At 69.5% G+C, this 55,714-nt stretch carries 47 protein-coding genes, 2 tRNA genes and 1 pseudogene (1 of these 50 only partly in view); 20 read left to right on the top strand and 30 right to left on the bottom strand.

Annotation, left to right across the window (positions count from 1 at the left end; all coding sequences use genetic code 11):
• Nucleotides 1-82 precede the first annotated feature (82 nt).
• Entirely contained in the window at nt 83-904 is an 822-nt protein-coding gene (locus ACZ7OI_RS42350) for a DivIVA domain-containing protein (RefSeq protein ID WP_470269760.1), read from the bottom strand.
• A 118-nt stretch (nt 905-1,022) separates the two neighbouring features.
• Complete coding sequence (locus tag ACZ7OI_RS42345) at nt 1,023-1,742, bottom strand: MgtC/SapB family protein (RefSeq protein ID WP_344282958.1); 720 nt, start codon at nt 1,740-1,742, stop codon at nt 1,023-1,025.
• Nucleotides 1,743-1,825: 83 nt separating this feature from the next.
• Between ACZ7OI_RS42345 and ACZ7OI_RS42340 the strand changes: the two genes are divergently transcribed.
• Entirely contained in the window at nt 1,826-2,446 is a 621-nt protein-coding gene (locus tag ACZ7OI_RS42340; protein WP_470269759.1) for an L-threonylcarbamoyladenylate synthase, read from the top strand.
• Between the two features lie 429 nt (nt 2,447-2,875).
• On the opposite strand, the gene ACZ7OI_RS42335 is transcribed toward ACZ7OI_RS42340, so the two are convergent.
• Together ACZ7OI_RS42335 and ACZ7OI_RS42330 are read right to left on the bottom strand one after the other, a co-directional pair.
• Nucleotides 2,876-3,001: a hypothetical protein gene (locus ACZ7OI_RS42335; protein ID WP_470269758.1), complete on the bottom strand. Its 126-nt coding sequence runs from the start codon at nt 2,999-3,001 to the stop codon at nt 2,876-2,878.
• Between the two features lie 405 nt (nt 3,002-3,406).
• A complete protein-coding gene (locus ACZ7OI_RS42330) occupies nt 3,407-4,954 on the bottom strand; it encodes an FAD-dependent monooxygenase (protein WP_470269757.1) in 1,548 nt (515 codons plus the stop codon).
• A gap of 95 nt (nt 4,955-5,049) precedes the next feature.
• Here ACZ7OI_RS42330 and ACZ7OI_RS42325 point away from each other — a divergent pair, with 95 nt between their 5' ends.
• The 3 genes from ACZ7OI_RS42325 to ACZ7OI_RS42315 are packed head-to-tail and all read left to right on the top strand — an operon-like array spanning nt 5,050 to nt 7,853.
• Nucleotides 5,050-6,189 (top strand): TetR/AcrR family transcriptional regulator, encoded by a 1,140-nt coding sequence (locus ACZ7OI_RS42325; protein WP_470269756.1) that lies wholly within the window; start codon nt 5,050-5,052, stop codon nt 6,187-6,189.
• A gap of 36 nt (nt 6,190-6,225) precedes the next feature.
• The gene (locus ACZ7OI_RS42320; RefSeq protein WP_470269755.1) at nt 6,226-6,609 is read left to right on the top strand and encodes a YciI family protein; all 384 of its coding nucleotides are present in this window, start codon (nt 6,226-6,228) and stop codon (nt 6,607-6,609) included.
• Nucleotides 6,609-7,853: an RNA polymerase sigma factor gene (locus ACZ7OI_RS42315; RefSeq protein WP_470269754.1), complete on the top strand. Its 1,245-nt coding sequence runs from the start codon at nt 6,609-6,611 to the stop codon at nt 7,851-7,853. The genes ACZ7OI_RS42320 and ACZ7OI_RS42315 overlap by 1 nt, the downstream gene beginning before the upstream one ends.
• A gap of 694 nt (nt 7,854-8,547) precedes the next feature.
• Here the strand turns inward: ACZ7OI_RS42315 and ACZ7OI_RS42310 are convergent.
• The 7 genes from ACZ7OI_RS42310 to ACZ7OI_RS42280 all read right to left on the bottom strand — a co-directional run bounded on the left by ACZ7OI_RS42310 (nt 8,548) and on the right by ACZ7OI_RS42280 (nt 15,564).
• Complete coding sequence (locus tag ACZ7OI_RS42310) at nt 8,548-9,027, bottom strand: nitroreductase family deazaflavin-dependent oxidoreductase (protein ID WP_470269753.1); 480 nt, start codon at nt 9,025-9,027, stop codon at nt 8,548-8,550.
• 593 nt (nt 9,028-9,620) lie between these two features.
• Nucleotides 9,621-10,355 carry a thioesterase II family protein gene (locus tag ACZ7OI_RS42305; RefSeq protein WP_470269752.1) on the bottom strand — a complete coding sequence of 245 codons (735 nt, stop codon included), beginning with the start codon at nt 10,353-10,355 and terminating at the stop codon, nt 9,621-9,623.
• Between the two features lie 29 nt (nt 10,356-10,384).
• Nucleotides 10,385-11,542 carry a sialidase family protein gene (locus ACZ7OI_RS42300; RefSeq protein ID WP_470269751.1) on the bottom strand — a complete coding sequence of 386 codons (1,158 nt, stop codon included), beginning with the start codon at nt 11,540-11,542 and terminating at the stop codon, nt 10,385-10,387.
• 79 nt (nt 11,543-11,621) lie between these two features.
• A complete protein-coding gene (locus ACZ7OI_RS42295) occupies nt 11,622-12,668 on the bottom strand; it encodes an AAA family ATPase (protein ID WP_470269750.1) in 1,047 nt (348 codons plus the stop codon).
• Nucleotides 12,669-12,715: 47 nt separating this feature from the next.
• Complete coding sequence (locus ACZ7OI_RS42290; protein ID WP_470269749.1) at nt 12,716-13,753, bottom strand: aliphatic amidase; 1,038 nt, start codon at nt 13,751-13,753, stop codon at nt 12,716-12,718.
• A gap of 24 nt (nt 13,754-13,777) precedes the next feature.
• Nucleotides 13,778-14,404, bottom strand: a complete 627-nt coding sequence (locus ACZ7OI_RS42285; RefSeq protein ID WP_470269748.1) for an AmiS/UreI family transporter — start codon at nt 14,402-14,404, stop codon at nt 13,778-13,780.
• 89 nt (nt 14,405-14,493) lie between these two features.
• Nucleotides 14,494-15,564, bottom strand: a complete 1,071-nt coding sequence (locus tag ACZ7OI_RS42280) for a substrate-binding domain-containing protein (RefSeq protein WP_470269747.1) — start codon at nt 15,562-15,564, stop codon at nt 14,494-14,496.
• A gap of 94 nt (nt 15,565-15,658) precedes the next feature.
• Here ACZ7OI_RS42280 and ACZ7OI_RS42275 point away from each other — a divergent pair, with 94 nt between their 5' ends.
• On the top strand, nt 15,659-16,066 hold the full coding sequence (locus ACZ7OI_RS42275; protein WP_470269746.1) for a MarR family winged helix-turn-helix transcriptional regulator: 408 nt from the start codon (nt 15,659-15,661) through the stop codon (nt 16,064-16,066).
• 34 nt (nt 16,067-16,100) lie between these two features.
• On the opposite strand, the gene ACZ7OI_RS42270 is transcribed toward ACZ7OI_RS42275, so the two are convergent.
• Nucleotides 16,101-16,847 (bottom strand): IclR family transcriptional regulator, encoded by a 747-nt coding sequence (locus ACZ7OI_RS42270; RefSeq protein ID WP_470269745.1) that lies wholly within the window; start codon nt 16,845-16,847, stop codon nt 16,101-16,103.
• Nucleotides 16,848-16,953: 106 nt separating this feature from the next.
• On the opposite strand from ACZ7OI_RS42270, the gene ACZ7OI_RS42265 reads away from it, so the two are divergent.
• The gene (locus ACZ7OI_RS42265; protein ID WP_470269767.1) at nt 16,954-18,081 is read left to right on the top strand and encodes a CaiB/BaiF CoA transferase family protein; all 1,128 of its coding nucleotides are present in this window, start codon (nt 16,954-16,956) and stop codon (nt 18,079-18,081) included.
• Nucleotides 18,078-19,268 carry an acyl-CoA dehydrogenase family protein gene (locus tag ACZ7OI_RS42260; RefSeq protein ID WP_470269744.1) on the top strand — a complete coding sequence of 397 codons (1,191 nt, stop codon included), beginning with the start codon at nt 18,078-18,080 and terminating at the stop codon, nt 19,266-19,268. Before ACZ7OI_RS42265 ends, ACZ7OI_RS42260 begins: the two co-directional genes overlap by 4 nt.
• Here ACZ7OI_RS42260 and ACZ7OI_RS42255 read toward each other — a convergent pair.
• The 5 genes from ACZ7OI_RS42255 to ACZ7OI_RS42235 all read right to left on the bottom strand — a co-directional run bounded on the left by ACZ7OI_RS42255 (nt 19,235) and on the right by ACZ7OI_RS42235 (nt 25,558).
• Complete coding sequence (locus tag ACZ7OI_RS42255; protein ID WP_470269743.1) at nt 19,235-20,413, bottom strand: MFS transporter; 1,179 nt, start codon at nt 20,411-20,413, stop codon at nt 19,235-19,237. The genes ACZ7OI_RS42260 and ACZ7OI_RS42255 overlap by 34 nt on opposite strands.
• A complete protein-coding gene (locus ACZ7OI_RS42250) occupies nt 20,410-20,898 on the bottom strand; it encodes a carboxymuconolactone decarboxylase family protein (RefSeq protein WP_470269742.1) in 489 nt (162 codons plus the stop codon). The genes ACZ7OI_RS42255 and ACZ7OI_RS42250 overlap by 4 nt, the downstream gene beginning before the upstream one ends.
• Nucleotides 20,899-20,946: 48 nt before the next feature.
• Entirely contained in the window at nt 20,947-22,329 is a 1,383-nt protein-coding gene (gene pdxR / locus ACZ7OI_RS42245) for a MocR-like pyridoxine biosynthesis transcription factor PdxR (RefSeq protein WP_470269741.1), read from the bottom strand.
• A 39-nt stretch (nt 22,330-22,368) separates the two neighbouring features.
• Nucleotides 22,369-23,313: an ATP-dependent 6-phosphofructokinase gene (locus ACZ7OI_RS42240; protein WP_470269740.1), complete on the bottom strand. Its 945-nt coding sequence runs from the start codon at nt 23,311-23,313 to the stop codon at nt 22,369-22,371.
• Between the two features lie 109 nt (nt 23,314-23,422).
• Complete coding sequence (locus tag ACZ7OI_RS42235; RefSeq protein WP_470269739.1) at nt 23,423-25,558, bottom strand: phosphocholine-specific phospholipase C; 2,136 nt, start codon at nt 25,556-25,558, stop codon at nt 23,423-23,425.
• A 368-nt stretch (nt 25,559-25,926) separates the two neighbouring features.
• Between ACZ7OI_RS42235 and ACZ7OI_RS42230 the strand changes: the two genes are divergently transcribed.
• The 4 genes from ACZ7OI_RS42230 to ACZ7OI_RS42215 are packed head-to-tail and all read left to right on the top strand — an operon-like array spanning nt 25,927 to nt 31,622.
• Nucleotides 25,927-26,463: a YbaB/EbfC family nucleoid-associated protein gene (locus tag ACZ7OI_RS42230; RefSeq protein WP_470269738.1), complete on the top strand. Its 537-nt coding sequence runs from the start codon at nt 25,927-25,929 to the stop codon at nt 26,461-26,463.
• Between the two features lie 13 nt (nt 26,464-26,476).
• Complete coding sequence (locus ACZ7OI_RS42225) at nt 26,477-26,809, top strand: type VII secretion target (protein WP_470269737.1); 333 nt, start codon at nt 26,477-26,479, stop codon at nt 26,807-26,809.
• Complete coding sequence (locus tag ACZ7OI_RS42220) at nt 26,806-31,080, top strand: DUF6531 domain-containing protein (RefSeq protein WP_470269736.1); 4,275 nt, start codon at nt 26,806-26,808, stop codon at nt 31,078-31,080. The genes ACZ7OI_RS42225 and ACZ7OI_RS42220 overlap by 4 nt, the downstream gene beginning before the upstream one ends.
• Complete coding sequence (locus ACZ7OI_RS42215; protein WP_470269735.1) at nt 31,068-31,622, top strand: hypothetical protein; 555 nt, start codon at nt 31,068-31,070, stop codon at nt 31,620-31,622. The genes ACZ7OI_RS42220 and ACZ7OI_RS42215 overlap by 13 nt, the downstream gene beginning before the upstream one ends.
• Nucleotides 31,623-31,906: 284 nt before the next feature.
• Here the strand turns inward: ACZ7OI_RS42215 and ACZ7OI_RS42210 are convergent, their stop codons facing one another.
• The 5 genes from ACZ7OI_RS42210 to ACZ7OI_RS42190 form a co-directional block, all read right to left on the bottom strand.
• Nucleotides 31,907-32,248, bottom strand: a complete 342-nt coding sequence (locus ACZ7OI_RS42210) for a hypothetical protein (protein WP_470269734.1) — start codon at nt 32,246-32,248, stop codon at nt 31,907-31,909.
• A gap of 3 nt (nt 32,249-32,251) precedes the next feature.
• Nucleotides 32,252-35,980, bottom strand: a complete 3,729-nt coding sequence (locus ACZ7OI_RS42205; protein ID WP_470269733.1) for a hypothetical protein — start codon at nt 35,978-35,980, stop codon at nt 32,252-32,254.
• A gap of 335 nt (nt 35,981-36,315) precedes the next feature.
• Nucleotides 36,316-36,390 (bottom strand) — tRNA-Val (locus ACZ7OI_RS42200).
• A 34-nt stretch (nt 36,391-36,424) separates the two neighbouring features.
• Nucleotides 36,425-36,496 (bottom strand) — tRNA-Val (locus ACZ7OI_RS42195).
• Nucleotides 36,497-36,579: 83 nt separating this feature from the next.
• On the bottom strand, nt 36,580-37,770 hold the full coding sequence (locus ACZ7OI_RS42190; protein WP_470269732.1) for a sigma-54-dependent transcriptional regulator family protein: 1,191 nt from the start codon (nt 37,768-37,770) through the stop codon (nt 36,580-36,582).
• Nucleotides 37,771-37,923: 153 nt separating this feature from the next.
• Between ACZ7OI_RS42190 and ACZ7OI_RS42185 the strand changes: the two genes are divergently transcribed.
• Genes ACZ7OI_RS42185 through ACZ7OI_RS42175 form a run of 3 tightly spaced genes read left to right on the top strand, consistent with a single transcriptional unit; the run spans nt 37,924 to nt 41,428 of the window.
• On the top strand, nt 37,924-39,741 hold the full coding sequence (locus ACZ7OI_RS42185) for an NAD(P)-binding domain-containing protein (protein WP_470269731.1): 1,818 nt from the start codon (nt 37,924-37,926) through the stop codon (nt 39,739-39,741).
• A 49-nt stretch (nt 39,742-39,790) separates the two neighbouring features.
• Nucleotides 39,791-39,922: a hypothetical protein gene (locus ACZ7OI_RS42180; RefSeq protein ID WP_470269730.1), complete on the top strand. Its 132-nt coding sequence runs from the start codon at nt 39,791-39,793 to the stop codon at nt 39,920-39,922.
• A 9-nt stretch (nt 39,923-39,931) separates the two neighbouring features.
• A complete protein-coding gene (locus tag ACZ7OI_RS42175) occupies nt 39,932-41,428 on the top strand; it encodes a class I adenylate-forming enzyme family protein (RefSeq protein WP_470269729.1) in 1,497 nt (498 codons plus the stop codon).
• Nucleotides 41,429-41,701: 273 nt separating this feature from the next.
• Here the strand turns inward: ACZ7OI_RS42175 and ACZ7OI_RS42170 are convergent, their stop codons facing one another.
• A complete protein-coding gene (locus ACZ7OI_RS42170) occupies nt 41,702-43,111 on the bottom strand; it encodes an aminotransferase-like domain-containing protein (protein WP_470269728.1) in 1,410 nt (469 codons plus the stop codon).
• On the opposite strand from ACZ7OI_RS42170, the gene ACZ7OI_RS42165 reads away from it, so the two are divergent.
• Nucleotides 43,110-44,060 carry a DMT family transporter gene (locus tag ACZ7OI_RS42165; RefSeq protein WP_470269727.1) on the top strand — a complete coding sequence of 317 codons (951 nt, stop codon included), beginning with the start codon at nt 43,110-43,112 and terminating at the stop codon, nt 44,058-44,060. The two genes, ACZ7OI_RS42170 and ACZ7OI_RS42165, sit on opposite strands and share 2 nt — an antisense overlap.
• A 40-nt stretch (nt 44,061-44,100) precedes the next feature.
• On the opposite strand, the gene ACZ7OI_RS42160 is transcribed toward ACZ7OI_RS42165, so the two are convergent.
• A complete protein-coding gene (locus ACZ7OI_RS42160; protein WP_470269726.1) occupies nt 44,101-44,724 on the bottom strand; it encodes a hypothetical protein in 624 nt (207 codons plus the stop codon).
• An 18-nt stretch (nt 44,725-44,742) separates the two neighbouring features.
• Nucleotides 44,743-46,998, bottom strand: coding sequence for a helix-turn-helix transcriptional regulator (locus tag ACZ7OI_RS42155; RefSeq protein ID WP_470269725.1), 2,256 nt, complete (start codon nt 46,996-46,998; stop codon nt 44,743-44,745).
• A gap of 88 nt (nt 46,999-47,086) precedes the next feature.
• Here ACZ7OI_RS42155 and ACZ7OI_RS42150 point away from each other — a divergent pair, with 88 nt between their 5' ends.
• From ACZ7OI_RS42150 to ACZ7OI_RS42135, 4 genes are read left to right on the top strand one after another with little or no spacing between them, the layout of a single operon-like run.
• Nucleotides 47,087-47,407 (top strand): hypothetical protein, encoded by a 321-nt coding sequence (locus tag ACZ7OI_RS42150; RefSeq protein ID WP_470269724.1) that lies wholly within the window; start codon nt 47,087-47,089, stop codon nt 47,405-47,407.
• Between the two features lie 28 nt (nt 47,408-47,435).
• Nucleotides 47,436-48,596 carry a serine hydrolase domain-containing protein gene (locus ACZ7OI_RS42145; protein ID WP_470269723.1) on the top strand — a complete coding sequence of 387 codons (1,161 nt, stop codon included), beginning with the start codon at nt 47,436-47,438 and terminating at the stop codon, nt 48,594-48,596.
• 23 nt (nt 48,597-48,619) lie between these two features.
• Nucleotides 48,620-49,471, top strand: a complete 852-nt coding sequence (locus tag ACZ7OI_RS42140) for a hypothetical protein (RefSeq protein WP_470269722.1) — start codon at nt 48,620-48,622, stop codon at nt 49,469-49,471.
• Between the two features lie 23 nt (nt 49,472-49,494).
• Nucleotides 49,495-50,592: an alpha/beta hydrolase gene (locus tag ACZ7OI_RS42135; protein WP_470269721.1), complete on the top strand. Its 1,098-nt coding sequence runs from the start codon at nt 49,495-49,497 to the stop codon at nt 50,590-50,592.
• A 52-nt stretch (nt 50,593-50,644) separates the two neighbouring features.
• Here the strand turns inward: ACZ7OI_RS42135 and ACZ7OI_RS42130 are convergent, their stop codons facing one another.
• On the bottom strand, nt 50,645-50,980 hold the full coding sequence (locus tag ACZ7OI_RS42130; RefSeq protein WP_470269720.1) for a putative quinol monooxygenase: 336 nt from the start codon (nt 50,978-50,980) through the stop codon (nt 50,645-50,647).
• Between the two features lie 17 nt (nt 50,981-50,997).
• A pseudogene (locus ACZ7OI_RS42125) lies at nt 50,998-52,674 on the bottom strand (CocE/NonD family hydrolase).
• 124 nt (nt 52,675-52,798) lie between these two features.
• Between ACZ7OI_RS42125 and ACZ7OI_RS42120 the strand changes: the two are divergent.
• Nucleotides 52,799-53,692: an NADP-dependent oxidoreductase gene (locus ACZ7OI_RS42120; protein ID WP_470269719.1), complete on the top strand. Its 894-nt coding sequence runs from the start codon at nt 52,799-52,801 to the stop codon at nt 53,690-53,692.
• 48 nt (nt 53,693-53,740) lie between these two features.
• Here the strand turns inward: ACZ7OI_RS42120 and ACZ7OI_RS42115 are convergent, their stop codons facing one another.
• From ACZ7OI_RS42115 to ACZ7OI_RS42105, 3 genes are all read right to left on the bottom strand, one after another.
• The gene (locus ACZ7OI_RS42115; protein ID WP_470269718.1) at nt 53,741-54,922 is read right to left on the bottom strand and encodes a hypothetical protein; all 1,182 of its coding nucleotides are present in this window, start codon (nt 54,920-54,922) and stop codon (nt 53,741-53,743) included.
• A 150-nt stretch (nt 54,923-55,072) separates the two neighbouring features.
• Nucleotides 55,073-55,540 carry a hypothetical protein gene (locus ACZ7OI_RS42110; protein ID WP_470269717.1) on the bottom strand — a complete coding sequence of 156 codons (468 nt, stop codon included), beginning with the start codon at nt 55,538-55,540 and terminating at the stop codon, nt 55,073-55,075.
• Between the two features lie 160 nt (nt 55,541-55,700).
• Nucleotides 55,701-55,714 carry the 3' portion of a G1 family glutamic endopeptidase gene (locus ACZ7OI_RS42105; RefSeq protein ID WP_470269716.1) on the bottom strand. It continues 844 nt past the right edge of the window, so 14 of the gene's 858 nt are visible here — the last part of the coding sequence; the start codon falls outside the window, past its right edge — the gene reads right to left on this strand; the stop codon is at nt 55,701-55,703.

Here is a 55,714-nt window from a genome sequence, read left to right as displayed (position 1 = left end):
CGGTGGCCGCCTGCCGTGGGTGTCTGCCTGCCGTGGGTGTCTGGCGAACGGACAGGCCTGGCGACGTGTCCAGCGCTGGCGTTCAGCCAGTCGAAGTGACCTCGGTGACTTCGGTGAGCACGGAGGTCCGTCTTTGGTTCGGCACGGGCGTTCCGTCCGGCGCGAGGTCGGCGTTCGCGGTGGCCAGCAGTTCACGGGCACCGCGCAGCGCGGCCTTGACCCGTTGCTGGACGGCGGCGAGTTCGGCGACCCGTTGTTCGGCGTCGGCGACGATGCGGGTGGCGCGGTCGGTGGCTTGACGGAGGTGCGCGTCGGCTTCGGCGCGGGCAGTGGCGGTGCGGTCGGCGATTTCGCGGAGTGCGTCGGTGCGGCGGTCGGCCAACGTGCGCGTGAGGTGTTCTTCGAGCCGTCGGCGTTCTTTCGCCGCCGCCTCGTCCGCGGCTTTGCGTTCCTCGACTGCGCGGCGCAGCAGATCTTCGTGTTCTTGCCGCTGCTGCACGCGGTCCGCGGAGACGGCTTCGACGAGCGCGCGCTCCTTTTCGGTGAGGCGGACGGCTTCCGCCTTGGCGTCGGCGATGATCCGCGCGGCGGTGTCCTCTGCGCGCGCGGTGATCTCCGCGGCTTCCTCGCGCGTCAGCTCGACCATCCGGCGAGAGCGTTCCTGCAATGCGTCCGGCTCGATGGGGGTGCGGCTGATCCGGTCGACCGTCGCGCGCAGTTCGCGATTGCGCTCGGCGAGTTCGGCCGCCTGCTGTGCCGCGGCGTCGCGTTCCGCCGCGAGGCGCCGGAATTCCGCCTCGACCCACGTGACGAATTCTTCGACCTGGCCGCGCTGATAGCCGCGCCAAGCCGAGTCAAAGGACGGCCGGACGGACATCAGGTCCTCGCCACCGCCGGGGGCCATGCTCTCACCTCCCATTTGGATGGTTTCTCCTCGGCGCTCGTTTTTCTTGCCGCACCGGGGTTTCCGCACTGCCTCCAGTGTGCCTGAAGTCCGGCGATCCGTGTGAGTCCGGGGCGGGTCAATCTTCGAGCGGGTCCTCGGTTCCCGTCGCGGTGCTTCGCACGCCGGGCAATTCGGCCAGTTCCGCGGTGAGTTCGGGAAGATCGCCGCGCCCCTGCAACAGCAATGTGACGACCGCGATCCGTTGTCCCTCTTCGGAAACTGTTTCGCGGTCGACCGCCACCCGGTGGACGGCCCAGCCCCGATCGGTGCAAGTGGCGAGCACGGCGCGCAGTACGCCGTGTCCGTCGGCATAACTCAACCGGAGGATCGGCGGCTGCCGCCGATGGCGCGCGACGAACCGGGAAAGCGGCGGGAATCCGCGAGTGATCACCACGAGCCCGGCAGTCGTCGCGACGGCCAGCACGGGCAATCCGGCGCCGCACGCGACTCCGACGGCCGCGGCGAGCCACACGGTCGCCGCGGTGGTGAGGCCGCGCACCGCGTCGCGGCGCACGAAGATCAGCCCGCCGCCGACGAACCCGATGCCGGACACGATCTGCGCGGCGATCCGCGACGGGTCGAGCGCCACGTGCTCGATGCCGAGCAAATCGGCGAAGCCGTATTTCGACACCAGCATGAAGACCGCCGACCCGACGCCGACCAGCGTGTGCGTGCGCAGGCCGGCCTGTTTGTTGCCGACCTCGCGCTCGATGCCGATCACCGTGCTCAGCAGCAGGGCGAGCAGCACCGGCGGCAGCAGTTCCCACTGTTCGCCGGTGGACCAGAGAGCATGCACGGACGTACCTCCTCGCCCGTCACTGTGCCCGGCCTCCGGAGAGCCCGCGCGCCCGGCCCGGCGGGCACGCCTAAGCTCGGGCAATGGCCCGTTACTTCGACGTGCACCCGCAGAACCCGCAGCGCCGCGCGCTCGCCCAGGTAGTCGACCTGCTGCGCGACGACGGGCTCATCGCCTACCCGACCGACTCGTGCTTCGCGCTCGGCTGCCGCATCGGCAACCAGCAGGGGATGGAACGGATCCGCACCATCCGCAAGCTCGACCACCGGCACCACTTCACGCTCGTCTGCCAGGACTTCGCCCAGCTCGGCCAGTTCGTGCATATCGACAATGCGGTGTTCCGCGCCATCAAGGCCAGCACACCCGGCGCGTACACGTTCATCCTCCCGGCGACGAAGGAAGTCCCGCGGCGGCTGCTGCACGCCAAGAAGAAGACCGTCGGCGTGCGGATCCCCGACCACGTGGTGACCCAGGAACTCCTCGGCGAACTGGGCGAGCCGATCCTGTCGAGCACGCTGCTGCTGCCCGATTCCGGCGAGCCCCTCACCCAGGGCTGGGAGATCAAGGAAGAACTCGACCACGTCCTGGACGCCGTGATCGACTCCGGCGAGTGCGGCGTGGAACCCACCACGGTGATCGACTTCTCCTCCGGCGAGGCGGAGGTCGTGCGGCACGGGGCCGGAGACCCGTCCCGGTTCGAGTGAGCAGGGTTGTCATCGGTCTTTGCCTCCTGATGGGGTCTTGATCGGATCCTGATTCGGGTGTTGTGCGGACGGTGATCACGGGCTCGGCGCGGCAGCTCTTGACGCGGATTGCTCGACTCGGCGGCTGCCCATGACAACTTCTTGACGTGACGGTCATTGACGCGCCAGCTGCCGACACGGGCTGTGCGAGGCGACGGCTGCCTGCGACGGCGGTGTGAATCGTCTGCTGTCGGCTCGGAACGCTTGCGGCGACGCGGTAAGCGCCGGTCACCTGACCCCGACCGTCGACAGTCGAGACCTGCTGCGGGTCGTCAGTGCGCGTTGGTGGAGCCCGATGCCGGTCACGCGCCGGGGCCTTCAGCTCCGGTACGCCGACGCCGTCGAGGATCGAAGTGCCAACTGCGGAGCGGCAGCGGACGGCGGTGCGGGTTACTGGCAGACCTCCTCTTGACGCACGTTGTGGTTGGGTTTCTCGCGGCCCAAGATGCCGCGCAGTTCGGTGGCGAGCGCTCCGGTGGTGGCGGCTCCGATGGCGAGCGCTCCGGTGGCGCGCACCCTCGTCGGCGAGCAGTGCGATCTGGTGACGCGTCTGGTGCGAAGCGCCGCCGGTCGCCGCTCCGGTGCTCTTCCTCGGCACCGGCCATGGCTCTCTGGCTTCCCGCCGGCGCGGGCCTCAGCAATCCTCGTTGCCGCCGTTGCCGCCGCTACCGCTGGCGATGACGATGGCGGGTCAGTTCTTCTTCAGGCACGGGCCGCGGGTGGGTGCGGGCTGGCACGGTGGCGCGGCTCAACCTGGAGGGACAGCGGCGGATCGCAACCGGTCGGTGCCGAAGCGGGCTGGCAGATACCGGCACCGGGGGTCCGCGCTTTCAGGTGCGTCCGATCAGTGCTCCTCTCTTGCGTCGAATGTGTGGCAGATCTGGCGCGCGGGGCGGGCGAACCCGGGCGTCGTCGAAGTGATCACACGGTTGCCTCCACGGGGACGTTGAGCAGGCGGGACAGGGCCTCGGCAAGCGGGACCTCCGACGTCGAATGCCAACCGACGACGGCGTCCGGCCGGAGCAGCAGCGCGCCGTCGGCCGGAAGTTCCGTCTCGGCCAGCCACGCCTCGTCCGATACCGGAACGAGGCGGAGGTCCAGCCGGTCGGCTTCGGCTGCCCAGCGGGCGTTGTCCGGTCCGGTGAGCAAGACGAGGCCAGGGCCCGCTAAGTCCACTGTGGACGTCGTGGCGTCGAGCCAGGCGTGGGGCACTCGGGTACCTGGACGGCCGGCGGGACTGTACCGGTCTTCCGGTGCGGGACCGCGTCCGTCCGGAACGAAGGCACCGTGTTCGTATTGCACGCCGAACAGCGCGGCGAGCGGGTCGATGCGTGGCGCGTCGGCACTGGTGATCGCGGCGAGCATGGTGCCGAGATGACCGCTGGCCATGCTGGAGAACTCCGCCGTCGCGTACCCGATCGGGTACCGCTCGGCGTGGTAGGTGTCGAGCAGGGCGGGCGTCGCGTTGCCGGCTAGCACCGCGGCGAGCTTCCAGGCGAGGTTGGCTACGTCCGCGATCGCGGTGTTCGCGCCCGCGGCGGCCATCGGCGGCATCGCGTGCGCGGCGTCGCCTGCCAGGAAGATCCGGCCGGAGGAAAACTGGTCGGCCACGTACATCCCCGACTCCCAGTGCATCCGGCTCAGCACCTCGACCTCGAGATCCGGCACGCCGACGACGGTGCGCAGCAACGCGCGCCAGCCGTCCTCGCCCAGGGACTCCGAGCCGGGGAAGTCGGAGGTGGAGAAGAGCCACCGATCGGTGCCGTTGACCGACACGAAAGCGCCGGAAGCCGCCGGGTTTTCGATCCGGCACAGGTTGAACGGCTTGTCCCGGACGAGCTCCGCGAGATCGGCGCGGAAACAGACGTCGAGATTGTCGGCCAGGTGCCCGTGCCCGCTGCGCGGGATGCCGAGCGCGGTGCGGATCGGGCTGCGCGCGCCGTCCGCCGCGATCAGATATTCGGCGTTGACCTGGTACGGCTCGCCGTCTGCCGGGCGCAGTTCGGCGGTGATTCCGGTGTCGTCTTGCTCGAACGACACCAGTTCGGTGCCGAACCGGACTGACACGCCACGTTCGACAGCGGCCTGCCGCAGCACCGGTTCCAGGACGTCCTGCGGGCACAGCACGCTCGGCGCAGGGCTGAGGTCGGGTATTTTCGCGTGCTGGTTCGGCCGTTCGCGCAACGCGTCGGTGACCTCCGGCCAGGTCGCGTCGGCCAGCGTCGTGCCGGAGAGCATCCCGGTGAACGACGCGAGCGGTGCGCTGGCGCGCTCGACCTCGTCCATGAGACCGAGCAAGCGGAACACCTCGGTGCTGCGCGGGTTGAACCGGCGCGCTTTCGGCTGCGGCGACGTGCCGGCGTGCTTCTCCACCAGCAGCGGCGCTACTCCCTCGCGGTGAAGCAGCAGTGCCGCGGTGAGTCCGGCGATCCCTCCGCCGCAGATCAGAACAGGAATTCGTGCAGTCATTTCGCAACCCCCAGGGTCGTGTACGTTGTACATCTTGTGTACGTTGTACATGAAGATGTACTATGTACGCAAGCGGGCTGGAGACAGGGAGATGAATGGGAGATCAAGGGCCGACACCGCCGATTTGGCTGTTGCCTGAGCCGCCGGAGCGCGGTTGGGGCCTCGGGCGAGTCGACATCGTCCACGCGGCCGTGCGCCTGGCCGACCACGGCGGCGCGGAGGCGCTCACGATGCGGGCAGTGGCGAAGGAGCTGGGCGCGTCCACGCCGATGTCGCTGTACCGCTACGTGCACAGCAAAGACGGTCTGGTGGATCTGATGCTGGACCAGGCGAACAGCGAGGTGCGCACCCCGGAAGTCCCGGGCGAGGACTGGCGGGGTGAGCTGACGGCCGTCGTGGTCGACACGTGGGCGATGACGAAGCGGCATCCGTGGTACGCGCGGCTCGTGCATCAGCGGCCTCCGGCGGGGCCGAATGCGAGCCGGCGGACCGAGTTCGTGCTGGCGACGTTCGACCGGCTGGGGCAGGACCTCTCGTCGGCGCTCGGGTACGCCCGGCTGCTCGACGGATACGTCACCGGGCAGGCGCTGCAGTGGGCCGAAGAGCGGGCGATGTGGCAGCGCAACGCGTTCGTCGACGTGGTGGACGTGCAGCGGAAGGCGCGGGCCTGGTTCGGCGACGTCGTGTCGGAGGACGGGCCGTATCCGTTGCTCATGCGCGTGCTGGAGAGCTTTCTGGCCGAGCGGTACGACGCGGCTGGCGAAACTGCCGAGGTCGGCGCGGACGGTGCCGGGTCAGGTGCGGAGCCGGGCGAGTCCGGCCGGGCGGCCGGTGCCGGTGGCTCGGATGCTGGGCCGGGCTTTGGGTCGGGCGTCGGGCAGTGCTCTGGGTCGGATGCGGAGGTCGTTGAGGCTGGGCGGGTGGCTGAGGCTGAACAGGCGGCTGAGGCGGACCGCGAGGTGGCTGGCTCTGGCAGGGCCGCAGGGGCAGCCGAGGCGGGCAGGCCTGGGGCTGCCGGGATGAGCCGGGCCGGAGCTGGCGCGGCGGCTGGGACTGCTGGGACTGCCGGGGCGGATCGGGCCGAGGCTGCCGGGACGGCGGTGGGGCCGGGTCGGTCGGCGGATGGGGAAGCTGCTGCCGACGCGTGGAAGACGGCCGAGGCAGCGGCGGAGGACGCGCAGTTCGAGCTTGGTCTCGAATGTCTGCTCGACGGCATCGCCGCGCGGCTCCGCTAGGTTGGTGCGCCTGGACCGCCTGCTGGGGAGAACGACGTGAAGTTCCTGCTGACGATGCACATGAACCCCGACGTATGGGACGGGCTGAGCGAGGAAACCCGCCAGGAGGTGATGGACGGGCACGCGGATTTCGTTGCCAAGATCCGCGCGTCCGGCGAGATGATCAGCACGCAGGCGCTCGGCGGGCCGGAGGACAGTGCTGTCGTGCGGGTGCGCGGCGGGGTGCCTGCGGTCACCGACGGTCCGTTCGCGGAGTCGAAGGAGTTCCTCGCCGGGTTCTACCTGGTCGAATGCGAGAGCCGCGATCGGGCGCTGGAGGTCGCCGCGATGATTCCCGACGCGAGGATCGACGGGCTTGGCATCGAGGTCCGGCCGGTGGTGTTCTTCGCTGACGCGGAAACGCAGCCCGACCTCGGCTGATGGCGGACGTCGGCGAGCTGCTCCGGCCGCTCGTTCCTCAGGTGCTCGGCACGCTCGTGCGGCGGTACGGGCAGTTCGAGGCGTGCGAGGACGCGGTGCAGGAGGCGCTGGTCGCGGCGGTCGAGCAATGGACGGCAGGCGAGATACCGGACAATCCGCGCGCCTGGCTGCTCACGGTCGCCACCCGGCGGCTCACCGACCTATGGCGCAGCGAGAGCGCGCGGCGGCGACGCGAAGAAAACGTTGCGGTGCAGGACGTCGCGCTGACCGCGGTCGTGCCCGGGCCAGAGGACGAGCAGCCGCCGGAGCGGGACGACACGTTGACGTTGCTGTTCCTGTGCTGCCATCCGGCGGTCACGCCCAGCTCGCAGGTCGCGCTGACGCTCCGGGCGGTCGGCGGGTTGACGACGGCCGAGATCGCGCGCGCGTTCCTCGTGCCGGAAAGCACTATGGCGCGGCGGATCACGCGGGCGAAGGAAAGCGTCGCGGCGGCCGGATCGACCTTCGCGCCTCCGTCCGCCGAGGACTGGCCGGCTCGGCTGCAGGTCGTGCTGCACGTGCTGTACCTGATTTTCAACGAGGGGTACACGGCGACGTCGGGCGAGGAACTGCACCGGGTCGAACTGTCCGAGGAAGCGATCCGGCTGACCCGCGCGGTGCGGGCGCTGCTGCCGGACGACGGCGAGGTCGCTGGACTGCTCGCGCTCATGCTGCTCACCGACGCGCGACGCCCGGCGCGCACCGGGCCGGACGGAGCGTTGACGCCGCTCGCTGAACAGGACCGTCGACAGTGGACGGTGCCGTTGATCGTCGAGGGCCTGGAGTTGGTGAACCGGGTATTGGGGAAAGGTCCGGTCGGGCCGTACCAGGTGCAAGCCGCTATCGCGGCGCTGCACGACCAAGCTGCGGGTGCCGATTCCACTGACTGGGCGCAGATCCTTGAGTTGTACGGACTGCTCGAACAGCTCTCGCCCGGTCCGGTGACGACGCTCAACCGGGCGATCGCGGTCGCGATGGTGCACGGGCCGGAGAAAGCGCTGGCACTGCTGGACACTCTCGAAGGCGACGCGCGACTGAAGCAGGGTCACCGGCTCGATGCGGTTCGTGCGCATCTGCTTGAACTCGCGGGCGATACCGCGGGTGCGCACGAGCACTATCTGCGCGCGGCGAAACGGACGAGCAGCGTGCCGGAGCGCCGGTACCTCCAGTCGAAAGCGGCGGAGTTCCTTCCGCGGGGTGAGTAGGCGGGTTGGCCTGGCGTTGGCTGGCCTGGTGGCGGGAGGGTTATCCGGCGAGCGGGTGCCTGGGACGGTCGCCTTGGCGGGGAACGGATCGGCCGGGCGGTTCGACGGGTTTGCCGATTAGAGCGAACTCTGTCGAGTCGGGGCGGATTTCCTCGGCAGGCCCTCCGGGGGAATCTGTCGGTGGACCGTGCGCGGGCTGCTTGGCGGGTCGTGCGTCGTGGGGGAAGGTCGACGCCGGGGTGCCGTGGGCTGGTGGGTTGCACGATCGGGGAGCGCGGCCGGCGGGTGAGGCTCGGTGGGCGGTCCCGCGGCAGGAGCCGGAGCAACCGGGATATCTGGAACGAAACCGGCCTGGGGCAGGGGCTGGGTTGGTGCGATATCTGGAACGGAACCGGCTTGGACGAGGAGGTTGGGTCGGTGCGATACCCGGAACGGAACCGGCTTGGGCTAGGAGGCGGGGTCGGTGCGATACCCGGAACGGAACCGGCTTGGGCTAGGAGGCGGGGTCGGTGCGATACCCGGAACGGAACCGGCCCGGGCAGGAAGCTGGGTTGGTGCGATACCTAGAACGGAACTGGGCCGGGGCAGGAAGCTGGTTTGTGCGTCCAGGAGGAACACCCGGGACAAAACGAGCCCGGGTCAGGCTGCTGGCTTGGTGCGTCCAGGAGAACACCCGGGACGAAACGGGCCTGGGTCAGGCGGCTGGATTGGTGCGTTCCAGGAGGAACACCCGGATTTCGCGGTGGGCGGCGCGTTCGGCGTAGCGGTCGTAGGCGGGCCAGTAGGAGGCGACGGCGTCCCACATTTCCTGGCGTTCGGCGTCTTTCAGCAGGCGGCCTCGGACCGGTGAGGTGCGGCCGTGGACGGAGACTGTCGCGTCGGGGTGGGCCAGGAGGTTGGCGGTCCAGGCGGGGTGGCGTTCTCCGCCCCAGTTGGAGCCGATCACGATGTATCCGCCGGAGCGTTCGACGTACAGCAGCGGGACCTGGCGCGGTTCGCCCGTCGTGCGGCCGACGGTGGTGAGCAGGAGGGTGCGCAGTCCGACCGCCGCGCCTACGCCCAAGCGGCCGCCGCTGATGCGGAGGAGGAGGCGGTCTGCGGGCATCATCGCCCGGCCGAACGCGGCGAATGCCTTGCTGCGGCCCACACCGGCGAACATCCTGCGCAATTCCATGATCGGCAGCCTACGGGGCGGCGAAGGAGCGGTTGGCGGGGTGGCATCTCGGGCGGAGGGCGAGGCGGGGTGGCACTCGCGCGGGCACGGAGGAGGTGGGGTGGCACTTGCGCGGGCACGGAGGGTACGGAGGGTGAGGCGGGGTGGCGCTCGCGCGGGTACGAAGGGCGAGGCGGGGTGGCAGTTGCGCGGGCTCGGGTGGTGCGGGGGCGAGGGGCAGCACTGCGAAGGCTTGAACGGCGCGGGGGCGGTGAGAGGTGCTGATGGCTGGGCAGGGGGGGAGGCTGACGGACGGTCGAGTGGGGCTCGTGAGGTGGGTCGATCGTCGGATTGGCAGGGAGATGAGGCACCGGTGGACGGGCAGGCGGGTGGTCGGCGGGCAGTCGTTGGGGAGGCAGGCGGCAGGAGAGCCCCATGCTGGAGAAGGTGTCTGAGACCGGCGGGGCGCGGGGATCGAGTAGTGGGGCAAGGCCGATCGCGCTGGCGGCAAGGCGTTCGGGTCGGCAGGGTGCGAAGAACCGGTGCCAGTGCAGTGGTGGGCAAGCGGAGGCCAACGAGCCGCGAGAAGGAAACCGGTCGTCGTTAGGGTGAAGTCAGAAACCGCTCGTCGTTAGTTTCAGCAAGGCGTCTGTGATCGCCGGAACGTGGTCTACCAGGTAGAAATGGCCGCCGGGGTACGTGGTCAGGGTGAAGTCTCCTCGGGTGTGCGACGACCAGGCTTGGACGTCCGCCACCGGGGCGTGGGGGTCGGCGTCTCCGGTGTGGGCGTGGATGGGCGCGGTGAGCGGGCCCGCGCTCGGACGGTACGTCTCGATGGCCGTGTAGTCCGCGCGCAGGGCCGGCAGGAACAGTTCTCGCAGTTCCGGGTCTCGCAGCACCTTCGGATCCGTGCCCGCCAAGCCTTCGATCTCGGACAGCAAACCGTCGTCGTCTTGGAGGTGGACTTGTTCGTTCACCAGGCGGGACGGGGCTCGGCGGCCGGAGATCACTACTGCTTCCGGGGGCGTGCCGCGTTCCTCCAGACGGACGCCTACCTCGTACGCGAGCGTCGCGCCCATGCTGTGGCCGAACAGCACCACCGGGAGGTCCAGCCACGACAGGAGGGCTTGGGTGACGCCGTCCGCCAATTCCTCGATGGTGCGCAGGGCGGATTCGGCCATGCGATCCTGCCTGCCGGGGTATTGCACCGCCAGCACATCGACTGCCGGGGCCAGCGCCTTCGACAGCGGATGGAAAAACGGGGCTGAACCGCCTGCGTGCGGCAGGCACACCAAACGGGCGGGGGCGTCGTCGGCGGGGTGGAAGCGGCGTAGCCACGGGTCCGTCATGCGGGCGATTTTACCGGGGGAGGGAGGCGTCAAAACGAAACTCGGCGGAATTCGATCTTTTCGTAGGCGCTGGTGCCGCCGGTTTCGTACAGGACGCCGATGGTGGTGCGGTCTGGTTGTACCAGGTCGGAGTAGCCGGCGGGGGCGTCGGTGAGAACGACCGACGGGTGCCAGGTTTTGCCGCGGTCGGAGCTGGTTCGGAGTTGCATCGTGCGGCGCACTGCGGGATCGGAGGGGCCTGAATAGAGGAGCACGCGGGGGTTGGCGGTTTGCAGGACGCTGCCTTCCACCTTCGGGCCGGACAGGGTCGGTTGCACTTGATAGGGACGGGTAAGGGTGCGGCCGCCGTCGGTGCTGTAGGCGTCCAGGCGGTGTTCCGGGGCGGAACCCTGGTTGCGGCTGGAGAAGTACACCGTGCCGTCGGGCAACTCGGTGGCGGTGGTTTCGTTGGGGGCGAGGACGCCGTCGGTCGGGTCGTCGGTGAAGCCGATGTGCCAGGTGCGGCCGTTGTCGTCGCTGTAGAGGTCGTGGCCGCCGTAGTACTTGGCTTCGGTTCCGACGTCGGCGGAACCCGCGGCGGGCGCGCTGGAGTGGTTGGCGGGGACGATGATCCGGCCGGCGTAGCGGCCGTGTTCGAGGAGGGTCGCGTGGCCGGGGGCGGCGGCGTACCAGCGCCAGGTCGGCAGTTTCGCGGTGGCGGTGATGTCGCGGGCCGGGGTCCAGGTGCGGCCGTTGTCGGGGCTGCGCTGGACGAAGACACGGCGGGTGTCCTGCGGGGAAACCGTGCCGGACATGATGGCCTTTTCGCTGACGGGTCCGTTGTGGACAGTCAGCAGGACTAGGTCGCCGTTGCGGGCCAGTACCGGGGTCGGGTTTCCGGCGGTGGCCTCGCCGTTGCTGTCGACTACCCGCAGGGCGCCCCAGGTGCAGCCGCCGTCGCGGGAGGTTTTGGCGACCGTTTGGATCGCGCCGGAGTCGCCGGGGGAGTCGCGGCGGCCTTCGGCGAAGGCGAGCAGCGAGCCGTTCGCCGCGCGGACTACGGCCGGGATGCGGAAGGTGTGGTAGCCCTCGGCGCCTGAGGTGAACGGGATCGACGAGGCGCAGTGGGGAGTCGCGTTGGCCGGCGGGGCCGGGACGAAGCTCAAGATCGTTGCGGCGAGCGCAAAGGTGACTGTTCTCGGGAGCACCGGGGGACCGCCTCTCGCTCCGGACGTGGGATGTCCGACGTCCTATGTCCGGAGAACTTAGAGAGGCGGTCGCGCGGCGTCAAGACTCCGGATCGGTGGCGGTCGCGCGGATGGTTCCGGCGGCGGCGGTCGCGGTGATCGACAGCGGGGCGGTGCCGGTGGGGCGTACTCGCATGATTTCCGCGGCCACCGGGGCGGCCAGGTGGGTGCGCAGGGTCCGGCGCAGGCCGCGGGCGCCGTATACCGGGTCGAAGCCTTGATCGGCCAGGAGGCGGACGGCGGATTCGGCTACCTGGAGGTCGACGCCCCGGCGGCGGAGCCTTGCGCGCAGCAGGTCGGTTTCCAGGCGGGCGACTTGTTCGATGGTGGTGCGGTCCAGTTCGTCGAAGACCACCGTTTCGTCGATGCGGTTCAGGAATTCCGGGTCGAAGAACGACTGCAGGGCTTTGTCGACGACGGTGCGGCGGGTGTGGCCGCGGTCCAAGAGCGTGCGCCAGCGGGAACCTCGGCGGCGGGCCAATTCCTTGGAGCCCAGGTTTGAAGTGAGGAAGACGAAACTGTTGCGGAAGGAGATCTTCTCCTGACCGTTCGCGAGACGGAGGATTCCGTTGTCCAGTACGCCTAAGAGGGCGCGCAGGACAGTCGGGTGGGCCTTTTCGACCTCGTCGAAGAGGACGATTCCGGGAGTGTACGGGTCACCCTCCACAGTGGAGCGGTCGAAGACGGTGAAGGCTTCCTTGCTTCCCGCGTAACCGGGCGGGGCGCCGTTGAAAGAGGCTGCGTAGTGCTCTTGGGCGAGGGAGTTCATGTCCACCCGGCACAGGTCGTCGGGGCCGGAGCGGAAGGCGGCGGCGACCTGGCGGACCAGTTCGGTCTTGCCTACGCCGGTGGGGCCCAGCAGCAGGACTGTCGCGGGTGGACGGTCGGGTTCCGTCGCGCCCGCGCGCGCCAGGGTGATGGCCCGGACGACGGCGTCGATGGCGGGGTCTTGGCCAAGGACGCGGCCTCGGAGGCGTTCGGACAGGGCGTCGGGGGTGTCCGGAGCGGACGGAGCGGGGGCGAGGGCCGGAGCGGCCGGCTGCCGGTTCCGGTTCTGGTCGTGGTACCTGTCGGTGATGAACGGCATGGTGTCCTTTCCCTGAACCAAAACCGGAACCGGCGGCCAGCGGGGGATCAGGCCTGTTTGGTCTTTTCGACCGGCAGTTCTCCCACTGGGCATTCGGCCACGCCGATCGTGCTGCGCGTGATGGCCTCGACGTTTTCCTGCGCCTTCTGCGCGTCGGTGACCCACGTGCGGTAGAACTCGAACGGGCAGTCCGCGACACCCTTGTCGCCGTCGCCGGCCGCGTGCACGCCCGAGTAGCCCCGGTGCAGCAGCTTGAAGAGGTGGTTCTGCGACTGGTCGTACTCGCGCGCGTCGCGAATCGCCGAAAGCGACAGCTGGGCGAACTGGATGCCGTATTCCTCCTCGCCGGTTTCGCCGAGCGTCCGGCCGTCGAAGCCGATGATCGAGGAGTGGCCGAAATACGAGTACACGCCGTCGAATCCGGCCGCGTTGGCGACCGCGACATAGCAGTTGTTGGCCCAGGCCATGGCTTTCGCCATCAGCACCTGCTGGTCCTTCGCCGGGTACATGTAGCCCTGGCAGCGGACGATCAGCTCGGCGCCCTTCATCGCGCAATCCCGCCAGATTTCCGGGTAATTGCCGTCGTCGCAGATGATCAGGGAGATCTTCAGGCCCTTCGGGCCGTCCGTGACGTAAGTCGTGTCTCCCGGGTACCAGCCCTCGATCGGGCACCACGGCAGGATTTTCCGGTACTTCTGCACGATCTCGCCGTGATTGTCGATCAGCACCAAGGTGTTGTACGGCGGCTTGTTCGGGTGGTCCTCGTGTTGTTCGCCGGTGATCGAGAAGACGCCCCAGGTGTCGGCTTCGCGGCAGGCTGCGGAGAAGATCGCGGTCTCCTCGCCGGGGACGGTCGCCGCGGTTTCGTACATTTCCTGCTCGTCGTACATGATCCCCTGCGTCGAGTATTCGGGGAACACGACGAGGTCCATTCCGGGCAGGCCGCTCTTCATGCCGACCACCATGTCGGCGATCTTGCGCGCGTTGTCCAGCACCTCGGCCTTCGAATGCAGCCGCGGCATCTTGTAGTTCACGACCGCGATGCCGACCGTGTCCGGGCTCGAGGAAATGTCACCGTGTCGCATGGGATTTCTCCTTCAGATGGAGGGTCACGCCGCGGCCGCGGCGCGGTCGTGGACGGAGCGGGGCTGACCGCGGAACCCGAGCACCGCGGCGAGGGCGACGAGCAGGACGGCGACCGCCGCGGCGATGAACGCGGTGGCGGCGGTGGAGCGGTAGCCGCCGGTGAGCGCGAGGAACGCGGGCAGCGTGCAGGTCGGCTGGCTCAACAGGACAGTCGTCCAGCCGGTGAACCGGGTCAGCTCCTCGCGGCCGAGCCCGAGCACGAGGAAGAACAGGCCCCACAGCAGGGCCCAGGAAAGCCAGATGACGCCGAACACGGGATCGTGCTGCCGCCAGAACGCCAGGCCGGCGTACACGAGCGCGGCGCCCGCGACGAACAGCGAGAACCAGCCGATGCCCTCGGGTTCGAGCCCGGCGAGGTTCGCGATCCCGACGTACAGATAGGTGAAGCCGAACAGGAACAGCCCGGACGCGCCGAGGATCGCTTCGGAATCCCCGTGCGCCTGGATGATCAGCACCGTCGGCGTCACGCACTGCAGCCCGCCCACGAACAGGTTCAGCGCGGCGGCCGACCGCGCGGGCACGCGCCCGAGCAGCATCAGCCCGTTGACCAGCAGTACCGCCCCGACGTAGAGCAGGCCGACGTTGTTCATCGCACGCTCCTCAGTTGGTACCAGATGAAATACTGTCAAGTGAAAGTAATTGGACAGACGGCGGGCGTCAAGACCGGAACGACAGCGGGTCAGAGCCGGGTGATCGGATCGAAGTCGCAGCCGTGGGCGGCGGCGAGGTGCACGTGCTGCGCGGCTTGCTGGCCGTGGAATTCGACGGTGCCGCGCGGTCCGTCGTAGGCGACGCCGTCGATGGCGGCGTTCAGCGCGCGCAGGTCCGGAGTGCCTGCGCGGCGGGCGAGTTCGGCGAGCGTATGCAAACCCTCGTAACAGGATTCGGCCGCGTTGTTGAGCGGCGGCGCGGCCGGGCCGTGCAGGCGGACGTAGCGGCCGAGCAGGTCCATCGCGTCCGCGGTGACGAGGGAACGGAAGTACGCGGCGGACGCGAAGAGATTGCGGGTCGCCTCGGCTCCGCTGGCGAGCAGCATGTTTTCTTCCATCAGCGGGCTGAAGCGCAGCATCTGCTCGTGGAGGCCGCGCGCGGCGAACGTGCGGTTGAACCGGACCGCGTCCTGTCCGACGAACAGCATGAGAACGCCGTCGCACGATGACGTTTCGACGCGGCGCACGAGCCGCGCCATGTCACCGGAGCCGAGTCCGACGAAGGCTTCTCCGGCGATCTGGAGATCGAGTTCCCTTGCGTAGCGCCGGATCGCGTTCGCGGAGCCGCGCGGCCACACGTAATCGTCGCCCGCCACGAACCAGCTGCGCGCGCCGCAGTTGTCGCGTAGCCACCGCAGCGCGGGCTGGATCTGCACGCGCGGAACTTCGCCGGAACAGTAGATGCCAGAACGACTTTCGCCGCCTTCGTAGAGCGATGTGTACACATACGGCACGCGGTCGGCGAGCACCGGCGCGAGCGCGTTGCGGACTGAGGAAATGTGCCAACCGGTGACCGCGTCGATCTCGCCCGCGTCGACCAAACGCCGCACGGCAGAGGCGACCTGGGCCGGAGGAGCGCCGCCGTCGACGACTTCCAGCGTCACCTCGCGGCCGAGGATTCCGCCCGCGTCGTTGAGTTCCCGGACCGCGAGTTCGCTGATCGCCTCGCACGAGGGCCCGAAAAGGCCCGCCGGTCCCTGCAGCGGGACGACCAGCGCGACGCGCAACGCGCTCGCGCGGCTGGCGACTCCGAGTCCCATGCCGGCTCCGGGCTTCTTTGCCGGTTGACTTGCTTCCATTTGGAAGTCTTACAATGCGGAGGCATTTGCGCAAGGGCGGAACGAGGGCGGGCGGATGAGGCAGGCACAGGCGGCCGAGGCGTCGTTGATCCGCGCGCTCACCCGCACCGCACGCGCGGTCACGCTGCGGATCGAGCCGCTGCTCAAAGAAGAAGGGCTGTCCCTCGACGGCTGGCTGGTCCTGGGCGCGCTCGCCGAGGGCGACGGCCTCACGATGACCGAACTCGCCGGGCACACCCTGGTCACCGGGCCGACGCTGACCCGCGTGGTCGACCGGCTGGTCACCACCGCGGCGGCGTATCGCGAGGTGGACGCGGAGGACCGGCGGCGGGTCCGGGTGTATCTCGCGCCGCGCGGACGCAGCGCGCATCAGCGGGCAACAGCCCGGCTGGCCGAGCTCGAACGCGAACTGGACCCGGCGGGGAGCGTGGCGGCGGCACTGGTGAGTGTTGATCCCAGCTGAGGCGGGTAGCCGGGCTCGTGCGTGTTCGTACCGGTTAGAACCGGCTTTGCCACTCACGACGACGCTGGGTCAGGACCTTGATCAGTTCGTCTTTGCGCTCGGCTACTTCGGCGTGGCTGCCCATGATCCCGACGGCGGCGACGGTGCGGCCGTCTTCCACCACGGCTACTGACACGCCATCGGCTTCGGTGGAAGCGCTGGGAGCGGCGACCAAGCCTTCGGTGCGGATCCGGGTCAGGTCCTGCACGAAGCGTTCGACCAGTTCGGCGTCGGCGGGCGGCAGTGCGCCGATTTGTGGCCACAGGTCGCGGTTTTCCATGGCTGCCAACAGGACCCAGCCGGTCGACGTGCGGATCGGCGAGCGGCGCACGAAACCCTCGGCGAGGTAGGCGTAGCGCGGGTCGTGCGAGGCGTAGTCGACGTAATAGAGGTCGCTGCCTACCATGATCGCCAGCACCGCGGTCATTCCGGTTTCCGCGTGCAGTGCTTCGAGATCCTCGTGCGACACCGTGGTGACGGTCGGGCGGCCGACCAGCCGGACGAGCAGGAACGGGGCCGGGCCGAGGGAGTAGCGGCGGTCGTGCTCGTCGAGGTAGCCGGTCGCGACGAGGCCGTTGACCAGGCCCTGGATCGAGCTCATCGGCGCGTCGAGTTCGCGGGCGAATTCGGTGAGCGTGACCCCGTTCCGGGAGCGCGCGGCCCGCTCCAGGATGGTCGACACCCGGTCGATCATCCGGTGGTGCGGCCTCGGGCGGCCGTCCGGCGTGGGGTGCGTCGGCATCGGTGCTTTCTCTCCTCGGGTGATCGGGAACTCTACCCGGACCAGCAGGTTGCGTAAATACGTATTTTGATGCCAGTATGCGTAGCGAGGAGGTGCGCTCGTGAGCATGCCACTGGACGGTGTCGTCGTCGCGGATTTCAGCCGGGTGCTGGCCGGTCCGCTGGCGTGCGTGAACCTGGCCGACCTCGGGGCGACGGTGATCAAGGTCGAACGGCCCGGTTCCGGGGACGACACCCGCGGCTGGGGACCGCCGTGGACGGCGCACTCCAGCTCGTACTTCGAATGCGCGAACCGGTCCAAGCAGTCCGTGGTGCTCGACCTCGGCGACCCGGACGACCTGGTCCTGGCGCGCGAACTCGCCAGCCGTGCCGACGTGCTCGTGGAGAACTTCCGGTCCGGCGCGCTGGGACGGCGCGGGCTCGACTACGAATCCGTCCGGGTGGGTAATCCCGGCATTGTGTACTGCTCGGTTTCCGGCTTCGGCGGCGACGCGGACCTGCCCGGTTACGACTTCCTCGTGCAGGCGATGGGCGGCCTGATGAGCGTCACCGGCCCCGAGGACGGCGAACCGGCGAAGGTCGGCGTCGCGCTCGTCGACGTGCTCGCCGCGAAGGACGCCACGATCGGCATTCTCGCCGCGTTGCGCGCCCGCGAGAAGACCGGACGGGGGCAGCGGGTCGAGGTGAATCTGCTGTCCAGTTTGCTCGGTTCGATGGCCAACCAGGCTTCCTCGTATCTCACGACCGGACGCGCACCGCGCCGGATGGGCAACTCGCATCCGTCGATCGCGCCGTATGAAACGTTGCGCTGCAAGGACGACGTGCTCGCGCTGGCTTGCGGCAACGACGGGCAGTTCCGCCGATTGGCCGAGGTGCTGGGCGTTCCGGAGCTGGCCGACGACGAGCGGTTCGCGACGAATGCCGAACGCGTGCGCAATCGTCCGGAGCTGAGAACCGCGCTCGAACAGCGACTCGGCACCGACACCGTGGTCGCGTGGGCCGAGCGGCTGACCGAGGTCGGCGTGCCCGCCGGTCCGGTCGGCGATCTCGCGGACGGGTTCAAGCTCGCGGAATCGCTCGGCCTCGCGCCCACCGTGCCGGTCGGCGATTCGCCGCCCCAGGTCCGCCATCCGATCGGCTATTCGGACACGCCGGTCGCCCGCTACACCGCCCCGCCCCGGCTGGGGCAGCACAGCGACGAGATTCGCCGCTGGCTCGCAGAGGAGAAGAAATGAGCGCCACGAAGTCCCTGCCGCCGCTGGATCCCCGCGACCCCGCCGGGCTCGGCGACCTGTTCACCGAAGACGAGAAGGCGATCGCGGCCGCGGTCCGCCGGGTTTGCTCCGAGCGGATCGACCCGTACGTCGGCGACTGGTTCGAACGCGGCGAGCTGCCCGACGTCCGCGGCCTCGCCAAGGACCTGGGGTCGCTCGGGGTGCTCGGCATGCACCTCGAGGGCTACGGCTGCGCGGGGATGTCGGCGACCGAGTACGGGCTCGCTTGCCTGGAGCTGGAGGCGAGCGACTCGGGCATCCGCTCGCTGGTGTCGGTGCAGGGCTCGCTCGCGATGTTCGCGATCTGGAAGTGGGGTTCGGAGGAGCAGAAGCAGCAGTGGCTGCCGTCGATGGCGGCGGGCGAGGCGATCGGCTGCTTCGGGCTGACCGAACCGGACGCCGGCTCGGACCCGGGCAGCATGCGCACCCGCGCGCGGCGCGACGGCGACGATTGGGTCCTCGACGGCCGGAAGATGTGGATTACCAACGGAAGCGTCGCCGACGTCGCCGTGGTGTGGGCGCAGACCGACAAGGGCGTGCGCGGCTTCGTGGTGCCCACGGACACGCCGGGCTTCTCGGCTCCGGAGATCAAGCACAAGCTTTCGCTGCGAGCCTCGATCACCAGCGAGCTTGTCCTCGACGGCGTGCGGCTGCCCGCGGACGCGGTGCTCCCGGAAGTCACCGGGCTGAAGGGACCGTTGAGCTGCCTTAACGAAGCCCGCTTCGGCATTGTGTGGGGTTCGGTCGGCGCGGCGCGTTCTTGCTTGCAGGCGGCGATGTCTTACGCCGAGGACCGCGTCCAGTTCGGAAAGCCGATCTCCGCGTTCCAGCTGACGCAGCAGAAACTTGTCGACATGACGCTCGAGTACACCAAGGCGTTGCTGCTCGCGATCCACTTGGGACGGCGCAAGGACGCCGGGGTGCTGCGGCCGGAACAGGTCAGCCTCGGCAAGCTGAACAACGTCCGCGAGGCGATCGAGATCTGCCGCACCGCGCGCACGATCCTCGGCGCGAACGGGATTTCGCTGGAGTACCCGGTGATCCGGCACATGAACAACCTCGAATCGGTGCTCACCTACGAGGGCACCGTCGAGATGCACACGCTGGTGGTCGGTCAGGCGATCACCGGGCAGTCCGCTTTCCGCTGAGGCGCGGCCATGGCCGCCAGCGCGACGGCCGCGGCCAGCATCCCGAGCCCGGCGAGCGTCCAGCCGAGGAAGCCGAACGTCAGCACCAGCGGGACCAGCACGATCGGTCCGGTGATGCGCGCGAGCGCGGTGCTGGTGGCGAACAGCGCCTGGTATTGGCCCTGATGTCCTTCGGGGGCAAGGCTGAACGCGAGGTGCCAGGCGCCGGCGGAGGCGGTCGTTTCGGCGATGGTGAGCAGGAATGCGCCGGCTAGCGCCAGCACGACGGGGTGCGCGGAAGCTCCGAGCGAGCCGAAGACGGAACAGGCGGCGATCAGGAAGATGCCGCCCACGGCAAGGGATCGGCGGGCCGTGCGGGCGTCGCGGACCTGTCGGCTGATCGGCAGCTGAAGGAGGACGACGAGGACGGTGTTGGCCAGCAGCACCACCGCGGAAGTCCATTGTGGAGCGGAACTGCGCATGACTATCCACAGTGGAAGGGTGACGCTGAGGATCGGCATGGTCAGCTGGGTGATCGCGGCCAGCAGCGTCAGGGTGACGTAGCGGCGGTCGCGCAAGGCGGGCCAGCCGGTCTGCCGTTCGGGGGATGCGTCCGGTCCGGCGTGCAGGTACAGCCCGGTGGCGAAGACGAATAGTCCGGCATCCACCACGAAAACGGTGACCGCGTTCGTGCCTGCGGCCAGGACGAGCGCGCCGATTCCGGAGCCCGCGCCGATGCCGATGTTGACGGCGGTGTGCAGCAATGCGCGGGCCCGGACGCGGCCTTCGGGAGCCACGACGGTCGCGACGACGGCTTGGCGGCCCGCCGCGAGCGCGCTCTGCCCGCAGGCGAAGAGCGCGCACGCGGCGATGTACAGCGGAACAGTGTGCGCGACGGCGAACAGCAGCAGGCCCGCGACCGCCGCGACGGTCGCCGCGGCCAGTGCGCGGCGGGCGCCGATCCGGTCCAGCAGCGTCCCGAACGGAACGGTGGTGGTCAGGCTCGTCGCGGCGCCGAGCGACAGCCCGAGCGCCACGATTCCCGCCGGCAGGCCGACCCGGGTGGTGAAGTGGACGGCGGACACGGCCAGCACCGCGCCGTCGCCCGCCGAGGTCAGGGCTTGTGCGGTGGCGAGCCGCCGGATCGCCGTGCGCGCGGTGTTCATGCCGGGCTGACCGACCAGCAGCGGGTCGACACGCCGACCGTGTTCCACATGTTGATGGCGGTGATGAGCGCGATCAACGCGGCCGCGCCTTCCTCGCCGAACGCGGCGACCGCTTCGGAGACGGTCGACTCGGGCACGTGCGTTTCGGAGAGGCGCGTGACGTCTTCGGTGAGCGCGAACGCGGCCCGCTCGGCCGCGGTGAACAGGCCCGATTCCGCCCAGACGGCGAGCGCGTCGACCCGCTGCGCGGTGACGCCTTCCTTGCGCGCGGCCTGCGAGTGCATGTCGACGCAGTACGCGCAGCCGTTGATCTGGGAGGCGCGGAGGCGGACCAGTTCGCGCAGGCCCGGGTCGATCTCGGCGTGGTCGAGCTGCTTGGTCGCGGCGTCGTCCAAAGTGCTCATCGCACGGGAGAAAATCGGGGCCAGGGCGTCGAAGTCGAGGCGCTGGGGGATCGGGACCAGAGTGGGGTTCGTCGTTGTCATGGACCTAGATTAGGTCTCGAATGGACCGAGTTCCCGGCCAATCTGACTCTAGGAACTCAGTCCATTTGCCAGCGCGTCGGCGGCAAGGGCGAGGGCTCGGGCGGACGACGCCGCGCCGTAGCCGATGACGACCCCGGCGCGGTCCGGATCGCCGCCGGGCGCGCGGTAGTCGGCGAGTCCTTCGAGGGCGACGCCGAACTGGCGGGCGGCGGCGAGCGTGCGTTCTTCGGCGGCTCCGTTCGGGAGTTCGACCAGGCATTGGAGACCCGCGGCGAGACCGCCCGGCCGCAACTCCGGTGCGCGTTCGGAAAGGAGCTGCGCGAACAGCTCGCGGCGGGTCCGGAAAGTGGCCCGGCGCCGGCGGACGGCTCGGTCGTACTCGTGGGAATCGAGGAAGCGGGCGAGGACCTGCTGGTGCAGTCCGCTGGGCGTGACGCCGCTGAGGTTGCGCTGCCGGAGCAGTTCGGGGAGAAGGTCGGGCGGGGCCACCGCCCACGCGACTCCGACGGCCGGGGCGAGGGCCTTGCTCGACGTGCCCAGGTACACGACCCGGTCCGGCGCGAGGGCTTGGAGCGCGCCGATGCTGCGGCGGTCGTAGCGGAACTCGCCGTCGTAGTCGTCCTCCAGGATCAGCGCGTCGCGGGAGTTCGCCCACTCGATCGCGGCCCGGCGGCGTTCCGGCGAGAGCGGCACTCCGGTGGGGAATTGGTGGGCCGGGGTGAGGAAGACCGCGTCCGCCTGGGTGTCGGCGAGGTCGGCCCCCTCGGAGTCGACCGGGATCGCGACGATCTCCAGCCCGGCTTCGGCGATGATGCGCCGGTGCCGTTCGTGCCCGAACTCCTCGACGGCGATCCGCTTGCCGCCGCGGGCCCGAATGCTTCGGCAGGTCAACGAAAGCAGGTCGCCGAAGCCGCTGCCGATCAGGACTTCCGCCGCGGTGACGGCCACGCCGCGAGTCCGGGCGAGGTACCCGGCGAGGGTGTCGCGGAGTTCAGTCGCTCCTTCCGGCGGGGCGTAGGCGAATGCGGAGACCGGCATTTCCGACAGCGCTCGCCGGGTTTGCGCGCTCCATTGGCTGCGCGGGAAGTCACCAGCGTCCGCGAGGCCGCCGCGAAGCTCGTGCTCCGGCGGCGATTGTCTTTGTGCGGCAACAGGTTGTGCCTGTCTGGGGAAGCCGGCGATCCACGTTCCGGCTCCGACGCGGCTCTCCAGCCAGCCTTCGGCGGCGAGCCGGGAGTAGACCTCGGACACAGTGCTGCGGGCGATCCCGAGGTCGGTGGCGAGCGCGCGCGAGGCGGGGAGCCGGGTGCCTACCGGCAGCCGGCCGTCGACGACCGCGGCGCGCAGGGCGGTTTCGAGCGCATGCGCGGGGCGGGTCGTGGACACGGGCAGGTAGAGGTCGAGACCCTCGGCCACCGATGCGCGCTTCATGGCCGGACTTTAGCCTGGCGCGTCCACAGTGGGCAGATGTCAGCTGAGCAGCGCCTCGGCTTCGCGGTACCGCGCGGGGGAGACCGTCTTCCGTCCGGCCGCCGCGGCCAACGGGACGGTGACGAGATCCGTACCGCGCAGCGCGACCATGACCCCGGATTCGCCCGCGTGCACCGCGTCCGCCGCGCGCAGGCCGAACCGGGCGCCCAGTTCGCGGTCGGCCGCGGTCGGCCGTCCGCCGTCCTGGCTCACCGCGACCGCGCGGGCCTCTTTGCCGGTGTGCCGCGAAATCTCCTCGGACAGCCAGGTCGCCACGCCGCCGCGCACCGGGGACCCTTCCGGGAGCGCGCCTTCGGCGATCACGACGATCGGAGCCCGCCGGTGTTCGAACCGGCGTGTCACCCGCGCCAGCACCTGGTCCAGGTCGAACGGGTGCTCCGGCCCGACGATCACGTCCGCGCCGCCCGCCAGCCCGGCGTGCAGGGCGATCCAGCCGGAATCCCGGCCGGCGACCTCGACGACCAGCGCGCGCTCGTGCGATTCGGCCGTGGTGCGGCACCGGTCGAGCGCGTCGGCGGCGATCTGCACCGCGGTGTCGAAGCCGAACGTCGTGTCGGTCGCCATGACGTCGTTGCGGACGGTCGCGGGAACGACGACGACCTGGACCCCGTCGGCGGCGAGTTTCGCCGCTCCGGCAACGGCGTCCTCCCCGCCGAGCACGACCAGCGCGTCGAGGCCGTGCAGCGAGTCGCCCGGCTTGACCGGGCCGCGCGACGAGCTGAGCAGCGGACGGTCGCGCATCAGCGTCTCGTCGATTTCGCGAGGCCCGATCGCCGTGGCGCGGTTCTCCCGCAGCCCTGCCCATCCGTCGCGAATGCCGACGATTTCCCAGCCGTACACCTGAATGCCTTTGCGAGCGAAGGCCCGGACCACCGCGTTCGATCCGGGGCAGTCGAGGTCGCCGGCCAGCATGCCGATCCGCATGAGGCGAGCGTGGCACGACTGAATCGATGAAGCAAGCGGGATGCGGAAACGCCCGGCGGGTTCCACCCGGCCGGGCGTTTCCGTTCTCTTTGGTGGTCTTCCGCGGGGATTACCGTCGCGGACCGGGGTCGCTGAAGCTGGGACGGCCGGTCTCGTTGTGCCCGGCGAACCGGCGCAGGTAGCCCGGCGCGGCCGGATCGGTCAGCGAGAGGTCGAACCAGCCGAACGAGGACGCGGTTTCGCACGGCACCCGCCGGGTTTCGCCGGGACCGAGCACGATCGTCCGGGCGGCACTCTGGCTGTAGTCGTTGCGCAGCTTGAGTTTCCGGCGCTGGCGGCCCGGGTTCGTGACGGTCAGCGTGAGCAGCGGGGCGCCGTAGTTGTTCGTGGACACCGAAACCTCGGGTTCAGTGGTGTCCGCAGTGGTGCCGGTGAACTGCGCGAGGTAGCCGTTCGCGCCGGTCACGCGAAGGTCGTAGTTGCCGTGCTCGTCGGTGCCCGGCGCGCCTTCCCAGATGTCGCTGACGGTGTCGTGTGCGGCGACCGTGTAGCGGCGCGGGGAATCGCCGTGCGCGTAGGCGTAGAAGTGCGCGCCCACGGTGCCGTTGTTGGTGAACTGCACCGAAATCGAGCGGCCGTCGCGCTTGCCGGAGACCCCGGTGGTGAACCGGTACGGCAGCGCTCGCGCGGGCCGGACGCCCGGCTCCTGCTTCGGAATCGCCTGCGGAAGCTTGACCGAGAACGGCTGGTTCTTGCTCGGCAGCGGAGCGGGCGTGGGCGTCACGACCGGTTTGGTCTGCGGGCGAGAGAAGTCGAACGCCGAGGTGAGGTCGCCGGAGACGGAACGGCGCCACGCGCTGATGTTCGGCTCCGCCACGCCGAACCGGGCTTCGAGGAAGCGCAGCACCGAGGTGTGGTCGAAGGTTTCCGAGCAGACCCAGCCGCCGCGCGACCACGGCGACACGACGAACATCGGCACCCGCGAGCCCAGCCCGGCCGGGTGCTTGCCGGCCAGCCGGTGGCCGCTCGGGCCGGTTCCGGTGCTCGGGCGCAGCTTGTCGAAGTCGAGGAACTCGTCGGCGAGGCTGGCCGAGAGCGACCGCGACACCAGGCCGTCCGTGCCCGGCCGGTTCAGCAGCGGCGGCATCGGCGGGACGACGTGGTCGAACAGGCCGTCGTTCTCGTCGTAGTTGATGAAGAAGACGGTCTTGCTCCACACCTCGGGGTTCGAGACCAGCGCGTCGAGGACGAGGTTCAGGTAGTACGCGCCGTCGCTGGCGGACGCGGCGGCGTGCTCGCTGTACTTGTACGGCGGGACGATCCAGGTGACCTGCGGCAGCGTCCCGGCCTGCACGTCGGCGCGGAACTCCTTGAGCGTGTGCGTCGAAACGCCCTGCTCGACCAGCGGCCCGGACGCGCCCTCCTGGCGGTGGTACTGCGCGAAGAACTCGAGCGAGTTGTCGGTGTAGTTGTCCGTCGGCTCGCCGGGGATGCCGCTGCCGCCCTGGTAGAGCTTCCAGGTGACGCCGGCCTTCTGCAGCCGCTCGGGGTAGGTGGTCCAGGTGTAGCCGTTGGTGTCCGCCCGCTCGTCCAGGCCGGGGCCGTTCGGCTTGGCGCCGAGCCGGTTCTGCGTGTCGATGGTGCCCGACCAGAGCATGATCCGGTTCGGCGCGGTGTCGGCGGGGACCGAGCAGTGGTAGGCGTCGCAGATGGTGAACGCCTCGGCCAGCGCGTAGTGGTAGGGCAGCTCGGAACGCTGTTGGTAGCACATGGTGAACACGTCCTGCTTCTCGTTCACCCAGCCGTCGTAGCGCCCGCCGTTCCAGAGCGGCTCGCCGCTGCCCCAGCTGTGGTCGGTGCCGGCGATGTGCTCGCTGGTGCGCAGGGCGTCGAGAGGGAACGGCAGCACGTACTCGGCGTCGTCGGGAAGGCCGCGGCCGTTGTAGCGGGAGGTGCGCGTCTTGACCGGCGGCTGGTAGAACACCGGCCGCCCGTTGGGCAGCAGGTGCGGCCGGGGGTCGCCGTAGCCGCGCACGCCGCGCATGGTGCCGAAGTAGTGGTCGAAGGACCGGTTCTCCTGCATGAGCACGACGACGTGCTCGACGTCCTCGATGGTGCCCGACCGGCGGGCCGGTTCGACCGCGAGCGCCTTCCCGATAGACCCCGGCAGCAGCCCGCCGGCCGCCGCGCCGGCCAGCGAAGCGCCTGCCATGCCGAGAAAGTTCCGGCGACTCGTACCCGCCATCTTGAGTTCCTCCACGTGTCCACGGCGAGACAGCGGTCGCCCGGAGTTACCGGCCGCCGCTCGCCCGGGTGAGAGCATGAACGAGCTGAGTGTCCCGGACCTGGCGTGCGGGTGAATACTCCGTCCGGGGCCGGTTTGTCGTGGTCCGGCCCGGATTTTCGTGATCTCGGCGACAGGGCGATCCGGTGATCGTCCCGGCACTGTCCGCGACAGTCCGCGGTGCGCCGGAAACGAGTTTCCGGACAAAAAAGTCATTGTTCCTTCTTGCCGCATAAGCACTTCGACTGCGCGGGCCGGGATGTGCTTTCCTGGCGGACGGCCTGGAACTCGGGGGTTCCGCGCGGCCTGGACGGAAGAAGGAGCACACCATGAACGATCCGTCGCCGAACGGGCCCGGCCCCGCCGCGCGGATCGACCAGATGGTCGCGCAGGCGAAAGCGAAAGCCGAGCGATACCAGGCGATGCAAGCCGCGGCCGGGCAGGTCTCGGTGACCGAGACCGGCAAGGACGGCTTGGTCACCGTCACGGTCGACTCGGCGGGCAACGTCACCGATCTGCGCGTCTCGGACCGGATCCGGGAACTCTCCGGCGACCGGATCGCCGCCGCGGTGCTCGGTGTCCTCCGGCGCGCGCAGGCGCGGCTCCCGGAACGGCTCGGCGAGGTCATGGCCGCCACGATCGGCGACGACCAGGCGACGGTGGACACGATCGTCGGCAATTACCGGGCCAAATTCCCGGAACCCGAACCGGACGAACCGGAATCGCCGGATCCGGGGAACCAGGTCAAGCTCGGCGCACTCGAAGAGGAAGCAAACGAGCCGAAGCCTCGCCCGGCCCGCCGTCCGGCGGCCGATCCCGGCGAGGGGGACGACGACTTCGGCCAGTCGTTCATGACCAGGGGATGAGCGGGGGGATTCGATGGCGGGCGACGGTTCCGGCGGCTACCAGGTCCATCCGGACGAACTGGCCACGCACGCGAAGGCGGTCGAACAGGTCGGCAAGACACTGGGGCAAGCGCTGTCCGCTGCCGAACAGGTGACCATGGGCGTGCAGGCCTACGGCATGATCTGCGGCCCGTTGTTCGTGCCGATCGTGCTCGCGGTGAGCGCTCCCGGCCTCGCCACGCTCGGGCTCGCGTCCGAAGCGATGAGCGAGGTGTCCGGCGCGGTGAACACGGCGGTCACGACCTATCAGACCGCGGAGCAGAACCACACGCGGGCGATCGACAGTCTGGGGAAGAAGCTTTCATGAGCAATCCGCTGGTGGCGCAGCGGCAGGATTCGACGACCTGGCATTCCGGGATCAGCGTTCTCGACGATGCCGCGGGCGTGTACGACGGCGTGCAGTCCGGTTCGTGGATCGAGGGCGGGATCTCCGCGCTCGGCGCGGGCCTGGACATGCTGACCATCGCGATGAATCCGGTCGGCACGCTGATCTCCTACGGGCTGAACTGGCTGATCGAACACGTCAAACCGTTGCAGGACGCGCTGAACCAGCTGGCGGGCGACGGCGACCAGATCGCGGCGTACTCGCAGACGTGGAAGAACGTCGGGGCAGCCACGCAGCAGGCGGCGAAGGACCTGGCCGCGACCGTGCAGAAGGACACCGCGAACTGGCTCGGCGGCGGCGCGGACGCGTACCGGGACAACCTGAAGAAGAAGATCGACCACATCAACGCCGCCGCGACGTGCGCGAACACGATCGGCACGGTGGTGGAGATCGTCGGCGTGGTCACCGCCGCGGTGCGCTGCCTCGTCCGGGACATGATCACCCAGGCGGTCGGCGACTTCATCCAGGACGCGCTGGAGGAGGTTTTCTCGCTCGGGCTCGGCACGCCGGTCGTGGTGGCCCAGGTGGTCGAGCAGGTGTCGGCGTGGATCGAGAAGATCGGCGCGCTGATCAAGAAGCTGATCACCTCGGTCGAGAAACTGCGGCCGATGATGTCGAAGCTCGAAGAGATCTTCGCCTCGATCAAGAAGGTGCTGTCCGACCTCCACGGCAAACCGGGCGAAGGCGGCGACGCGACCCATGTCTCGTCCGCGGACGAGCCGCACACCCCGGCGGGCAAGCCGTCGCACGGCGACGGAGCGCATCCGCCCGACGACGGAACCGCTCCCAGCGGCGCGGAGCCCGGGGGCGGCAGTCAGCACGGTTCCCCGGAGAAGCCGGGGGAGCCGCACGCCCGCGACAGCACCGATCCGGCGAAGGACGGGCGGCCCAACGACGGGAAGTGCACCGGCGGCGACCCGGTCGACCTCGCGACCGGCGAAATGCTGATGTCCCAGACGGATGTCGAGCTGCCCGGCGTGCTGCCGCTGGTGCTGCGCCGGACCCACCTGTCGAGTTACCGGCTCGGCCGTTCCTTCGGCTCGTCCTGGGCGTCCACAGTGGACCAGAGAGTCGAGCTGGACGAGGAGGGCGTCTGCTACGTGGGCGAGGACGGGGTCACGCTGACCTACCCGCTGCCCGCCGCGGACGGCTCGCCGGTGGTTCCTTCGCACGGCGTCCGCTGGCCGTTGCGCGCGCTGTCGGCCACCGAGTTCACCGTCACGAGCCCGTCCGACGGGCTGGTCCGGCATTTCCGTGCCGCACCGGAAAACGGGGCTCCGACCCGGGTTCTGCTGTCCGCGATCGCCGACCGCAACGGGAACACCGTCACCATCGCCCGGGACGGCGACGGCATCCCGACTTCGATCGAGCACTCCGGCGGCTACCGCGTCGCGGTCGAAACGGCGGACGGCCGGATCGCGGGACTGAGCCTGGCCCGCGCGTCCGGCGGCGACATTCCGCTGGCCAGCTACCAGTACGACGCCGAGGGCAGGCTGTCGGCGGTCGGCAACTCCTCCGGACGGGCCCTGCGATTCGAGTACGACCGGGCGGGCCGGGTCACCACGTGGACCGACCGCAACGGGCATTGGTACACCTATCACTACAACGAGGCGGGCCAGGTCGTCCGGACCGACGGCAGCGGCGGCGCGCTCGCCTGCTCGATCGGCTACGACGCCCGGAACCGGGTCACGACCTACCGCAATTCGCTCGGCGCGGTCAGCGTTTTCCAGTTCGACGCCGAATGGCACCTGGTGCGCCAGACCGACCCGCTCGGCGCGACCACGGTCTTCGAACGGGACCGCTTCGGCCGGGTCCTCGCGGAAACCGATCCGCTGGGGCACACCACAAGGTACGAGTACGGCCTCACCGACGAACCCGTCCGGACGGTTCATCCGGACGGAAGCGTCACCAGCACGGTCTGCGACGAGCACGGCCTGCCGGTCGCGGTAGTCGACGCCGACGGTGCACAGTGGACTTACCGGCGCGACGAACGCGGCAATATCGTCGAGGAGACCGACCCGGCAGGCGCGGTGACCCGGTACGAGTACAACGAATTCGGCCATCTGCGGGCGGAAACCGATGCGCTGGGCAACGTCCGTCGCGTCGAGACCGACGCCCGCGGCCTGCCGGTGGCGCTGACCGACCCGCTCGGCCGGACCACGCGGATCGCGCGGGACGAGTTCGGCCGGATCACCGCGGAAACGGATCCGCTGGGCCACACCGTCCGGACCTGGTGGACGGTGGAGGGAAAGCCGCTGGCCCGGACTCGCGCGGACGGGACGGTCGAGCGCTGGCGGCACGACCCGGAGGGCAACTTCGCCGAGTACTCCGTGGGCGAGAGCCCGCTGCTCTCGGTCGCCACGACCCATTTCGACCTGCCGGCCGCACAGATCGGCGCGGACGGCGGCCGGATCGAGTTCGGCTACGACACCGAGCTGAACCTGACCTCGGTCACCAACGCACAGGGCGGGGTCTGGCGCTACGAGTACGACGCGGCCGGTTTTCTCGCCAGGGAAACGGATTTCAACGGACGCGTGACGACCTACGCGCGCGACGCGGCGGGCCGGCTCGCCGGAAAGACCAACGGAGCCGGGCAAAGCGTCACCTACGAGCGCGATGCCCGCGGCAACATCGTGGCGGCCCGTTCCTCGACCGACACCCAACGCTTCGCGTACGACCCGGCGGGACGGCTGGTGTCCGCGGCGAACCGGGATTCGACCGTCGAGCTGACCAGGGACGTGCTCGGCCGCGTGCGTGCCGAGACGGTGAACGGCCGGACGGTCGAGTCGGAGTTCGACGCGCTCGGCCGCTGTGTCCGCAGGCGGACGCCGAGCGGCACCGTGACGACGTGGGAGTACGACGCCGCCGGATCGCCGGTCTCGCTGCGCAACGGCAGCCGGATGCTGAGTTTCGGTTATGACGCGGCGGGCCGGGAAACTGTCCGGACGACCCCGTCCGGCGTGCGGCTCGCCCAGTCGTGGGACCAGTCCGACCGGCTGGTCGGGCAGGCCGTGCTCGGCGGAGGCGACGACCCGGCGCGGCAGCTGCAGCACCGGACGTTCCGTTACCGGCCGGACGGCAGCGTCGTCGCCATGACCGACCGGATCCACGGCGCGCGCCAGTTCGACCTCGACGGATTCGGCCGGGTCACGCGGGTGCGCGGCGAGCGGTGGTCCGAGCAGTACGCCTACGACGAGTCGGGCAACCTCGCCGGCGAAGGCGCCGAGGCTTGGCGCAGCACCGGGACTTTGCTGCACGACGCGGGTGCGCTGCACTATCAGTACGACGCGCAGGGCCGGGTGGTGCGCAAGCAGCGCGGCGCCGAAGTGTGGCAGTACGACTGGAATGCCGACGACCAGCTGGTCGGGCTGGTCACCCCGGACCAGACCGGCTGGCGCTACCGCTACGACGCGCTGGGCAGGCGGATCGCGAAGGAACGACACATCGGCGGCCAGATCGCCGAACGCGTCGATTTCGTCTGGGACGGCACGACACTCGCCGAGCAGACCACCGCCGGGCAGTCGCTGACCTGGGACTACGACCCGTCCTCGCACCGGCCGCTCGTGCAGGTGGAGCGACGGAGCACCGACGAGCGGTTCTACGCGATCGTCACCGACCTCGTCGGCGCGCCGACCGAACTGCTGGACGAGCGCGGCGCGGTAGCGTGGTTCGGGCAGAACACGGTGTGGGGCAAGCCGATCGCGCACGGCGGCACGACGACGACGCCGCTGCGGTTCCCCGGCCAGTACGCCGATCCCGAATCCGGGCTCAACTACAACTATTTCCGGTACTACGACCCGGAAACCGCCCGTTATTTCAGCGCCGACCCGGTGGGCCTCGCCGGCGGCTACTGGCCGCACAGCTACGTGCCGAACCCGCTGACCTGGCTCGACCCGCTCGGTCTCTCGCTCCTCGACGTCAGCAAGAACGGCGTGCGCATCGTGGTGCACGAGTACGACGCCGACAAGCCCGCGCACGCCCACGTCACCGGCGGAGGGGGCAGGGAGGTGCGGATCGGGCCGAACGGCCATCCGATCGACGGCCAGCCGGAGCTTTCGGGCAAGCAGCGGGCCGTGGTGGGAGAATACAAAAAAGAGGTGCGGAAGGCCGTCCGCAAGCTCGGCAGGCGAAACCAGGCGGACGAAAAGGCCGAGGAAGAGCGGAAGCAGGCCGCAAAAGGATGTACGAAGTGACGACGTTGCGAGCCGATCTGACCGCGTTGTTCGAGACGGCCGGGCTGACCGGCGTCGAGGTCGACGCGGCGGTCGCGGACGAGCACGTCCGCTCGGACGCCTACCGTCGCGTCATCGCGGCGGCCGTCGCGCCGGATCCCCGGGAGCTGGCCGCGGTGCTGGTGCGGGATCCGGAACCGCTGACGGCCAAGACGGCGGTGGTGGAGCTGGTCGACCACGTCGCGGGGGAGACCGCCGATCCGGCCGAGTTCCGGCGCCGGGCGTCGGGGATCGTCGCGGAGGCGGACCGGCTCGCGCCGGAGAAGGACCGCGAGTTCGTCCGGCAGCGGGTGCGGGATTGGGAATTGTGGCTGGAGACCGAAAACGGCCAGGTCCCGGACGTCGCCGGCCTGGCGTCGGCAAGCGATTGGATGCAGCGGCGGCTGGCCGATTTCTCCGCTTCGCGGCAGACGCTGGCCTTGCTGGCCGAGCACGGTCGTACCAAGAAGATCCGGAATACCGCGGCGAACCGAGCGAAATCCCGAAAACCTGAAACGCCCTGAGCCCAGCACTCCGGCGGGACCGCGCAGCGAGCAGTCTCGCGCCTCTCGAAGCCTACGGTTTCACCCCCGGAAGCAGGACGAGACGAACTGGCCCGCGCTCCTTGCGGCACAGTTCGCCTCGAGCTGAGTGGCGACCCCGTTTCTCTTCGAGTGAACGGAAGGCACCACAATGTGCTCGCTGCTTTCGCAGGGCAGCGCGGTTCCGTTCAGCGTCGTTGCGTGGAGTTCAGAGGCGTTCGACGCATGTGAAACTGGCGGAGGCCGCGGCCTCCGCCAGTTTCACGTCACGCCGAGGGAGCGGCTTCGGCTTCTTCGACCATCTCGACGAGCTCCGCGACGTTCTGCCGCGCGCCTTCGTCGCCGGGGAACCACTCTTCTACCGTGGCAGGCAGCTTCTCCCGGATCACCTTCATGATCTCCCCGGCTTGCTCCGCGGAATAGGAACTGAGCGCGAAAAAGGCATAACCGCCAGCCACGAACGCCCGCAGGTCCGAGGCCAGCGCCGGGTCCTCGACTTCGTCCGCGATGAACCCGAGGACTCGGCGCAGCAGGCCGCGGCTGGGCATCCAGTCGAGGAAGTCGAGATCCGCCTTCCCCGGCGGATCGACGATGAAATCAGCGGACACGGGTCACCTCAGGATGAAGACGAATGGCTCGCAGGGCTTGATGAAGTCCTTGAGCTTCTGGATTTGCGTATCGGACAGGCCGATCGTGTCGATCGGGATCAGGTCGGCCTTCTTGTCGACGTGCTTCAGGATGGAAGCCTGGATCCCGCCCGACTCCCATTGCTTGTCGAAGAACCGGTCGTTGAACGGCCCGATGGCATCGTAGAACTTGCCGTTGCTGCCGATCCAGTCCGGACCGGAGTTCGAGACGGGCCAGCGCGTGAGACGCACGCCGAACCGCTGCTCCACCATGACGGCGATGTCCATCTCCTCCTGAACGAACTTGCCGCCTTTCGCCCAGTCCAACCCCAAACGGTGGATGCGGTCGGCTTCGGCCAGCTGCGAGGAAATCCGCGCCTCGTTCGTGATGGCCGAGGCGACCGCTTCCGAGGCGACCGTCTCCTGCCGCAAGACCTGCAGCGCGATGGGGACCTCGGTGCCGCCCACGAGTGCGCCGGCGCCGAACTGCATGAACGGGAACAACGCGGCGCCCTCGGGCATCGCCGACAGCGCCAGCATGCCGCAGATCTCGGACAGCGCGCAGCCGCCGATGCTGATGGTCACGGCCAGGCCGTTGGCCAGCGCGGACAGGTAGTCGGCCAGCTTCCCGGTGAGGTCGAGGAAGCGGTTCGCCTTGAACTCCGGCGTCGCCGCGTCGGACACGCACTCCTTGAACGCGGCGTCGTGGCCGCCGTAGATGTTCTCGCAGAAGAGACCGCGCTCGTAGATCGTGAACACCTTGTCCTTCGGCGAAGCGGCCAGGAAGCTCAGGCAGTCCTGGTAGTCCTCCTCGTTGCCGAGGCTGCTCGCCTTGCAGGCCGCTGAGTGCTCGAAGGCGAACGCCGCCCGGTCGTTGTTGTACTTCTTGATCGCGATGTTCCGGGCGTCTTGGGCCGCGGCGATCGCTTCGTTCGCCATCTTGCCCGCGGCGACGGCCATGTCGTAGGCCTCGCGCGCCGCCTTGAACGCCGCGCTCGCCGAGCCTGCCGCGGCGCGGGCGGACGCCGTGGCGCGCGCGGCCGAGCGGCTCGCCTGGCTCGCCGACGCCTTGGCCGCGTTGGCCGCCCGGGTGGCGGTCGCCGCCGAGTTGGCCGCGTCCTGCGCGGACTTGGCCGCCGCCTGCGCCGAGTCGTGCGCCTGCTGTGCGTAGGTCGCCGCGTCCGCGGCGGACTTCTGGGCCTGCGCCGCGTAGCCGGCGGCCTCCCCCGCAGCGCCGCGGGCTATCGCCGCGCTGTGCTGCGCCTCGGCCGCGTCCTGCGTGGCCTTGGCCGCGGTCTGCGCCGCCGTGGCGAGGTAGCCGCTCACCTCGGCGTCGTGGGCCGCCGCTTCGAGGTCGTGGCGGCCGGCGACGAACTTCCCGACCCGCAGGAAGTCCCGGACGAAGCCGGGCGGGCCGTCGAGCGCCGCCTGCGCCATGCCCTTGAGTTCCGGACCGCTGCCCGGCGCGCTCATCAGCTGGTTGACCGCGATCCGGTCGTCGGCCGCCGCGGCGGTGTACTGAGTTTTCGTCAGAAACACCCGGTACGCCGCGTCGGTGCCGGCGTCGAGCGCCTTCTGGCCTGCCGACACGAGCGAGGCCTGGTGCGCCTGCTGGGCGGCCGCCATGATCTGGTTGACCGCGATCCGGTCGTCCGCGTCCCGGCCGGGGTAGTCCTGGGTCGAGAGGAACGCGCGCACGTCGTCGTCGGTGCCGGCCAACGCGGCGGTGGCGGCCTTGGCGAAGTTGGCCGTGCCCGATTCGGAAAGCCGCTGCAGGGTGATCCGGTCGTCCTGGCCCGCGGCCACCCGCAGCCCGGTCCGGACGTATTCGGCGGCTTCGGCGTCGGTGCCGGTGAGGGCGGCCTGCGCGGCCGTGCTGCCCCACGTGCCCGGGGTGTCGACCAGCCGCAGCGCGACTTGGCGGCCGTTCCGGGTGGCGACGGCGTCGGTCGTCCCCGGCGCGGTCGCTTCGGCGATCAGCCGCTGCGTTTCGGCGTCCCGCGCGGCATCCTGGGTCGCCGTCCAGTCGGTGCCTGCCTGCCGGCTCGCGGCCGTGGTCTGCGCGGCCTGCGCCGCTTCGTCGGCCTGCTCGGCCATCGTGGCGACGCGCTCGGCCTCAGCCTTGCGCGCCGCGTCGTGGACGGCCTTCGCCGTGGTGGCCGCGTCGACGGCCCGCTGGGCGGCCGCCGCGGCCGCGTTGGCGTGCTCGGTGGCGACCCGGGCGGCATCCGCGGCGTTCACCGCGTGTTCGGCGGCGTCTTCGGCTGCTGCTGCGGCGACATCGGCGTCGGCGGCCGCGCGTTCGGCCGCCGCCTTCGAGGCGTAGGCCGCGTCGGCGGCGACGGCGGCGAAGTTCTGCGCGGCTCCCGCGGCTCGCGACGCACGCGCGGCCTGGTTGCGGGCATTGGCGGCCGCGGATCGGGCGGCACGGGCATCCGCGCCGGCGCTCGAGGCGAAGTTGCCCGCGTCGACGGCGGCCTGGGCGGCGTCCGCGGCGTGCTGGCCGGCGGACTTCGCGGCTCCTGCAGCTTCGCCGGCCTTCTTCGCGGCGTCACCGGCCTTCAGCGCGGCCTCGGCGACGTCACGCGCGTTGTGCGCCGCGTCGCGGGCGTCCAGCGCGGCCTGCCGGGCCGCTGGCACGTTCTTCACGTCTAGGGCGGTGTCCGCGGCAGCACGCTGGGCCCTGCCCGCCGCGGTGCTCGCCAGCGACGCGGCGGTGGCGGCGCGAGCGGCGGCCGAAGCCGCGACCCTCGCGGCGGCGCTCGCCGCGTTCGCGGCGCTGACGGCTTCCTTCGCGGCCTGGGCGGCCCGGTTCGCGGCGTCCGCCGCCCGGTTCGCCGCCGCGGCCGCTTCGGCCGCATTGCCCTGTGCCGCTTGGGTCGCGGCGGCCGCGACGACCGCGGCCTGCCGGGCCAGCTCGGCTTCCTGGACCGCGCGCTTGGCGGCGTCGTTCGCGGCCTGGGTCTCGCGCGCAGCCTCGTCGCCGGCGTCCTTCGCCGCGCTCGTCAGCTGCGCGACCGTGGCCGTCTCGAGGTCACGAGCCTGCGCGACGTCCCATTCGGAGTCGAGGAAGCGGTTGAGCGCTTCGAGAGAGCCGTCGTCCAGTGCGACCTGGGCGGCTTTGCGCACCTCGGGCCCGCCCGCCGAGGCCAGCTGGTTGACGCGCACCCGCTGGTCGGTCCGGTACGGCTCCTGCCAGCCGGACTGCAGGAACGTCTGCAGCGCATCGGGGTCGGCGGTGTCCAAGGCGGTCTGGGCGGCGGCGCGGACCTGCGGGCCGCCGGCGGCGTAGACCTGGTTGACCTGGACGCGCCGGTCGGTCTCCCACGGGTTGCGCCAGCCCGAGTCGAGGAACGTCCGCAGGGCGCCGGGAGCGGTCGAGTCGAGCGCTGCCTGCGCCGCCGTCTGGACGCTGGGACCACCGGCGGCCAGCATCCGGTTGACGCTGATCCGGTCGTCGACCGCGGCGGCGGTTTCGAAGCCACCGGCCAGGAAAGCCGCGACGTCGGCGTCGGAGCCGGTGAGCGCGCGGGCCGCGGCGGCCTGGACCTGGCTGCCGGCGGACCGCCAGATCGCCAGGGTCTTGGCCCGGGCGTCGACGCTCTGCGGGACCGGCGGCGGCGCCGGGTCGGCGTGCGCCGCGGGCATCGCCAACGTGCTCACGACAGTGGCTGCGGCCACCACGAACGCACAAGATCTCAGTCTTTTGCGCATGACAAAGAAACCCCCTCCTAGCACGCGTTTCGCGCGCACGAACCACCTTGGAGCCCGGACTCGAAACCAGCCAGATTGTTTTACCGGGAGATCAACTCGGTCACCAGAGCCGTTCGGGCTAGCAGGTCCTTGCCACACCGAAGATCACACGCTCGGCTCAGCCGCCTCGCCGTGCTGAAACGAGCCCGGCCGGAAACCCCGCTCTGGAGCCAAAAGCGGCATGACCTCTTCGGGTCGGGTTTGCGATCAGGAGACCGTGCTCCCTGCATGCTCCCCGAAAATCACGAACGGCCTGCCGACTAGGACAATCGGCAGGCCGTTCGCGGAGAACCAGATGGTGGGCGATACTGGGATCGAACCAGTGACCTCTTCGGTGTGAACGAAGCGCTCTCCCCCTGAGCTAATCGCCCGTTGTGCAACGCACCAGCCTGGGGTGGACTGGAGTGCGCGATACTGGGATTGAACCAGTGACCTCTTCCGTGTCAGGGAAGCGCTCTCCCGCTGAGCTAATCGCGCGTGCTGCTGTGCAACGTGTCGTAAACATTAGCGGACGCCTCGGCGACGCCGCGCAGGGGGCCCGGTTTCGGGGACGGCGCTGGTCACTGTCCTGCGTGGACAGTCATGCGCACGCCTTCGGCCAGGCGGTAGGGGCGGGTGTCGACGATGGCGCCCAGCAGGCGGCGCAGGCGCGACACTTCGGCGCGGACGGTGACCAGATGCTCGGCGTCGCCGTAGAGGGCGTGGCTCAGCGCGACGGCGGACAGGCCGTCGCGGCCGGCCTTTTCCAAGCGGACCAGGATTTCCGCGTGCCGTTTGGTGATCGGCCGGCGCCAGCCGGTGTCGCCCGCTTGAAGGCTGAGCAGGGGAGCGGGCGTGAGGTCCAGGTCGAGCCGGACCGTGCGGGCCGTGTCGGCGGGGCGGACGAGCCAGCCGTCGGCGATGGGTTCGGGGAGGCAGGCGCCGAGGCCGGGGACGGCGACTACCTGTCCGGCTTTGGGGGCGGCGATGCGTTCGCCCGCGGAGACGCCGACGCTGTGCGCGACCCAGCCGTCCTCGTCCACGACCAGCGCCGGGCCGGAGGACAGGACAGGTTCAGCCATGTGGCGCAGTCGTTCGAGGCGTTGGCGGTGCGTGCGCCAGAGTTCGGATTCGGCCAGCCGCTTGCCGGTTTCGACGAGGGCGCCGATCGCGGGATGCAGGGTCAGTGCGGGGCCGCTGATGTCGATGACGCCGAGCAGTTCGCCGGTGCGCGGGTCGTGGATCGGCGAGGCGGTGCAGTACCACGGGTGCTGGTTCTGCTCGAAGTGTTCGCCGGCGAGCAGTTCGATCGGCGCGGCTTCGGCGAGGGCGGTGCCGATCGCGTTGGTGCCGACGCGGGATTCGGTCCATTCGGAGCCTTCGACGAAACCCAGCGTGTCCGCTTTGCGCCGGACGGCGGACGAGCCTTCGCGCCACAGGATGATGCCGTCGGCATCGGTGACCACCAGGAGCATGTGCGCCGAATCGGAGGTCGCGCCGACGACCTGGCGGAGGTCTTCGATCACGTGCCGCAGCGGCGAACCGTGCCGGCGGCGTTCGACCTCGTCGCCGGGCACCGAATCGCGGGCGTTGATCCCGTCGGCGGTGAGGCCGAGGCTCAGCACTCGGGACCAGGAGCGCGAGACGAGCGGCCGGGGCGGCACGAGCGGACGGCTGCCGCCGATGACTGCTTCGTGCATCCGGACGAGGTCGCGGGCGTGGGTGGGCAGATTGCGGCCCGGAGGCACCGCACTGTGCACCACCACAGTCACCTCCCGCACCATCGCGTCAGCGGCCCAGCATAGGTGACCTGCGCCGATGCCGCCATGACCCGGCGCGTGCAACTCGCTGCAACCCTTGCCGCGCCCTGCGCGACAGGAGTGTGATCGGCGCTACACCACGACAGCGACGTCCGAGGAGTAGCGATGACACAGACAGTCGACCGGATCGCGGAGGCGAGTACGCCGCAGGCCCGCGTCGAGGACTGGCTGGCCCGGTTCGAGGCCGCGCTGACCGCCCGCGACATCGAGGCTGCCTCGGCGTTGTTCGCCGTCGATTCCTATTGGCGCGACTTGGTTTCGTTCACCTGGAACCTCAAAACCGTCGAAGGACGCGACGGGATCGCGGGCCTGCTCGGCGGCTGTCTGGAGACGACTGACCCGAGCGGGTTCCGCACCTCCGAACCGGCCACCGAAAGCGACGGCGTCACCGAGGCGTGGATCGAGTTCGAGACCGCCGCCGGACGCGCGAAAGGGCATCTGCGGCTGAAGGAAGAGGGAGCGTGGACGCTGCTCACGAGCCTGCGCGAACTGAAGGGTTTCGAGGAGTCGCAGCGGGAACGGCGGCCCAAGGGCGTCGAGCACGGCGTGGTCCGCGGCCGCCGTTCGTGGGCGGAAAAGCGGGCCGAGGAGCAGGAGACGCTCGGCTACGGCCGGCAGCCCTACGTCGTCGTGATCGGCGGCGGGCAGGGCGGGATCGCGCTCGGCGCGCGGCTGCGCCAGCTCGGCGTGCCGGCGCTGGTGGTGGAGCGCAACGACCGGCCCGGCGATTCGTGGCGCAAGCGGTACAAGAACCTCTGCCTGCACGACCCGGTCTGGTACGACCACCTGCCCTATCTGCCGTTCCCGGAGAACTGGCCGGTGTTCGCGCCGAAGGACAAGATCGCGGACTGGCTGGAGATGTACACGCGCCTGATGGAGGTGCCGTACTGGACGCGTTCGGCGGTCACCTCCGCGGTCTGGGACGACAACGCGAAGCAGTGGCAGGTCACGGTCGACCGCGACGGCGAACAGGTGGTCCTCACGCCGAAGCACGTCGTGTTCGCGACGGGGATGTCCGGCAAGCCGAATCTGCCGTCGTTCCCCGGAATGGACGAGTTCGAGGGCGACCAGCACCATTCGTCGCAGCACCCCGGACCGGACGCGTACGCGGGCAAGAAGGCGGTCGTCGTCGGCTCGAACAACTCGGCGCACGACATCTGCGCGGCGCTGTGGGAGCACGGCGCGGACGTGACGATGGTGCAGCGCTCGTCCACGCACATCGTGAAGTCGGATTCGCTGATGGACCTCGGCCTCGGCGACCTGTACTCGGAGCGCGCGCTGGCCGCGGGCGTCACCACCGAGAAGGCCGACCTGATCTTCGCGTCGATCCCGTACCGGATCATGCCGGAGTTCCAGATCCCGGTGTACCAAGCGATCCACGAGCGCGACGCGGACTTCTACGCCCGGCTCGAGGCGGCGGGCTTCAAACACGACTGGGGCGACGACGGTTCCGGCCTGTTCATGAAGTACCTGCGCCGCGGTTCCGGCTACTACATCGACGTCGGCGCTTCGGAACTCGTCGCCAACGGCAGCATCAAGCTCGCGCACGGCCAGGTCGACCACTTGACCGCGAACTCGGTGGTGCTGTCGGACGGCACCGAGCTGGAGGCCGACGTGGTCGTCTACGCGACCGGCTACGGCTCGATGAACGGCTGGGTCGCCGACCTGGTCGGGCAGGAAACCGCGGACCGGGTCGGCAAATGCTGGGGCCTCGGCTCGGAAACGACCAAGGACCCGGGCCCGTGGGAGGGCGAGCAGCGCAACATGTGGAAGCCCACCCAGCAGGAGGGATTGTGGTTCCACGGTGGGAATCTGCACCAGTCACGGCACTACTCGCTGTATCTGGCGCTGCAGCTGAAGGCGCGGTTCGAAGGTCTTGAGACGCCGGTGTACGGGCTGCAGGAGGTGCATCACCTGTCTTGACGTGCTGGGGAAACCCGGTGGCCGCGCGGAGCGGTCACCGGGTTCCCTCGTGGCCGAGGACGCGCCGCACGCGGTGCTGAAGCGATACGACGCGGATCGCTTCACGGTCTACCATCCGCCTGTGGTCGAAAAGGTCGTCGCGGATCAGCTCGGCTTCCTCGCCGTCCACCTGACCCAGTGAGGACGAGCGATGACGCGTATTCACGACCTGCTCCGCACCGCCGCCGCGGACGCCGTCGGCTGGACCGCCGGTTCGCGCGAACTCCGGTTTTCCGAGATGGACGCGTGGTCGGACCGGATCGCCGCCGACTTCCTGCGGCGGGGCGTGCGGCGCGGGGACCGGATCGCCGTCAACGGGCGCACGACGCCGGAATGGCTCGCGGTGTACTTCGCCGCCGCGAAGATCGGCGCCGCGGTGGTCGGACTGAGCCCGCGGTACCGCGAAACCGAATTCGCGCACATCCTCAACGATTCCGGTGCTCGTCTCGTGGTGACCGAGCCGTCGGCAGGCGACGTCGATTTTCTTGCTCTGCTGGAGAAACTCGAACTGCCCGGCGTTTCCGTCGTGACTTTCGCCGAGGTGGGTTCAGCGGAGCCTGACGAGGCACTCGCTGCTGCCTCGGCTGCGGTCGAAGCGGACGACCCGGTGATGATCATCTACACCTCCGGGACCACCGGCCGTCCCAAAGGCGCGACGTTGACCCATCGCGGGCAGTTGGCGTCGGCCGCCGCTGAAGCCGATCACCTCCAGTTGAGCCCGGCTGACGTGCTGCCGGTGGCCGTTCCGCTGAATCACGTCAGCGGCATCACCTGCTGCATCCTGTCCGCCTTGGTCGCGGGCAGCCGGACGGTGCTGCTGCCGTCCTTCGACGCCGGTGCCGCCGCCGATCTGTTCCGGACCGCTGGCCTGACGATGTGGGTCGGCGTGCCGACAATGCACACGCTGCTGCTGAATCACGAGCGTTTCGCCGGCGTCGACACTTCGGCGATTCGGGTAGTCGTCACCGGTGGCGCGAACGCGGAACCGGCTCTGCTGCAACGTCTCACGGCCGCTTTCCCCAAAGCGACGGTGATGAATCTGTACGGGCTGAGTGAGGTTTCCGGCGCTGTCGTGATGACGCCGTGGGGTGCCAGCACGGAATCGACCGAAAGCTCGATCGGCGTTCCTTTCCCCGGTGTGGAAGCAAAAATCGCCTCTCCGTCCGGAGAAGCACTGCCGGTGGGCGAAACGGGCGAGCTGTTGTTCCGGACGCCGTCGATCATGGCTGGCTACCACAACCTGCCGGCGGAAACCGCGGCGGCGGTCGACGCGGACGGCTGGCTGCACACCGGCGACATGGCGCGGGCGGACGAGGACGGCTTCCTGACGTTGCACGGCCGCGCCAAGGACATGTTCGTCCAAGGCGGATTCAACATCTATCCGGTCGAGGTGGAGAACGTCCTCGCCGCGCATCCCGGAGTGCTGATGGCGGCCGGGGTCGGCGTTCCCGATCCGGTGCTGGGCGAGATCGGCCGGTATTACGTTGTCCCGGCGCAGGATTCGGCGGTCACCGAGGCGGAGCTGAAGGAGTTCTGCGCGGGAAAGGTGGCGGACTACAAAGTCCCGCGCCAGATCGTGCTCCGGTCCGGCCTGCCGCTCACGCCGTCCGGAAAGGTGCAGAAGGCGGCCCTGCGGGCGGAAAACTAGACGTTCGCCGCGACCGCGTGCTGGATTACCCGCGCGGCGTCGGCGAACGCGCCGGGATTCGGTCCGGCGTAGTTGAGCCGGATGAAGCGTCCGGTCGGTTCGGCGGGCAGTCGCGGACGACGTGTGTCATGACGGCTGTTCCGGGCAGCCGTGCCCAGAGGTTGAGCCCGTCCTGTGGCGTGAGTTCCACGTGCACCGCGGGGGCGTGTTCGCGGAGGCCGGTGAGCAGCAGGTCTCGGCAAAGGTGTGAAAGGCAGCCCTGCGCGCGGAAAACTAGACGTTCGCCGTGACCGCCTCCTGGATTACCCGCGCGGCGTCGGCGAACGCGCCGGGATTCGGCCCGGCGTAGTTGAGCCGGATGAAGCGTCCGGTCGGTTCGGCGGGGAACCATTCGTCGCCGGAGCCGATGACCACGCCGGCGGACTCGCAGTCGCGGACGACGTGCGCCAGGTCGACCGTTCCGGGCAGTCGCGCCCAAAGGTTGAGCCCGCCACGCGGCACGGATTCCACGTGCACCGCGGGGGCGTGTTCGCGGAGGCCGGTGAGCAGCAGGTCCCGGCGGGTTTTGAGCTGGTGCCGGACCCGGCGCAGATGGGTGCGCCACGCGGGCTGGGTCACGACGTCGAGCGCGACGGTCTGCAGCACCGTGCTGACGTACATCGACTCCGCCAGCGTGTCGACGAGAATCCGGTCGCGCGCCGGGCCGCGGGCGATCAGCGCGGCGACGCGGATCGCGGGGGAGACGCTCTTCGTGAGGGAGCGGAGGTAGACCACGTGACCGTCGTCGTCGTGGCCCGCGAGCAGTTGCGGTTCCGCGGTGATGCCGAAATCGTGCGCGGAATCGTCCTCGATCAGGAACGCGCCGTGCTGGCGGACGGTGTCGAGGACGCGGCCGGCGAGGCCGGGCTGCCACAGCGCGCCGGTCGGGCTGGCGAAACTGGGCTGCGCGTAGAAGGCCCGCGCGCCGGTTTGCTCGAAGGTTCTGGCCAGCACGTCGGGATCCGGTCCGTTCGGGCCGCTCGGCACAGGCACCACCGCGACGCCCGCTTTCGTCGCCGCGAGGATCGCGCCCCAGTACGTCGGCGACTCCAGCAACAGCGGCTGTCCCGGCCCGACCAGCGCGCGGAAAGCGGTGACCAGGCCGCTCTGGCTGCCCGGGGTGATCACGACGTCCCGAGGCGTGACCGGCGCGATCCCGGCGAGCGTCGCCGCGCGGAGTTCCGCGGCGAACCAGGCCTGCAATTCGGGGACGCCCGCGGTCGGCGGCCTTCCGACCAGGGCGGCTGTCCGGGCCGCCCGGGAGAACGCGCTCCGGACGAGACGCTCCGGCAGCAGCTCGGGGTCGGGGTAGCCGGAATGAAGCGCTACTGAGTCAGGGGAAGCCGGCTGCAGTGACGCGGGATGTTTGAGCACTCCGTGTCCCGGCGTTCCGAGCGCGGCGGTCTGCCATCCGTAGTCGCCGGTCCCGGTGGCCGGCGCCGCGCGGACGAAGGTGCCGACGCCGGGCTGACTCTCCACCAGCCCTTGAGAAGACAGGCTGCGCAGTGCTTTCTGGACAGTCACCGGACTGGCCGAATACCGCGCGACCAGCTCCCGCGACGACGGCAGCTTCGCTCCGGCCGGGGCGGTGCTGATCCACTCGCGCAGTGCCGAAGCGATTCGAGAGCTGCTATCGTCGGACATGAAACTGAAGGATAGCGCTACTCTCACGGCGGCACCGGCGCTACCCCGGGCGGGTCTGTGGTGGGGCCTGCTCGGTGTCGTGGCGTTCTCGTTCACGATGCCGTTCACGCGGCTCGCCGTGGAAAACGGCGGCCTCTCGGCGATGTTCATCGGCTCCGGACGGGCAGTGGTCGCCGCGGTGCTCGCGACCGTCGCGCTGATCGTCACCAAACAACGCCTCCCGCGCGGCACTCAATGGTTCCGCCTCGCCGTCGTCGCCGGTGGCGTGGTGATCGGCTTCCCCCTGCTGACCTCCTACGCCCTCACCACCGCCTCCGCCAGCCACGGCGCCGTCGTCATCGCGCTGCTCCCCGCCGCGACCGCCGTAGTAGCGGTACTCCGCACGCGCGAACGTCCACCCGCGATTTTCTGGGCCTTGGCCGCGGTGGGCGCCGTCGCCGCGATCGGCTTCGCCGTCCTGCAAGGCGGTGGCCTCAGCGGACTGCAGTGGTCGGACGTGCTTTTCTTCGGCGCAGTACTGGCCGCCGCGGTCGGCTACGCAGAAGGCGGCTTGCTCGCGCGGGAATTGGGTGCGTGGCAAACCGTTTCGTGGGCGCTGGTGGTCGCTTCGCCGTTGATGGTCGGGTTGACCGTCGTGTCGATGGCTCGCAATCCTCCACATGCGACAGTCGGCGAATGGGCCGCGTTCGCCTATCTGGCGGTGGTGAGCATGTATTTGGGTTTCTTCGCGTGGTACCGGGGGCTGGGCTTGGGGCCGATGACCCAGGTCAGCCAGGTGCAGTTGGTGCAACCGGTGCTGAGTCTGTTGTGGGCGGCGGTATTCCTGGGCGAGAAGCTGACCTGGCAGACCATTCTGGGCGGCCTGGCAGTGGTGGTCTGCGCGGGGAGCGCGGTGCGGGTGCGGACTGCTCGTCCTCCGGTGCGGGCGGCAGTCGAGGGCACGAGCTGATCTCGCTTGCCGAACAAAGCCAGGGCCCTTCTTCGGTCAGTCAACTCCAGTAATCGCGGTCGGGCAACCGGATCCAGGCGTCCGGCGGCCCGATCACCGAACGGTTGTCGACAGGCCGCAGCCCCGCGTAGGCGAAGCAATAGGCGAGTGCTTCGTCCTCGTATAGGCAGGACAGCAGATCATCGCTCGGCTCGCCGCCGCCGGGGTGCAAATCCCAGCCGATGATCTCGCCGTCGCGGAGGATGCTGCCCTGGTTGCCGCTCTTGGGATTGGCGTACATGCCGTAGCAGGTCGTGCCCGCCGACAGAGCCTTGGTCACGCCGGGCATTTGCGGCGCGTATCCCCACGGCTGCGCGAGCACGCATCCGCCCGGCACGTCGGTGGCCCACATGGTCAGAATGGTGTTGTCGTCGTCTCCGAACGAGGCTTCTTCCCACGCCGCCTCCAGGTCCTCGCGGTCGTCGAGGACCTCCGCGGAAAGCCTGCGCACCGCTTCGGCGACGTCGATGTCCGCGACGCAAGCGATGCCCAACCCATAGAGGTGCTGATCACCGAGCGCGGCGATCAGCCGATGGCTTTCCTCGACGATCGCGATGTGCTCCGGCGTCAGTGAAGCTTCCCCGCCGGGCAACTCCGGCCCGCTCCAGCCCCCATCGCTGCTCATGCCGACCAGCATGCCGGATCAGGCGCGTGCACGGTACTCCCGCCCGAGATGATCCTGAAGCCTCGCATGGCGAAACTGATACACCGCCCCAGCCTGCCGCAACACCCCGCGCCGGTACGCGTCGTCCAGGAACGCCGTCACCGCCCAAGGCAGCCGACCAGTCAACGGCAGCCAGATCCGCCCCAGCAGCACCCACTGTCCCCAAGCCGTAAACGCCAGCACGTAAGAAAGCCCGCCACCGAGCCCTCCGACGGCTCCGATGAGCAGCCCCGACGACAACGGCCAGCGAAGCGGACCCAACGGACCCTGGAGAAGCTCGACCAGCAGCCACCCTCCGAAAGCGATGGCGAGGGCGACCGTCGGCACGAGAATCAGCAACTGGCGCAACGCCGTCGTGCGATTCGTGGCCAGCAGACCGAGCGGAGTGGCGGCCGAGCCGACGTCCAGCGGGATCTCCAGCGCGGCCATCAGCCCGAACACGAGCCCGGCGGCGAGCCCGAAGACGAGTCCGTAGACCAGCGTCGGCACCAGCATTTTCTCGGCAAGGGACTTGCCGTCCGGCGGAAATCCGAAGAGCAGCCCGTGCAAAGCCGTGTTCACCGGGCCGTAGCCGAGGCCGATCACGAACCCGCCCAGCAGGGCGGTGCCGAGCCGGGTGGCGCAGGCGCGGACGAAGTGCCGTCCGGTCCGATGTCGTCCCCGCAACCGGATCTGCACGCGCGACGGTTCGATCGTTCTCCGACCGCACACGATCATCAGGCCGTAGACGAGCCCGAAGGCCAGGCCGACCATCGGCCCGATCAGGAGTCCGTCCATCAGGCCCGCGCGGAAGGTGAACGCGGTCCCGTGGCCGATCAGGTCCAGCGGTACGAAGACAAGCCAGTTCAGCACGGCGATCGCCAGCGTCGAAGCCATTACGACAGCGAGGATCCGCGACGACCGGCGCAGCGAGTTGCCCAGCTGCCACCAGGCAAGATCGTGGTCGTCGAGCTGACCGACGTGCTGGGCGAGATAGCCCAGCCACCGCTGGGCGCGTCCGGGATCCCAGCTCCGGAGCGGGCGTGCCAGATGCGGGGGCCGGTGCTGGTACACGGTGGGCACGAAGCTGGCCAGCAGGTGGTCTTCGACGGTGTCCGAGGTCGGGAACCGAGTCGTGTCCAGCAAAACCGCCGGATCCCGGCCAGGGACATCGCTGTAGACGGTCCGCGCGAGGCCCACCATCAACGGTGTTCTCAGCGCCGTCGCCAGGCGTCCGTCGGGGTGGTCGCGCACCTCAGCGAGTACCGGACCCCATGGGTTTCCGTCGCGGGAAGTCGTGCGGGGCAGGTAATTCGCGACATCCGCCGGGGTCAGGTCGAGCAGTTCCACGCCAGCGGCCGAAGTCGGCACATCGGTCGCCGCGACCGCCCTCGCGTATTCGTCGGGACGGCTGGTCAGCAGGAACGGCAGCGAGGTGGCGCTGAGCGCGGCCAGCGCGGCGGCGTGCAATCCGCCGGAGATCTCGTCGAATCCGTCCAGAACCGGGAGGATGCACCCGGTTTCGACCAGCTCGGCGGCCAGGGAGGCGGTCAGGCCGGGATAGTCGGGGTAATCCTGCGGCAGCCGTTCGATCAGCCAGTCCCGCAGCGTGCTGGCCGTCGGATCCCAGCCGCCGACGGCGAAGATCGTCGGCACCGGTTCGGCGGCGGCGCGCGTCCGGAGACAGCTCAGCACGAACCGCAGCGTCAGGATCGTCTTCCCGGAACCGGCCCGTCCCAGTACCACCAGCCGCCCGGACGGAATCCGCCGGTAGACCTCCGCGATGTCGTCCAGTTCGCCGTCCAGCTTCAGCGGTTCCGCGGCGCCGCCTGGCGGGACGCTGCGGATGTTGTCCCAGCGATCGGTCAGCCGTTCGGACGCCAGCCGCCAGCGAACCGGCAGCGGGAAGGGATCGCGGACCCGGCGTTGCTCTTCTTCGCGCTGCCAGCGGGAGGCGACCACCTGCGCGAATTGGTCCGCAGCCTCGGAAAGCGCGCTCCGGATTCGCGGAGGCTCGGTCTCGTCCGGCGCGGGGGAGACGCCGAACTCGGCCAGCAGCGCTCGGCGCTCGGCCGTCGTGCTTCCCAGCGCGTCGGCCAACAGCTTCACGGTGCCCATCCGCGGATCGATGGGTTTGCCGTTCTCCAGCCGCCGGATCGTGCTGACGCTGACCTCGGAGCGCTCCGCCAGCTGCTCTTGCGTCAACCCGGCGTGGCGCCGCATCTCCCGCAGCAGAACGCCGGCCCGGCTCGTCACCGCGGAGACCCCTCACTCTGCGTCCGCCTACCCGAAACGAGCTTACCGCGCGGACCGGTCATGCCTGACCGGCTTGTGCTCTGGCGCGATGACCTGCGCGGACACCACGATGATCGTGACCGGACCCCCAGCCGGAGCCACTTCGTCGGACGAGGGAAGGAAACCGGCCATGGCCGCCGATCACCGGTACTGGTGCGGCGAATGCGGCTATCGGACGCCCTGGCTCACGCGGCCGGAGAGCGCCGAGCAGTGCGCGCGGCATTACGCCCGGTGCCATCCCGGCGTTCCGCCAAGGGGGCAGGCGGAGCGCCGCCGGTCGGCCGGCGGCGGGGTCGGGTGCCTGGTGCTGGTGGGCGTGCTGCTGCTGATCCTGGTGGCGGTGGCCGTCTGCCGGTACCAGTCCAGGTAGCCCCGAAACCTTTGAGCAGAGGAGAGTTGTGCGCACACTGAGACGGACAGCTTCGATACTGGCCAGCGTCGCCGTCGCCGTCGCGCTGGCCGCGCCGGCATCGGCGGCCGACGCCCACGCCGACACCCAGGCCGTCCTCAACGGCTACCAGTCCCACGCCGGACCGGGCGCGGCCGTCTACGCGGGCAACGCGTCCGGGTCGTGGCACCTGTCCACCGGGAGCGCCACGATCACCGGACCCGCGCGTCCGCTGGGGCCGGACGAGCATTTCCGCATCGCCAGCCAGACCAAGACCTTCACCGCCGCGGTCGTCATGCAGCTGGTCGACGAGGGCAAGGTCGTGCTCGACGCGCCGATCGAGCGGTACCTGCCCGGTCTCGTCGACGGCAACGGCTACGACGGCAGCCGGATCACCGTCCGCCAGCTCCTCCAGCACACCGGCGGAATCCCCGCCCCGAATGTCCTGACCTGGGCCCAGAAAGCCGCCGGATTCCTCAAACCGGACGGCAGCATCGGCCTGCGCGACCTGGTCCAGGTCGCGCTGCGGAACTTCCCGCCCGCGTCCGAGCCCGGCACGGGCGTGCTGTACTCGAACCTGGGCTACCTGATCAACGGCCTGCTGATCGAACAGGTCACCGGAATGTCCGTCGGCGACGCGATCACCGCCCGGATCATCGACCGGCTCGGCCTGGCGCAGACCAGTTTCCCGCACGCGGGCGACCGGTCCCTGCCCGCGCCGTACCTCCCCGGGTACCGCGGAGCCCGGATGGGCCCGTTCTTCTTCTGGACCGAGACGACCTCGGCTCCGGTCATCTCCGAACCGTCGATCGAAAGCTCGGCCGGGGCGATCGTCTCGACGCTGGCTGACCTGTCGGCGTTCTACCGCGCGCTGCTCGACGGCAAGGTCGTCTCCCCGGCCGCGCTGGCCGAAATGCGCCGGACGATCCAGGTGCCGGTGCACGACCCGAGCTACGTCGGCGTCGGTCTCGGCCTGCAGGCCTTCACGCTGTCCTGCGGCGGCGAAGCGTGGTACCACAACGGCCTCGCGGTGTCCGGCTACACCTCGTGGACCGCGGCGACCGACGACGGCCGGTATGCCTCGATGATGACCAACGCGCTCGAGGAGACGGACATCCGGCCCTCGCCGCTGGAAGTGATCGACTCCGCTCTCTGCGGCAGCAGGCAGTGAACCCTACGAATCAAGGAGCGTGTGTGCGCACCCGAAGTTTCCTCGCCGCGATCGCGGCGGTCGTCCTGGTGGTCACCGGCGCGGCCAGCGCGTCGGCCGGACCCGCCAAACGGGTCTTCAACTCGATGCAGATCCTGTTCAACCTGAGCACTCCCGACCATTTCTGCACGATCGGAGCGGTCGGCACGGACAAGTACGACCGGAAGATCGCGGTCTCGGCGGGGCACTGCCTGATGGACGGTCCCGGGCAGCATTACTCCGACCGCGACATCCCGGAGAACATCCAGCCGGTCTACGACCGCAACGACACCGGGTTCGGCCCGATCGGCTACGTGCGGTACTTCAAGAACCGCGAGGGCTCGATGACGGGCCACCCGACCAAGGACTACATGATCATCGAGTTGCTGCCGTCGGTGACGCCGTCCTCGCAAGGGCCGTACCTCAAGCAGACCGGCGAGATGGAGGCCCCGGACGGGCAGCCCAGCCCGAACGCGCTGAACCCGCCGCTGAACAACGAACGCCTCCTCGGCGCCGCGCTGAACAACAACAACGAACTCGTGGTCTCGGGTCAGCTCGGCGTCTGGTACGGCCGGATCACGAACAACTCCGACGGCGTCTACCAGTCCTGGGCCAAGCACCAGGCGAACGACTCCGGCGGCCCGGCGGTCTGGCACGTGCCCGGCACCGAATACCCCGGACAGGGCAACAACTTCCAGGCGGCCGGCCCGTGGGCGGGCATCACCAAGGCGATCATTCTGGGCGTCCCGCAGTTCGTCTACACCAGCTCGGCGAACATCCTCGCCGACCTGCGCGCCCGCGACGCCGCGCACCCCGGCACCTACGGCGCCGGTTTCCACGTGACCCAGAACCCGTGACTCCCGCTACCGAGAAAGTGACCATGAGACCGTTGTTCACGCGCACGCGCGCCCTGGTGTCCGCTGCCGCGGCGATGCTGGCCGTCGCCTTGACCGGCCCCGCCGCCCACGCCGACACCCCTGCCCTGCCAACCCTGACCGACGGCTACGGCCTCACCCAAGTCGGGACCGCTCAAGGCACCGCGACCAACTTCGTCCTCACCGTGACGACCCCGGCGGTCGCGGGCCAGCACCACATTCGCGTCATCGTCCCGAGCAGCTACTACACCGACTCCGCCAAGCGCTACCCGGTGTTCTACTTCCTGCACGGCGTCGGCGACGATCCGAGCAACCCGTATCTGGCCTACCCCGCGATGCTGGCCAGCCAGAAGATGATCACCGTGATCCCGGACGGCGGGCTCCGCGGCTGGTACACCGACTGGGTCCGCCAGGACACCGCCGCCGGGGCGCAGAACTGGGAAACCTTCCACCTCGACCAGGTGATCCCGTTCATCGACGCCAACTTCCGCACCATCGCCGCCAAGCCCGGCCGGGCGATCGGCGGGCTGTCGATGGGCGGCTTCGGCGCGCTGCACTACGCCGAGGACAGGCCCGAATTGTTCAGCCAGACTGTTTCGCTGTCCGGTGCGATCGACTTCAACCTGTACTGGGTCCGCATGGCGATCCGGGGCACGTTGTCCAACGTCGGTTTCGCGATGTCGGGCACGTCCGGCTCCGGTGAGTCCACCGGCGGCAGCGGATTCGGCCCGGCAGTGCCGACCGACTCCGCCTTCGGGCCGCTCAACGAGGCGGGCGACATGTCCGCCGCGCTGTCCCACGGCCCGGTCGTGAACGCCGGGAAGCTCGCCACGGTCGGCGTTTCGCTCTACACCGGCTCTGGCAACGGCAACCCGCTCGTCATCCTCGTCGACGAACCGGCGTTCGCCGAGTCGGTCACCGAGGCAGCCCAGAATAACCTGAAGGCAGCCCTCGACAAGGCCGGACATCCTTACTACGCCGTGGATTACGGCAACGGCAAGACCTGGGGACCGAACTGCCAGGGCAAGCACGCCGCCGGATGCTGGGGACAGGATCTGGTGGACTACGTGCCGCGGCTGGAACAAGCTTTCGCCGCCGCGTAAGGAAATGCTGGGGGAGCGCCCCGGACGGAGCCGATCCGTCCGGGGCGCGACGCTAGAGGCTCAACCGGACGGCGTCCTCCGCGCTGACCGAGACCGCCAGCTCCGCCGGTCGCAGCTCGACCGTTTCCGGTGCCCCGTCGAGCAATTCGAGCAGCCGCGGCAGGTACTTGGTCAGCACGCCGGTGTTGTGCGCTTTGAGGGCGGCGCGCGAGGGGTACTTCTCGACCACCGTCACCCGCGAGGCGTCCTGTTCGACGTAAAAGGCATACCGCAGCGTGTCAGGTTCATCGCGCAGCACTTCGGGAACCAACTCGGAAAACAGCGCGAGCATTTCGGCTGCGCGGCCCGGCTTGGCTTTGAGGCGGGCGATAACCACGATTTCGGACATGGAATTCTCCTGGTTGCTTATGCGCCGAGCATCGGAAGGCGCAGCGCGGACGGATAATTTTCGTTGTGGTGCAGGGTGTGCTGCGCGACGACCGCCTCGTCGAGAGCGCCGAATTCCGGCACCGTGCGGGTGTGCAGATTGCGGCTGAAGCGCGGAAAACTGAACCCGGCGATCTGCACTCGAATACGGTGCCCGCGCTCGAATCGGTGTGCGACGTCGTGCAGCGTGACCGTTACGCGGCTGGGTTCTTCGGTATCGAGCCAGTCAGTGTCACCGCCGTTGCGATAACGAGCCCGCTGCGCGCCCTCGGCGACATTGAGCGCGAAACCGTCCGGTTCGACGTCCACCAAGGTTACGCAGATGTCGGCGTCCGGCGCGGTGCTGGTGACGTAAGCGATCAACTCGGCTTGCCCGGCGATCGTCACGTCCTCGGTCAACGGGGCGCTCGTGTAGCGGAGCACGTCCTCGCGCCCGTCGAGCGCACGCTGATCCTGAATGCCGCCCGGTGCCGCGGCCGGATCTCCTTCGAACGCGATTACCCCGCCGTGAGTGGGAAACGGATTGTGCGGATCGGCCGTGAACGTGTCCGAGCCGTGCCCTGTCTCGGTTGTCAGTAGGCTTCCTGAAGAGAGCGCCCATTCCTCGACCGTCGATGCGGGCGGCCACACGGAGGCATGCGCCCACGTATTCGATCCGCCGACGAAATAGCTGACCCGCCCGGCCAGATACGGCGCAGTCGCGGGGTAGTCCGATCCGTCGCCGCCGCGCAGATGCCGGTCGAAGAACGCGGCTAACACCGGACTCCACGTCGGCACCCCGGCCGCCGCGTTCGGCAACACCCGCGCGCCGACGTCGCCGAATGCGCTGTAAGCGCCCGCGTGCGTCCACGGCCCGGCGATCAGACTGGCTTTTTCGTTGCCGGACAACCGGTTCGCGAGCCGGAACTGCGTAGGACTCGTGAAGTCCCGGTACCCGGTGATCTGCAGAAACGGAATGTCCACCCGCTCCGGCTCGGTGAGCAACGTCGGCCGGTCCCAGAACGGATCGTGCGGCGACCGCAGCCAATCCGCCCAGAACGGCGCGACCCGGCTGTCGTCAAGCGGAGCGATACTGGTCAACGGCAACCGGCTCACCGCCGCGCGACGGTCAGCGAAGGCCTCGTCCAGCAGTTCGCGCACCCGTTCTCGCTCAGTCGCGTTCAACGAGGTGTGGTCCAGGCCTTCCTGAGCCATCCCGAGTGCGTACGGGGTCAGAAAGCCGAGTTCGAACAACCCGCCCGGCCGCGCGGTGTGGCGCATGTCGGCAGTCCCGATCATCCCGACCGCCGCCTTGAGGCGCGGATTCCGGGCAGCGACAGCTTGCAGCACGGTCATGCCCAGGTAGGACGAGCCGTAAATCCCGATATTGCCGTCGCTCTAGGGTTGCTCCGCGGCCCAGTCGATCGCGTCGGAGGAATCGTTGTACTCCTGCGTGATGAAGTCGAACTCGCCGCCGGATCCGAACCGTCCGCGGCTGTCCTGCACTAGCACCGCGAAGCCCTGCCGGGCGAGCCACACCGGATCGGCCACGAGCCCCGACACCCGGAAAACGCCCGTGCGGTCGTAAGGCGTCCGGTGCAGCAGGACGGGCCACCGGCCGTCCGCGGCAGGTCGGTACAGGTCGCCGACCAGGGTCACGCCGTCCCGGGTCTTCATCTCGACACCAGCGTCGATGCGCGGTGGATACACGGTTGCTCCCATCCGAAGAGGGCTAGCTCAGTGTCGCCGACCGTAACACTAACCGTTGCAAAACACTAACCGTTGTTGTTAAGTTGGCGGCATGAGAGCAGTGCGCTTCGCCGCATACGGCGGCCCCGACGTCCTTGACCTGGCAGAAGTGCCCGAACCCCACGCCGGCCCCGGCCAGATCCGCGTCGCCGTGCGAGCTGCAGGAGTGAACCCGCACGATTGGCGCACGCGAGAGGGCCAGTTCCAGCGGATCCGCCCGATCGAACTGCCCTCGGGCGTCGGCCAAGACGCCTCCGGCGTAGTCGACGAGGTCGGCGAGGGCGTCACCGATGTCGCGGTAGGCGACCTGGTGCTGGGTCGCGGTTCGAACACCTATGCCGAGTTCGCTGTGCTGAATTCCTGGGCGCGTGTGCCTTCCGGACTGACTTTCGCCGAAGCAGCCGGATACCCGTCAGTGGTCGAGACCGCGCTCCGCGTCATCCGCCTGGTCGGTGTCCAAACTGGACAGACGTTGCTGGTAAGCGGCGCGGCGGGCGGAGTCGGCTCGGCGGTGCTGCAGATCGCCCGCGACCGGGGGATCAAAGTGATCGGCACGGCCAGCGCCGCGAACCAGGACTACGTGCGAAGCCTGGGTGCCATCGCGACCGCTTACGGCGAGGGCTGGGTCGACCGGGTGCGCCAGCTGGGCCAGGTGGACGCCGCTGTGGATCTCAACGGCACCGGGGTGATCCGCGGTTTGCTGGACCTGACCGGGGATCCTTCGCGAGTGATCACCATCGCCGACTTGGAGGCCCCGATGCTGGGGATCCGGTTCGCGGGCGTCGGCGGCGACATGAAGGAAGCGCTGGCCGAGACGGTCGACCTTATCTCGCAAGGAAAACTCCACATCCCGGTTGAGAAGTCGTACCCGCTGGCCGAAGCCTCGGCGGCGCATGCGGACAGCCAGGCCGGACATACTCGCGGGCGCCGGGTTTTGCTGGTCTGACCGAAGCGGTGCCGCCGGACTCGACCGGCGGCACCGCTTCGCCGCGATTCAGGCCATTGTGGTCTGAAGCACCAGGGTCCGGATGCAGCAGGACCCGGCCGGCGCACCTTGAGTGCCGACCGCCCACGCATCGCCCGCGACCGTCGACACGCCTGCCAAGGCACTGGCGGACGGACCGGGGGCGGGCACCGCGGTCCACGCGGCACCGGTGAAATGCTGGATCATCGTGGTGCCAAGGCCCGACGGCGACGGATGCCGATCGCCGACCGTCCAGATGTCGCCCGCGGACCGGGCTGCGATGCCGAACAGCCTGCCGGGCAGTTTCGCGTTGGCGGGCAAGGCGTTCGTCCACGAATGCCCGTCGAAATGCTCGATGACGGGAAGGTCGGTGACGTTGCCGGCGCCGCCGTCTCCGACCGCCCACACGTTGTCCGGCGCGATGGCCACGATCGCGGACAACGCGTTCGAAGCTCCGGGGATCGGGTTGACCGTGGGCACGACGGACCAGGCATTGCCGTTCCAATGCATGGAGAAGGTGCGCACCGTCTGGGTCGAGGTGTTGTCGGTGCCGACGACCCAGACGTCATGGGCGGCGCGGGCCGAGATCGCCCGGGGCAGCAGCCGCGCGTTCGAGCTTTGCGCCGGAGGAGCCACGATGCGCCACGAGGTTCCGTTCCAGTGCTCGAACAACGGCACGATGCGGCCGAGTTTGTCGGTGAACCAGCCGGTGGCCCACACGTCCGTCGCCGAGACCGCGGATACCGCGGTGAGTTCGGTGAACTGGCCGGACCCGGTGGGCGGGTTCGGGTTGGGGCTCGGCACGGGCACGACGGACCAGGCTTTGCCGTCGAAGTGCTCGACGAGCGGGACCAGGGTGTTGGGCGTGGGACGGGACAGCCCGACCGCCCACACGTCGGTGCGGGTCAGCGCCGCCACGCCCAGCAGGTCGGAGTCGCCGTTCGGGTTCGGGCTGGCGACGATCTGCCAGCTGCCGCCGTTCCCGTGCTCGGCGAGAGTGCGGTCCAGGCCGCCGGTCTGGGCGCCGGCGTCGTGCCCGACCGCCCAGACGTCGTCGGCGGCCGCGGCGGAGGTCGCGGTCAGGAAGTCTTCGGCTTGCCCGGCGCGATCGGCACTGGGCACGACCCGCCACGTCGCCGCGGCCGATGCCGTGGGAGCGAAGGCGACGGCCAGCGCGGCGAGAACAGGGAGAAAAGAGGATCGAATGGGCATGATGGGGTCCTTGCGCAGATAATGCGGATACTGGCGGACGCGATTTCGCGGATCGGTTTTCGCCGCCGTGACACGCCATCGGGCGCCGACGCCGGCGGGTTTCGGGCCCGGCGGCGGTCTGGGCAACCAGCACGCCGCCGAACCGTGCGATCAGCGGTGAACTCGACTGCCGCCCTTGCCGCAACCCGGCGGTGCGACCGGAAGGTCGACGGCTCCGTCGACGACCTCCCCGGTCTTCTCGTTCTTCGCGTGTGCCGCCAGATGCGATTTCCCGCCGAGGTACCGCGTCATGCGGACCTCCCGGATCCCGCCCGGCTTCGAGGTTTCGTTCCCGGTGAAGAACGGTTTCCGGTTGTAGGCGAAGGCGATGTCCCAGACCTGCCCGGAAACCTGGGTCATGATCTCGAACTCCTCGCCGACGACCACCACTCCCTCCTGCGGGCCGTCGTCGTACATCGACTTGAGCGTGAACGGGGTGCCCTTCGTGCCGTGCCCCTTGGTCGCCGCCGGCGGTCCGCACGGGCGCTTCTGCACCGCGGCCGCGGGCAGGGACGGCAGGCTCGTCGCCAGCGCGGCGACGCTCGCGGCCACCACGGGCAGGACAACGTTTTTTCGCATCTCGCCGCCTTTCTCGTGTTCGCACAAGAGAAATCGAGGAAAGGGTTGGATTTCAGTCCATCCGACGTCGGCGGAAACGATTGTTGCCGAGCCGCGTTCCGGTGTCACGGTGACGCGGTCACCATGGCCGGACGAGCGCGGGGGAGCCCGCCACCCTTCGCTACTCGTGGACCC

Source organism: Amycolatopsis sp. NPDC114503 (assembly GCF_055633655.1).
The sequence above is the reverse complement of the archived record's forward strand: the minus strand, read 5'-3'. Positions and strand labels throughout refer to the sequence as shown.

Excerpts from the sequence above, each read along its gene's own strand:
- ACZ7OI_RS42350 (WP_470269760.1), bottom strand. The coding sequence starts at position 904 with ATGGCCCCCGGCGGTGGCGAGGACCTGATGTCCGTCCGGCCGTCCTTT.
- ACZ7OI_RS42340 (WP_470269759.1), top strand. The coding sequence starts at position 1,826 with ATGGCCCGTTACTTCGACGTGCACCCGCAGAACCCGCAGCGCCGCGCG.
- ACZ7OI_RS42330 (WP_470269757.1), bottom strand. The coding sequence starts at position 4,954 with ATGACTGCACGAATTCCTGTTCTGATCTGCGGCGGAGGGATCGCCGGA.
- ACZ7OI_RS42325 (WP_470269756.1), top strand. The coding sequence starts at position 5,050 with ATGGGAGATCAAGGGCCGACACCGCCGATTTGGCTGTTGCCTGAGCCG.
- ACZ7OI_RS42315 (WP_470269754.1), top strand. The coding sequence starts at position 6,609 with ATGGCGGACGTCGGCGAGCTGCTCCGGCCGCTCGTTCCTCAGGTGCTC.
- ACZ7OI_RS42310 (WP_470269753.1), bottom strand. The coding sequence starts at position 9,027 with ATGGAATTGCGCAGGATGTTCGCCGGTGTGGGCCGCAGCAAGGCATTC.
- ACZ7OI_RS42305 (WP_470269752.1), bottom strand. The coding sequence starts at position 10,355 with ATGACGGACCCGTGGCTACGCCGCTTCCACCCCGCCGACGACGCCCCC.
- ACZ7OI_RS42295 (WP_470269750.1), bottom strand. The coding sequence starts at position 12,668 with ATGCCGTTCATCACCGACAGGTACCACGACCAGAACCGGAACCGGCAG.
- ACZ7OI_RS42290 (WP_470269749.1), bottom strand. The coding sequence starts at position 13,753 with ATGCGACACGGTGACATTTCCTCGAGCCCGGACACGGTCGGCATCGCG.
- ACZ7OI_RS42285 (WP_470269748.1), bottom strand. The coding sequence starts at position 14,404 with ATGAACAACGTCGGCCTGCTCTACGTCGGGGCGGTACTGCTGGTCAAC.
- ACZ7OI_RS42280 (WP_470269747.1), bottom strand. The coding sequence starts at position 15,564 with ATGGGACTCGGAGTCGCCAGCCGCGCGAGCGCGTTGCGCGTCGCGCTG.
- ACZ7OI_RS42275 (WP_470269746.1), top strand. The coding sequence starts at position 15,659 with ATGAGGCAGGCACAGGCGGCCGAGGCGTCGTTGATCCGCGCGCTCACC.
- ACZ7OI_RS42270 (WP_470269745.1), bottom strand. The coding sequence starts at position 16,847 with ATGCCGACGCACCCCACGCCGGACGGCCGCCCGAGGCCGCACCACCGG.
- ACZ7OI_RS42265 (WP_470269767.1), top strand. The coding sequence starts at position 16,954 with ATGCCACTGGACGGTGTCGTCGTCGCGGATTTCAGCCGGGTGCTGGCC.
- ACZ7OI_RS42260 (WP_470269744.1), top strand. The coding sequence starts at position 18,078 with ATGAGCGCCACGAAGTCCCTGCCGCCGCTGGATCCCCGCGACCCCGCC.
- ACZ7OI_RS42255 (WP_470269743.1), bottom strand. The coding sequence starts at position 20,413 with ATGAACACCGCGCGCACGGCGATCCGGCGGCTCGCCACCGCACAAGCC.
- ACZ7OI_RS42250 (WP_470269742.1), bottom strand. The coding sequence starts at position 20,898 with ATGACAACGACGAACCCCACTCTGGTCCCGATCCCCCAGCGCCTCGAC.
- pdxR (WP_470269741.1), bottom strand. The coding sequence starts at position 22,329 with ATGAAGCGCGCATCGGTGGCCGAGGGTCTCGACCTCTACCTGCCCGTG.
- ACZ7OI_RS42240 (WP_470269740.1), bottom strand. The coding sequence starts at position 23,313 with ATGCGGATCGGCATGCTGGCCGGCGACCTCGACTGCCCCGGATCGAAC.
- ACZ7OI_RS42235 (WP_470269739.1), bottom strand. The coding sequence starts at position 25,558 with ATGGCGGGTACGAGTCGCCGGAACTTTCTCGGCATGGCAGGCGCTTCG.
- ACZ7OI_RS42230 (WP_470269738.1), top strand. The coding sequence starts at position 25,927 with ATGAACGATCCGTCGCCGAACGGGCCCGGCCCCGCCGCGCGGATCGAC.
- ACZ7OI_RS42225 (WP_470269737.1), top strand. The coding sequence starts at position 26,477 with ATGGCGGGCGACGGTTCCGGCGGCTACCAGGTCCATCCGGACGAACTG.
- ACZ7OI_RS42220 (WP_470269736.1), top strand. The coding sequence starts at position 26,806 with ATGAGCAATCCGCTGGTGGCGCAGCGGCAGGATTCGACGACCTGGCAT.
- ACZ7OI_RS42215 (WP_470269735.1), top strand. The coding sequence starts at position 31,068 with ATGTACGAAGTGACGACGTTGCGAGCCGATCTGACCGCGTTGTTCGAG.
- ACZ7OI_RS42205 (WP_470269733.1), bottom strand. The coding sequence starts at position 35,980 with ATGCGCAAAAGACTGAGATCTTGTGCGTTCGTGGTGGCCGCAGCCACT.
- ACZ7OI_RS42185 (WP_470269731.1), top strand. The coding sequence starts at position 37,924 with ATGACACAGACAGTCGACCGGATCGCGGAGGCGAGTACGCCGCAGGCC.
- ACZ7OI_RS42175 (WP_470269729.1), top strand. The coding sequence starts at position 39,932 with ATGACGCGTATTCACGACCTGCTCCGCACCGCCGCCGCGGACGCCGTC.
- ACZ7OI_RS42165 (WP_470269727.1), top strand. The coding sequence starts at position 43,110 with ATGAAACTGAAGGATAGCGCTACTCTCACGGCGGCACCGGCGCTACCC.
- ACZ7OI_RS42170 (WP_470269728.1), bottom strand. The coding sequence starts at position 43,111 with ATGTCCGACGATAGCAGCTCTCGAATCGCTTCGGCACTGCGCGAGTGG.
- ACZ7OI_RS42160 (WP_470269726.1), bottom strand. The coding sequence starts at position 44,724 with ATGAGCAGCGATGGGGGCTGGAGCGGGCCGGAGTTGCCCGGCGGGGAA.
- ACZ7OI_RS42150 (WP_470269724.1), top strand. The coding sequence starts at position 47,087 with ATGACCTGCGCGGACACCACGATGATCGTGACCGGACCCCCAGCCGGA.
- ACZ7OI_RS42135 (WP_470269721.1), top strand. The coding sequence starts at position 49,495 with ATGAGACCGTTGTTCACGCGCACGCGCGCCCTGGTGTCCGCTGCCGCG.
- ACZ7OI_RS42130 (WP_470269720.1), bottom strand. The coding sequence starts at position 50,980 with ATGTCCGAAATCGTGGTTATCGCCCGCCTCAAAGCCAAGCCGGGCCGC.
- ACZ7OI_RS42120 (WP_470269719.1), top strand. The coding sequence starts at position 52,799 with ATGAGAGCAGTGCGCTTCGCCGCATACGGCGGCCCCGACGTCCTTGAC.
- ACZ7OI_RS42115 (WP_470269718.1), bottom strand. The coding sequence starts at position 54,922 with ATGCCCATTCGATCCTCTTTTCTCCCTGTTCTCGCCGCGCTGGCCGTC.
- ACZ7OI_RS42110 (WP_470269717.1), bottom strand. The coding sequence starts at position 55,540 with ATGCGAAAAAACGTTGTCCTGCCCGTGGTGGCCGCGAGCGTCGCCGCG.